Annotated in this window: 58 protein-coding genes (1 of these 58 only partly in view); 11 read left to right on the top strand and 47 right to left on the bottom strand. The window is 49.5% G+C overall.

The annotated features are described in order from the left end of the window. Positions 1-388: 388 nt before the first annotated feature. Positions 389-2,644: an excinuclease ABC subunit UvrA gene (locus NSU14_RS14295; protein WP_340945685.1), complete on the bottom strand. Its 2,256-nt coding sequence runs from the start codon at positions 2,642-2,644 to the stop codon at positions 389-391. Positions 2,645-2,797: 153 nt separating this feature from the next. Between NSU14_RS14295 and NSU14_RS14300 the strand changes: the two genes are divergently transcribed. Then, positions 2,798-3,946, top strand: a complete 1,149-nt coding sequence (locus tag NSU14_RS14300) for an epoxide hydrolase family protein (protein WP_340945687.1) — start codon at positions 2,798-2,800, stop codon at positions 3,944-3,946. 6 nt (positions 3,947-3,952) lie between these two features. Here NSU14_RS14300 and NSU14_RS14305 read toward each other — a convergent pair whose 3' ends face one another. After that, positions 3,953-4,378, bottom strand: a complete 426-nt coding sequence (locus NSU14_RS14305) for a MaoC family dehydratase (protein ID WP_039307901.1) — start codon at positions 4,376-4,378, stop codon at positions 3,953-3,955. A gap of 46 nt (positions 4,379-4,424) precedes the next feature. Next, entirely contained in the window at positions 4,425-5,012 is a 588-nt protein-coding gene (locus tag NSU14_RS14310; RefSeq protein ID WP_042236450.1) for a TetR/AcrR family transcriptional regulator, read from the bottom strand. 171 nt (positions 5,013-5,183) lie between these two features. On the opposite strand from NSU14_RS14310, the gene NSU14_RS14315 reads away from it, so the two are divergent. After that, positions 5,184-6,167: an NADP-dependent oxidoreductase gene (locus NSU14_RS14315; protein ID WP_340945689.1), complete on the top strand. Its 984-nt coding sequence runs from the start codon at positions 5,184-5,186 to the stop codon at positions 6,165-6,167. A gap of 79 nt (positions 6,168-6,246) precedes the next feature. Here the strand turns inward: NSU14_RS14315 and NSU14_RS14320 are convergent, their stop codons facing one another. From NSU14_RS14320 to NSU14_RS14360, 9 genes are all read right to left on the bottom strand, one after another. Further along, complete coding sequence (locus NSU14_RS14320; protein WP_340945691.1) at positions 6,247-7,104, bottom strand: aldo/keto reductase; 858 nt, start codon at positions 7,102-7,104, stop codon at positions 6,247-6,249. Positions 7,105-7,164: 60 nt separating this feature from the next. Continuing rightward, on the bottom strand, positions 7,165-7,566 hold the full coding sequence (locus NSU14_RS14325; RefSeq protein ID WP_340945693.1) for an SDR family NAD(P)-dependent oxidoreductase: 402 nt from the start codon (positions 7,564-7,566) through the stop codon (positions 7,165-7,167). After that, positions 7,538-7,693 carry a hypothetical protein gene (locus NSU14_RS14330; RefSeq protein ID WP_336100422.1) on the bottom strand — a complete coding sequence of 52 codons (156 nt, stop codon included), beginning with the start codon at positions 7,691-7,693 and terminating at the stop codon, positions 7,538-7,540. Before NSU14_RS14330 ends, NSU14_RS14325 begins: the two co-directional genes overlap by 29 nt. A gap of 22 nt (positions 7,694-7,715) precedes the next feature. Continuing rightward, positions 7,716-8,471 carry a carboxymuconolactone decarboxylase family protein gene (locus tag NSU14_RS14335; RefSeq protein WP_340945697.1) on the bottom strand — a complete coding sequence of 252 codons (756 nt, stop codon included), beginning with the start codon at positions 8,469-8,471 and terminating at the stop codon, positions 7,716-7,718. Positions 8,472-8,641: 170 nt separating this feature from the next. Further along, entirely contained in the window at positions 8,642-9,190 is a 549-nt protein-coding gene (locus NSU14_RS14340) for a GNAT family N-acetyltransferase (RefSeq protein WP_340945699.1), read from the bottom strand. A 225-nt stretch (positions 9,191-9,415) separates the two neighbouring features. Next, positions 9,416-10,147: an SDR family NAD(P)-dependent oxidoreductase gene (locus NSU14_RS14345; protein ID WP_371916287.1), complete on the bottom strand. Its 732-nt coding sequence runs from the start codon at positions 10,145-10,147 to the stop codon at positions 9,416-9,418. A 220-nt stretch (positions 10,148-10,367) separates the two neighbouring features. Further along, positions 10,368-11,291, bottom strand: coding sequence for a metal ABC transporter substrate-binding protein (locus NSU14_RS14350; RefSeq protein ID WP_042137290.1), 924 nt, complete (start codon positions 11,289-11,291; stop codon positions 10,368-10,370). Beyond that, positions 11,288-12,130: a metal ABC transporter permease gene (locus NSU14_RS14355; protein ID WP_144026133.1), complete on the bottom strand. Its 843-nt coding sequence runs from the start codon at positions 12,128-12,130 to the stop codon at positions 11,288-11,290. The genes NSU14_RS14350 and NSU14_RS14355 overlap by 4 nt, the downstream gene beginning before the upstream one ends. Next, positions 12,123-12,866, bottom strand: a complete 744-nt coding sequence (locus NSU14_RS14360; protein WP_197073119.1) for a metal ABC transporter ATP-binding protein — start codon at positions 12,864-12,866, stop codon at positions 12,123-12,125. The genes NSU14_RS14355 and NSU14_RS14360 overlap by 8 nt, the downstream gene beginning before the upstream one ends. A gap of 215 nt (positions 12,867-13,081) precedes the next feature. Here NSU14_RS14360 and NSU14_RS14365 point away from each other — a divergent pair, with 215 nt between their 5' ends. Further along, a complete protein-coding gene (locus NSU14_RS14365) occupies positions 13,082-13,501 on the top strand; it encodes a GNAT family N-acetyltransferase (protein ID WP_042236440.1) in 420 nt (139 codons plus the stop codon). A 65-nt stretch (positions 13,502-13,566) separates the two neighbouring features. On the opposite strand, the gene aldA is transcribed toward NSU14_RS14365, so the two are convergent. Then, positions 13,567-15,012, bottom strand: a complete 1,446-nt coding sequence (gene aldA, locus NSU14_RS14370) for an aldehyde dehydrogenase (protein ID WP_256703944.1) — start codon at positions 15,010-15,012, stop codon at positions 13,567-13,569. A gap of 169 nt (positions 15,013-15,181) precedes the next feature. Between aldA and NSU14_RS14375 the strand changes: the two genes are divergently transcribed. The 3 genes from NSU14_RS14375 (at position 15,182) to NSU14_RS14385 (ending at position 18,026) form a co-directional block, all read left to right on the top strand. Next, positions 15,182-15,931 (top strand): (Fe-S)-binding protein, encoded by a 750-nt coding sequence (locus NSU14_RS14375; RefSeq protein ID WP_042236438.1) that lies wholly within the window; start codon positions 15,182-15,184, stop codon positions 15,929-15,931. A 62-nt stretch (positions 15,932-15,993) separates the two neighbouring features. Then, positions 15,994-17,355, top strand: a complete 1,362-nt coding sequence (locus NSU14_RS14380) for a LutB/LldF family L-lactate oxidation iron-sulfur protein (RefSeq protein WP_418793857.1) — start codon at positions 15,994-15,996, stop codon at positions 17,353-17,355. Further along, a complete protein-coding gene (locus NSU14_RS14385; protein WP_042137281.1) occupies positions 17,352-18,026 on the top strand; it encodes a LutC/YkgG family protein in 675 nt (224 codons plus the stop codon). The genes NSU14_RS14380 and NSU14_RS14385 overlap by 4 nt, the downstream gene beginning before the upstream one ends. On the opposite strand, the gene NSU14_RS14390 is transcribed toward NSU14_RS14385, so the two are convergent. From NSU14_RS14390 to NSU14_RS14410, 5 genes are all read right to left on the bottom strand, one after another. Next, complete coding sequence (locus tag NSU14_RS14390; protein WP_042137280.1) at positions 18,023-18,631, bottom strand: sugar O-acetyltransferase; 609 nt, start codon at positions 18,629-18,631, stop codon at positions 18,023-18,025. The two genes, NSU14_RS14385 and NSU14_RS14390, sit on opposite strands and share 4 nt — an antisense overlap. 141 nt (positions 18,632-18,772) lie before the next feature. Beyond that, on the bottom strand, positions 18,773-20,008 hold the full coding sequence (locus tag NSU14_RS14395) for an MFS transporter (protein ID WP_340945710.1): 1,236 nt from the start codon (positions 20,006-20,008) through the stop codon (positions 18,773-18,775). A 151-nt stretch (positions 20,009-20,159) separates the two neighbouring features. Next, complete coding sequence (locus tag NSU14_RS14400; protein ID WP_340945712.1) at positions 20,160-20,633, bottom strand: MarR family transcriptional regulator; 474 nt, start codon at positions 20,631-20,633, stop codon at positions 20,160-20,162. A gap of 48 nt (positions 20,634-20,681) precedes the next feature. Next, positions 20,682-21,356: a bacillithiol biosynthesis deacetylase BshB2 gene (bshB2, locus tag NSU14_RS14405; protein WP_340945714.1), complete on the bottom strand. Its 675-nt coding sequence runs from the start codon at positions 21,354-21,356 to the stop codon at positions 20,682-20,684. A 15-nt stretch (positions 21,357-21,371) separates the two neighbouring features. After that, entirely contained in the window at positions 21,372-22,253 is an 882-nt protein-coding gene (locus tag NSU14_RS14410) for a LysR family transcriptional regulator (RefSeq protein ID WP_042236432.1), read from the bottom strand. A gap of 113 nt (positions 22,254-22,366) precedes the next feature. Between NSU14_RS14410 and NSU14_RS14415 the strand changes: the two genes are divergently transcribed. Continuing rightward, positions 22,367-23,746: an MFS transporter gene (locus NSU14_RS14415; RefSeq protein WP_340945717.1), complete on the top strand. Its 1,380-nt coding sequence runs from the start codon at positions 22,367-22,369 to the stop codon at positions 23,744-23,746. 82 nt (positions 23,747-23,828) lie between these two features. On the opposite strand, the gene NSU14_RS14420 is transcribed toward NSU14_RS14415, so the two are convergent. The 6 genes from NSU14_RS14420 to NSU14_RS14445 all read right to left on the bottom strand — a co-directional run bounded on the left by NSU14_RS14420 (position 23,829) and on the right by NSU14_RS14445 (position 28,034). After that, a complete protein-coding gene (locus tag NSU14_RS14420) occupies positions 23,829-25,160 on the bottom strand; it encodes a serine hydrolase domain-containing protein (protein WP_340945719.1) in 1,332 nt (443 codons plus the stop codon). Between the two features lie 99 nt (positions 25,161-25,259). Continuing rightward, positions 25,260-25,568 (bottom strand): hypothetical protein, encoded by a 309-nt coding sequence (locus tag NSU14_RS14425; protein ID WP_340945721.1) that lies wholly within the window; start codon positions 25,566-25,568, stop codon positions 25,260-25,262. Between the two features lie 51 nt (positions 25,569-25,619). Further along, a complete protein-coding gene (locus tag NSU14_RS14430; RefSeq protein ID WP_340945722.1) occupies positions 25,620-26,162 on the bottom strand; it encodes a GNAT family N-acetyltransferase in 543 nt (180 codons plus the stop codon). Positions 26,163-26,271: 109 nt separating this feature from the next. After that, positions 26,272-26,979, bottom strand: a complete 708-nt coding sequence (gene bshB2, locus NSU14_RS14435) for a bacillithiol biosynthesis deacetylase BshB2 (protein WP_076245831.1) — start codon at positions 26,977-26,979, stop codon at positions 26,272-26,274. A gap of 38 nt (positions 26,980-27,017) precedes the next feature. Continuing rightward, positions 27,018-27,362: a YojF family protein gene (locus NSU14_RS14440; protein WP_042137271.1), complete on the bottom strand. Its 345-nt coding sequence runs from the start codon at positions 27,360-27,362 to the stop codon at positions 27,018-27,020. A gap of 9 nt (positions 27,363-27,371) precedes the next feature. After that, complete coding sequence (locus NSU14_RS14445; protein ID WP_340945727.1) at positions 27,372-28,034, bottom strand: TetR/AcrR family transcriptional regulator; 663 nt, start codon at positions 28,032-28,034, stop codon at positions 27,372-27,374. A 173-nt stretch (positions 28,035-28,207) separates the two neighbouring features. Between NSU14_RS14445 and NSU14_RS14450 the strand changes: the two genes are divergently transcribed. Further along, positions 28,208-29,635 carry an aldehyde dehydrogenase family protein gene (locus tag NSU14_RS14450; RefSeq protein WP_340945729.1) on the top strand — a complete coding sequence of 476 codons (1,428 nt, stop codon included), beginning with the start codon at positions 28,208-28,210 and terminating at the stop codon, positions 29,633-29,635. Between the two features lie 19 nt (positions 29,636-29,654). Here NSU14_RS14450 and NSU14_RS14455 read toward each other — a convergent pair whose 3' ends face one another. Continuing rightward, positions 29,655-30,044, bottom strand: coding sequence for a DUF5071 domain-containing protein (locus tag NSU14_RS14455; RefSeq protein ID WP_340945731.1), 390 nt, complete (start codon positions 30,042-30,044; stop codon positions 29,655-29,657). 172 nt (positions 30,045-30,216) lie between these two features. Between NSU14_RS14455 and NSU14_RS14460 the strand changes: the two genes are divergently transcribed. Beyond that, positions 30,217-30,363, top strand: coding sequence for a hypothetical protein (locus tag NSU14_RS14460; protein ID WP_340945733.1), 147 nt, complete (start codon positions 30,217-30,219; stop codon positions 30,361-30,363). Positions 30,364-30,444: 81 nt separating this feature from the next. Here the strand turns inward: NSU14_RS14460 and NSU14_RS14465 are convergent, their stop codons facing one another. From NSU14_RS14465 to NSU14_RS14490, 6 genes are all read right to left on the bottom strand, one after another. Beyond that, a complete protein-coding gene (locus tag NSU14_RS14465; protein ID WP_256703943.1) occupies positions 30,445-30,576 on the bottom strand; it encodes a hypothetical protein in 132 nt (43 codons plus the stop codon). Positions 30,577-30,843: 267 nt separating this feature from the next. Continuing rightward, positions 30,844-31,983: an IS200/IS605 family element RNA-guided endonuclease TnpB gene (gene tnpB, locus NSU14_RS14470; RefSeq protein ID WP_340945740.1), complete on the bottom strand. Its 1,140-nt coding sequence runs from the start codon at positions 31,981-31,983 to the stop codon at positions 30,844-30,846. A 219-nt stretch (positions 31,984-32,202) separates the two neighbouring features. Beyond that, positions 32,203-32,952 (bottom strand): hypothetical protein, encoded by a 750-nt coding sequence (locus NSU14_RS14475; RefSeq protein WP_340945742.1) that lies wholly within the window; start codon positions 32,950-32,952, stop codon positions 32,203-32,205. A gap of 404 nt (positions 32,953-33,356) precedes the next feature. Further along, positions 33,357-33,971, bottom strand: coding sequence for an HD domain-containing protein (locus NSU14_RS14480; RefSeq protein ID WP_340945744.1), 615 nt, complete (start codon positions 33,969-33,971; stop codon positions 33,357-33,359). 105 nt (positions 33,972-34,076) lie between these two features. Continuing rightward, a complete protein-coding gene (locus tag NSU14_RS14485) occupies positions 34,077-35,066 on the bottom strand; it encodes a Gfo/Idh/MocA family protein (protein ID WP_340945747.1) in 990 nt (329 codons plus the stop codon). Beyond that, entirely contained in the window at positions 35,067-36,083 is a 1,017-nt protein-coding gene (locus tag NSU14_RS14490; protein ID WP_340948944.1) for a Gfo/Idh/MocA family oxidoreductase, read from the bottom strand. Positions 36,084-36,269: 186 nt separating this feature from the next. On the opposite strand from NSU14_RS14490, the gene NSU14_RS14495 reads away from it, so the two are divergent. Further along, positions 36,270-37,136 carry a MurR/RpiR family transcriptional regulator gene (locus tag NSU14_RS14495; RefSeq protein ID WP_340945751.1) on the top strand — a complete coding sequence of 289 codons (867 nt, stop codon included), beginning with the start codon at positions 36,270-36,272 and terminating at the stop codon, positions 37,134-37,136. On the opposite strand, the gene NSU14_RS14500 is transcribed toward NSU14_RS14495, so the two are convergent. From NSU14_RS14500 to NSU14_RS14515, 4 genes are all read right to left on the bottom strand, one after another. Continuing rightward, entirely contained in the window at positions 37,131-37,484 is a 354-nt protein-coding gene (locus tag NSU14_RS14500) for an Asp23/Gls24 family envelope stress response protein (RefSeq protein WP_039291716.1), read from the bottom strand. The genes NSU14_RS14495 and NSU14_RS14500 overlap by 6 nt on opposite strands. Before the next feature lie 22 nt (positions 37,485-37,506). Next, on the bottom strand, positions 37,507-38,928 hold the full coding sequence (locus NSU14_RS14505) for a sensor histidine kinase (protein ID WP_340945754.1): 1,422 nt from the start codon (positions 38,926-38,928) through the stop codon (positions 37,507-37,509). Further along, the gene (locus NSU14_RS14510; RefSeq protein WP_042137244.1) at positions 38,906-39,613 is read right to left on the bottom strand and encodes a response regulator transcription factor; all 708 of its coding nucleotides are present in this window, start codon (positions 39,611-39,613) and stop codon (positions 38,906-38,908) included. The genes NSU14_RS14505 and NSU14_RS14510 overlap by 23 nt, the downstream gene beginning before the upstream one ends. Before the next feature lie 249 nt (positions 39,614-39,862). Next, positions 39,863-40,657 carry an SDR family oxidoreductase gene (locus tag NSU14_RS14515; protein ID WP_340945757.1) on the bottom strand — a complete coding sequence of 265 codons (795 nt, stop codon included), beginning with the start codon at positions 40,655-40,657 and terminating at the stop codon, positions 39,863-39,865. 117 nt (positions 40,658-40,774) lie between these two features. Between NSU14_RS14515 and NSU14_RS14520 the strand changes: the two genes are divergently transcribed. Further along, positions 40,775-41,659, top strand: a complete 885-nt coding sequence (locus NSU14_RS14520) for a LysR family transcriptional regulator (RefSeq protein ID WP_076246003.1) — start codon at positions 40,775-40,777, stop codon at positions 41,657-41,659. An 85-nt stretch (positions 41,660-41,744) separates the two neighbouring features. Here the strand turns inward: NSU14_RS14520 and NSU14_RS14525 are convergent, their stop codons facing one another. The 12 genes from NSU14_RS14525 to NSU14_RS14580 all read right to left on the bottom strand — a co-directional run. After that, positions 41,745-44,558, bottom strand: a complete 2,814-nt coding sequence (locus NSU14_RS14525) for a glycoside hydrolase family 2 TIM barrel-domain containing protein (protein WP_340945761.1) — start codon at positions 44,556-44,558, stop codon at positions 41,745-41,747. 172 nt (positions 44,559-44,730) lie between these two features. Then, on the bottom strand, positions 44,731-46,212 hold the full coding sequence (locus NSU14_RS14530; protein WP_340945763.1) for an Lsa family ABC-F type ribosomal protection protein: 1,482 nt from the start codon (positions 46,210-46,212) through the stop codon (positions 44,731-44,733). 359 nt (positions 46,213-46,571) lie between these two features. Continuing rightward, a complete protein-coding gene (locus NSU14_RS14535; RefSeq protein WP_340945766.1) occupies positions 46,572-47,429 on the bottom strand; it encodes a Cof-type HAD-IIB family hydrolase in 858 nt (285 codons plus the stop codon). 291 nt (positions 47,430-47,720) lie between these two features. After that, a complete protein-coding gene (locus NSU14_RS14540; RefSeq protein ID WP_076245994.1) occupies positions 47,721-48,920 on the bottom strand; it encodes a hypothetical protein in 1,200 nt (399 codons plus the stop codon). A gap of 125 nt (positions 48,921-49,045) precedes the next feature. After that, positions 49,046-50,293 (bottom strand): SpoIID/LytB domain-containing protein, encoded by a 1,248-nt coding sequence (locus NSU14_RS14545; RefSeq protein WP_076245991.1) that lies wholly within the window; start codon positions 50,291-50,293, stop codon positions 49,046-49,048. 245 nt (positions 50,294-50,538) lie between these two features. Next, positions 50,539-51,690, bottom strand: a complete 1,152-nt coding sequence (locus NSU14_RS14550) for an amidohydrolase family protein (RefSeq protein WP_076245989.1) — start codon at positions 51,688-51,690, stop codon at positions 50,539-50,541. Then, positions 51,687-52,751: an aminotransferase class V-fold PLP-dependent enzyme gene (locus NSU14_RS14555; protein WP_340945770.1), complete on the bottom strand. Its 1,065-nt coding sequence runs from the start codon at positions 52,749-52,751 to the stop codon at positions 51,687-51,689. The genes NSU14_RS14550 and NSU14_RS14555 overlap by 4 nt, the downstream gene beginning before the upstream one ends. Before the next feature lie 24 nt (positions 52,752-52,775). Then, complete coding sequence (locus NSU14_RS14560; protein WP_340945772.1) at positions 52,776-53,525, bottom strand: ABC transporter ATP-binding protein; 750 nt, start codon at positions 53,523-53,525, stop codon at positions 52,776-52,778. After that, on the bottom strand, positions 53,525-54,286 hold the full coding sequence (locus tag NSU14_RS14565) for an ABC transporter ATP-binding protein (protein WP_340945774.1): 762 nt from the start codon (positions 54,284-54,286) through the stop codon (positions 53,525-53,527). The genes NSU14_RS14560 and NSU14_RS14565 overlap by 1 nt, the downstream gene beginning before the upstream one ends. Then, positions 54,286-55,152, bottom strand: coding sequence for an ABC transporter permease (locus NSU14_RS14570; protein WP_081956529.1), 867 nt, complete (start codon positions 55,150-55,152; stop codon positions 54,286-54,288). Before NSU14_RS14570 ends, NSU14_RS14565 begins: the two co-directional genes overlap by 1 nt. After that, positions 55,149-56,138 carry an ABC transporter permease gene (locus tag NSU14_RS14575; RefSeq protein WP_340945776.1) on the bottom strand — a complete coding sequence of 330 codons (990 nt, stop codon included), beginning with the start codon at positions 56,136-56,138 and terminating at the stop codon, positions 55,149-55,151. Before NSU14_RS14575 ends, NSU14_RS14570 begins: the two co-directional genes overlap by 4 nt. Continuing rightward, positions 56,135-57,671 carry the 3' portion of an ABC transporter substrate-binding protein gene (locus NSU14_RS14580; RefSeq protein ID WP_340945777.1) on the bottom strand. Its footprint extends 44 nt past the window's final position, so the window shows 1,537 of its 1,581 coding nt (coding positions 45-1,581); the start codon falls outside the window, past its right edge; its stop codon occupies positions 56,135-56,137. Before NSU14_RS14580 ends, NSU14_RS14575 begins: the two co-directional genes overlap by 4 nt.

The raw sequence follows: 57,671 nt of genomic DNA on the forward strand, positions 1-57,671 counted from the left end.
TCGTAAGAGAAGACTTTCCGCTATTTTTAGTTGTACAGAATACAATTAAACCGTCAAATCAGGTTTATCTCCATGATTTAACTGTACGAAGTACAGTTATTTGCTATGGACTCCACATTAGTTACTTACTCTCAATAGATTTGAAGGCGTAGGCTTCTAAAGAGCAGGACATTTTTAAGTTCGATTTATTTAGTGAAATAGAATTATACTTCATGTGTTAACGTCTAACATAACCACATTTCCAAGAAAAGGTGATTGCATCAACTCTATGGTATCTTTCTATTTATCTACGGTCAATCTCATTTCTGGCTCTGAAGATGGGGTTATCTATAATAATTTATAGCATTATAAAGAAAAACCCGCATATAATGCGGGTTCCAGACGATAACTACGCCAAATATCTTCCCGTAATCGAATGCTCCACAGGAACAATCTGCGAAGGTGTGCCCTCGAATATGACCTCGCCGCCTTTACTGCCTCCGTCCGGTCCCATGTCGATGATCCAGTCTGCCTGGCTGATCACATCGAGATTATGCTCGATGACGATCACCGTATTGCCGGCATCCACCAGCCGGTTCATGATCTCCATGAGGTGGCCGATGTCGGACATATGCAGGCCGGTCGTCGGCTCATCCATCACATAGATGCTGCCTTTCTTATGCAGCTCGCTGGCCAGCTTAATGCGCTGGCATTCTCCGCCCGAGAGCGTGCTGAGCGGCTGGCCGAGTGTAATATAGTTTAGCCCCACATCACTCATAGCCTGAATCTTGCGCACCACCTCTTTGAGCTGGAAGAACTCAAGAGCCTGTTCAACAGTCATCTCCAGCACCTCGGCAATGGATTTGCCGTTCAGCTTGTAGGCAAGCACTTCCTCCTTGAACCGTCTGCCTCCGCACACTTCGCAGGGCAGCTTCACGCTGTCGAGGAAACCAAGGTCTGTGTACACGACACCAAGTCCCTGGCAATTCTCGCAGGCGCCCTTGGAGTTGAAGCTGAACAGCCCTTGATTTACCTTATTGGCTGCGGCAAAAGCCTTGCGGACATCATCCATAATCCCCGTGTAGGTAGCGGGATTGGAGCGTGTTGAGACGCCAATCGCCGATTGGTCAATAACGATCGTATCCGGATGCTGACTGAGGAAGACATCATTAATCAGCGTACTTTTGCCCGAGCCTGCGACACCTGTTACCACTGTAAGTACTCCTGTAGGAATATCCACACTTACATTCTGCAAGTTGTGCAGAGAGGCATTCTGGATGGACAGCCTGCCGGAAGACGCCCTGCAATCCTGCTTCAGCTGAAGCGGACGTTTCATATGAGTGCCTGTCAGCGTTCCTGATTCCAGCAACCCCTGGAAGCTGCCTTCATAGACAATATTACCGCCGCGGCTGCCGGCGTGAGGCCCGACATCGACAATATGATCCGCCAGCTTGATAACATCGGGATCATGTTCAACGACAATGACGGTATTCCCTTTGTCGCGAAGCTTCTCCAGCAGCTCATTTAACCGGTGGACATCCCGCGGGTGCAGACCGACGCTGGGCTCATCGAAGATGTAGGTGACATCCACCAGGCTGCCGCTTAGATGCTTCACCATCTTGACGCGCTGTGATTCTCCGCCGGATAGCGTATCGGTCTCACGGTCCAGCGTCAGGTAGTCCAGCCCGATATCGACCAGATGCTGCAGCCGCTCCGCCAGCGACTTGACGACCGGAGCTGCGGCAGGTTCCTCTATCTCCCGGATGGTGCGGATAAGCTGCCCGACTTCCATAGCGGACAGCTCCGCAATGTTCCTTCCATTGATCCGGCAGCTGAGCGCAGCCTGGCTAAGTCTTGCTCCATGGCAGCTGGAGCAGGTGCCTTCGGAGATGAACGGGGCGACCATTTTTTGCGTACGCTCAGATTTGGTCTTCACATCCTGTTTGATATACTTGCCCGTGAACTTCTCAATAACACCTTCTACCGTAATGTTAGTTGCCTTCCCGGCAAAATCCATCTTCACTTTCCTGGCCTTGCCGTGCAGCAGCTGTTCCAGCTCCGCATCTGAATATTCGCTTAGCTTCTTGTCCAGATCGAAGTCACCCGCCTGCACGATCATGTTCCAATCCCAGCCGCCGACTGCATAATCCGGCAGCATGAGGGCTCCATCATTCAACGACTTGGACATGTCCACGGCCCGGCTCATATCGACCCCCAGCTTGCGGCCGATCCCGTTACATTCGGGACACATCCCTTGCGGATCGTTGAACGAGAACATGTTCACTCCGCCTACATGGGGCTGTCCCACCCTGGAGTACAGCAGACGGAGAATAGGCGAGATGTCGGTTATCGTACCCATCGTGGAATGAGAACCGCCGCCCAGCCGCTTCTGATCTACGATAACAGCCATGCTCAGGTTCTCGATCCCGTCTGTATCCGGCTGCGGATAACGCGGAAGGAAGGTTCGCACGAACATGCTGAAGTTCTCGTTCAGCAGCCGCGTGGATTCAGCAGCAATCGTATCGAAGACGATGGATGACTTGCCGGAGCCGGATACTCCGGTGAAGATGGTAATTTTTCGTTTCGGGATACGCAAGGATACGTTCTTAAGATTGTTCTCCCTTGCACCGGATATCACGATATACTCCTGATTCATTTCGTTCATGCTTAGCATCCCTCCAGGTGGTATAGATTTCTTTTGTTTCTATTATCCTTAGCATTATCCTTAGCTTTTGTTTACGGCATTGCCTCATGATTTTGAAAAGATATATTATAGTTATATCGTTGCTGTAGCTAATACACTTAAGGAGAGAGCAATATGCCGATTGAACGGTTTCAAATCCATGTGTCTGATGAAATCCTTGAAGATCTGAAATACAGACTGGATCATGTCCGCTGGCCCGATCCATTAGAGGGTTCTGACTGGGAACGGGGTTCGGATCAGAGTTATTTACGGTCGCTCGTTACGTATTGGCGGGAGCAGTTTGACTGGCGTGCCAGAGAAGCCGAGTTGAACCGCTTGTCACATTTTCGCTGTAACGTCGATGGAATTGATGTGCATTTCGTGCACGAGCGCGGCAAAGGGCCTAATCCGCAGCCAATTATCCTTACGCACGGATGGCCGGACAGCTTTGTGCGATACGAGAAGATTATCCCTATGCTTACGGACCCCGCCCGTTATGGCGGGAATCCCGAAGACTCCTTCGATGTCATTGTCCCTTCCGTGCCCGGATTCGGCTTCTCTAATGGCCTGAAACGCGCTGGTGTGAATAATGCCTATGTTGCTGAGCTGTGGGCCAGACTAATGACCGAACATCTGGGCTACCCGAAATTCGCTGCGGCAGGCGGGGATATCGGCTCTGGTGTTACACGGTATCTGGCATTCAATCATCCTGAACTTCTGACCGGCATACATCTTACCGACATCGGCATCATCCGGAATCTTCTGGCTGTGCAGGATAAGTCAGGGCTGTCTGAAGAAGAGCTCCTGTACATCAAGAATACTTCGCAATGGATGGCTGATGAAGGCGGGTACATGTCGATTCAATCGACGAAGCCACAGACGCTTGCCTACGGACTGAACGACTCACCTGTAGGATTGGCAGCTTGGATTATTGAGAAATTCCATGCATGGAGTGATTGCAAGGGTGACCTAAGGAACAGCTTTAGCGAGGATGAACTGCTTACGAATATTATGATCTATTGGGTTACCCATACAGCAGGGTCAACAGCGAATATCTATTACGAGAACACACATTCACTGCCGCCTCTGGGGCGCATTGAGGTGCCCGCCGGAATAGCTATTTTCCCGGGAGATGTCGCCTTGCCGCCCCGGGAATGGGCTGACCGCAATCTGAATATCACCCGCTGGACGACAATGCCCCGCGGCGGACATTTCACAGCCATGGAAGATCCCGCGCCTCTGGCGGAAGACATCCGTGAATTCTTCAGAGCATTAAGAGGATAAAAGATTTCACTGCTTCACCAGCACAGACAGCTCGCCCTCAAAAACCTGATCGTCTGAGCTGGTGAACGTTGATAATAACACCGTAACCAGGCCTGTTCCATTCCGCTTCTCTTCTACCCCGGTCACTTCAACCATGGTATACAATTCATCACCCGGATAGACGGGGCGCATGAATTTAATGTTGTTCATCGCAGTTCCGGCAATAACCTCATCCCCATAACTGCCTGTCTCCACCCACAGCTTAAACGACACAGCCAGGGTCTGAATTCCTGAAGCAATGATTCCGTTGAATCGGCCTTGCGCTGCCTTCTCTTCATCCAGATGCATATACTGCGGATCAAATTCGCCGGCAAATCTGGTGATATCCTCTTTCGATAAGGTTAGAGATTTGGTTCTAAACACTTGACCGATATAAAATTCATGAAACCGCATGATTGCACCTCTTGAAGTAATTTTGCTCGTTTATTTTAGAGTAGGATTATATCACAGATCCGGAATTTTGGTTAGACAGGGGCAAACTAATCATCGTCCGGTCTAATAATGCCCATATCTGTTCAGCCATCACTGAAGCTGGATAAGGCAAAGAATTGCTAATCCACCATTCGAAAGAGCTTATTACCGCAGATGCTAGAAACTGTACGGTTATTTCCTTGTTGAAATTTGGCCCGGCAGCGATTAAATCGAATTGTCTGCTAAGACTTTCCCGGACAACGACAAGCAAACGATTTCTAAAAGCAGGTACTCCCCGGTTTCTCAGCATCTTAGAATACAACCCGGAATTCTGTTCCAAATATTCAAAAACCCGAAGCAATGTGGATTTCGAAGTGAATTTACCGGTAACCTCACTGTCAGGCGCGCATTTGTCGATTAAGCGGTTAATTTGTTCTTCCAAACAATGATCAAGCAGATCATATTTATCTAGAAAATGTAAATAAACCGTTCCACGGTTAACATTGGCCAGCTCAGCAATTTTATTTACAGTGATATTTTCAATATCTGTTTCCGACATTAATGCTAAAAAAGCATCCATAATAGCCTGTTTGGATTTCTGTATACGTCTATCCATATATTTCTCCTTCATGAGTCAGAATTGAACATTTCTAAGGTGTGTGTTGATTAATAAACATAAGGGATCGCTTTGGGGATTGTACAATTCTCTGCTTTTTTGTAATGTGATTTTAACAAACAAACGTTGGTTTTTCAACGAATGTTCAATAATACAAATGGAGGCTGCGCTATGAAAGCAATGGGTATAACCGGCTTTGGAATCCCTGAGTCTTTTGAAGAGTATGAACTAGCTGTTCCTGCAATTAAAGAGACACAAGTACTGGTGGAGGTGTATGCCTCCTCAATTAACCCTGGAGATAATCATTTACGTTCGGGTGAGCTATTACTGAGCCCGGTAGGCGGGCAATTTTCCATTCAATTCCCGTTTTTTCTTGGAGGTGATGTTGCCGGTGTTGTAAGAGGTGTGGGTACGGGGGTACAGCACTTTAAAGCAGGTGACCGCGTTATGGGGATGGTCCGTGGAGGCTCTTATATGGATCAAGTGGCTGCCGATGAGGATACCTTAACGATGATACCGGACAATGTATCCTTCGAAGAAGCCGCTGCTGCGCCTACGGTAGCCTTGACGGCCTGGCAGGCACTTTTTGAGCATGGTAAGCTTCAGCAAGGTCAGCGTATTCTCATTCATGGGGGTGCCGGTGGTGTTGGACATGCGGCCATTCAATTAGCCAGACATTATGGTGCTTATGTAATTGCAACTGCAAGAGAGCATAATCATGGCTTTGTCCTGGGTTTAGGCGCAGATGAAGTCATTGACTATTATTCACAACCGGATTTCGTGACAAGGTTATCCGCACCTGTAGATATGGTTCTTGATACAGCTATGCTAGGGAAAAAAGAATTAGAAACTGGACTTCCAGGCGAGTTCGGGGATTATAGCTATGACATATTAAAGGATGGCGGGAAATATATTTCCATAACCTCTTTCGGTATTGGAACCTATTCAGGCGTTCGCAATATTGACTCGCTATTTTTCCGTGCCCGTCCAAACCGGGATGATCTTAATGTAATTTCCACTCACATGCAGGAGGGGAAGCTCAACATTCATGTAGATCATAGGTATCCATTTACCACTCAAGGTTTATTTGAAGCGTACCGCACAAGCGAGAAACAACCCAGACGGGGAAAAATTGTGATTTCAAAAGAAATATAAAAGAAGGGCAGCTTCCCGTTAAGAAGCTGCCCTTCTCTTTTAACTGCCCATGTCTGGCTATCTATACTGGATCTGCGTTTTATTCCAGACCCTGTTTCCCGTAGCCAGTGAGGTTCTCAACGACTTGCGGATCGTAGTGGGAGAAAAATGCGCTTTCGCCTGTATCGAGTGCAGCGATCTTAGCCATGTCCTCCGGCGTCAGTCCGAAGTCAAATACATTCATGTTTTCTTCCATTCTGTTTCGGCTAACTGTTTTGGGAATGACTACCACGCCTCTCTGAATCAGATAGCGCAACGCCACCTGGGCCGTGGATTTATGATATTGATCAGCCACCGTTTGTAAGGTGGTGTTGGTGAATAAATTATTTTTCCCTTCGGCAAAAGGACCCCAGGATTCAATCTGCGTATGGTATTTCTCCATGATTTCCTGAGCTTTGACCTGCTGGTTGAAGACATGGGTCTCCACCTGATTTACAGCCGGCACTACTTCAGTAAACTGTACAAGGTCGATATATCGGTCCGGATAGAAATTACTTACACCAATTGCTCTGAGGGTACCGGCCTTATACAGCTCTTCTAATGCACGGTACGTTCCGTAGTAATCCCCAAACGGCTGATGAATCAGGACCAGATCCAAATAATCCAGCTGCAGCTTTCGCAGGGATTCTTCAATAGAAGCTTTAGCTTGTTCATAGCCTGCATTAGAGATCCATACTTTGGTTGTGATAAACAATTCTTCCCGGGGAACTCCGCTCTTCTTAATAGCACGGCCAACGGCTTTCTCATTCCGGTAAGCTTGTGCGGTATCAATGGAACGGTAGCCTACGCTTAGGGCATCCAGCACACATTTCTCACATTCCGCGTGATCTGAAATCTGATAGACTCCATAGCCCAGAATCGGCATTTGTACTCCGTTGTTTAAGGTTACATACTCCATTTGTAATTCCTCCTAAGTTAATAGTTACAAGTGATTTTAACCCCGTCTGATTAGTGCCGGTTATTCACCAGCCGGAAAGTCCGTTGAGGCAGCCAAGTCGGTCTGCTTCTCGAAATCAGCAACACGCTTCATAAGGGTCGACAGGGTGGCGGCCAATGCCTGGGAGCCTAACACCATACGCATCGGTGCAGGCTCTACGTCCACACTCTCGATAATACGGGCAGCCATACGCGCCGGATCGCCGGGAGCCAGTCCATTCGAACCGTCCAGCATGCTCAAAAAGCCGTGCGCAGGATTCCCCTCATATTCTGGCATTAATGAAGCAACCTGTGCGCTGCCATAGCGGAATTCGGTACGGGCTCCTCCCGGTTCTACGAGTGTAATCCCGATGTTAAAAGCAGCGACCTCCTGGGCCACAGATTCACAGAAGCCCTCAATGCCGAACTTCGTAGCGTGATACATCGAATTGCCCGGGAAGGCAACCTGTCCGCCATAGGATTACCTTGTCCCCTTGCTCAAGGAGCTGCTGCGTCATCACATAACCAAACCCGCTGCTGACACCTGTAATCAGCCATGTTCTTTTGTGCATAATCATTCTATCCTCCTGTTAACTATGATTTCGCTGCTGCTTCGTTCACACACCGCAGCGCATTCAGACTGCGCGGATAACCGATGTAAGGCAGGCATTGAGAAATGACCTTGATCAAGAACTCCTTATCATTTCCAAGCCTCATATTGGCTGCGGCATGACTGGTCGCCTGCGGTTCACAACCGCCTTGGGCATACAGGAAGCAGAACGTAATCATCTCTCTTTGTTTGAGATCCAGTCCTTGCCGGGTATAGTAGTCGCCGAAGCAATTAGCCGCAAGCCATTGATTGATGTGCCGGCTCTCCTCCGGTCCTGATTTCCAGAACTCCTGCATGCTCTCGCCAAAAATATCCACCTGCGCCTGAATCCCCGCTTTAAGACGCGTTTCCATAGTGGTTGTGGCCTGCCCCGGTAGAGGAAGCTCCACACCTCCCGCAGTCAATACATCATTCAGGACATGCAGGAAAGGAAGAACTCTGCCAATACCGAGATAAGCGACGGACTGATAGACTATTTCCTTGGCTTCTACCGGTGTAACGCCAAAGTTCAGGGCTGCGGGCAGCATAGCTTTGAACTCATCGATTCCCTGACAGCCGATTAATACAGATAGAATGGCCATCATACGGGTCCGGTCATCCAAATCATCCTGATGAACCACTTCATCAAATGCAAAATTATCAAACCGCTCGATAAACTCGGGATCGGTTACTTGAAGCTTGGATTCGTAACCCGGAAACATTCTTTCGTGGTATTTCTTTGCGGTATTTGTAATCTCCATTGTGTACTCCTCCTGATCATTTCTGAACGCTTATTATTCTTTCGCCAAAAAGGGTCAACCAAACAAGTTGGCTAACCCTTTATTTAAATGAATTCATGTCTATTATTATACTTGAGTCTCTTTATAATACAATTTATGATTTCGCCTAAAAAGTATAGTAATGTACTATTTTAACGAAAATGTCTATTAAAATTAACTTCCAGGTCCGGAGCTATTCTCCAGTCGTTACACCGGATCATCGTGCCTAAAGGATATTCAAAATCACATTCACCCATAAATGTGAAGCCAAGCTTACTGCAAATGGCGTTAGAAGCAGGATGGCTGATTTTGGGGAAAGCATGAATATACTTGTGCTTCTGCTCTGAATGGATCCTAGCTAGGGCCTTAACGGTTGCTTCTGCAGCTATACCTTGCCCTTGAAAAGCAGTTAACACGCTCCATCCGATCTCATACACCGGTTCCCCATGCCAAGTCTGATCCCAGTAACCTACACTGCCGGCTACTTCTAGCTCTGGCTGCAACAGGATCTTGAACATTCTCCCTGTTCCAGTTCCGGCAATCTCACAGTAACGTTTATGACGGGACAGGAGCTTCTCCTCCGTCTCCGGTCCTCCAAGGAACACTGTCATCTCGGGAGAATTCAATTGCTGCAGCAATCCGAAATCTCCGGCATCCCAAGGTTCAATGCTTACCTCCGGCCTGTACTTCTGTTCTGCCATTACACACACCTCCACATATAATTGCTGACGGGCTCTCACCTTCATATTATACGATCCCATTAAAAAAGCCCGAAAGCTAAACTTCAGGCAAGTTTCTTCTATAATTAGCCGCTGGGAAGCGAAGAAATGCTGCATTTCATACAACAATGGCGGATTGGTGCCGGAAAAATGAGCACATTGTTGCAATTTGTGCAGGATTTTAAAATGAAATTGGATCTTCACCACTTACCAGGGCAGCGTATTACCGGCATAGTCAATCAGAGTAAGCTCTTGCTGCTTGTAATCCGACTTCAGGCGATTCGCGATCTGCTGCAGAATAGACCCGGCTGATTCATCAGCGGTGAGGCTTCCGGTTATATCCAGCTTTCCTTGCATATAAGTCTGGACATGACCCGGATGGATAACCATAACCTTGCCGCCCTGCGCCGCAATCTGATTCTGAATTAATTGAGACTGCATATTTAGCGCGGCCTTGGACATGCAGTAAGCGTACCAGCTGTTGCGCCAGCAGGTTCCAATACTGCCTGCTTCTGATGAAATGTTAACGATCAGCTTGCTGTCACTCCGGAGAATAGAATCAATTAAGCCATTCGACATCCGCAGCGAGCCTAGCGTGTTCACCCGGAAGACCTGCTCCATTTCATCAAAATCCAGCGTATCCTGAATCGTCTTGCTCATATCACCCAGAATCGCCCCGTTGTTAATCAGTATGTCCACCCGGTCCGTGTAAGCTGCAATAGCCGCGACCGCTTGTTGTACACTTTCTGCGTTGCTTATATCCAGGTTCAGCACCTGCAGCTGCTCTTCATAGCTTGCCTTCAGCTGTTCCAAGTGTTCATTGCTCTCCTGCAGATACTGCCCGGCCAACACATGATAACCCTGCTCCAGCAGTGCCTTAACCAGACTCAGCCCAACGCCCCGGTCAGCACCCGTAACTATAGCCCATCGACTCTCCAACAGGCTCACCTCCTGCCCGATTTCTCGTAAGTAAAATGCAGTACACCAGTTGATTATACGAGACTAGGCGTGGCATATCCATAACGGAATGCTTGCAGTTCATGTAATAATGTCCGCAAAACACCTCGCAAAGCGGGCATCCGCAGCAAACCATGAAACCTAAAAAGAGTGTTCCAAGCAGCGGATTCCGCTTTTTGGACACTCTTCATGTGCCTTACCTTCATTTATCAGGTGACAACCCTTCGATGACCTTGTCGATATTCCATTGAATCATCTTAATGTAGGTGTCGCCGTCTTCCCCTTTTTTAGCTAAGGAATCAGTGAAGATCTTAGAATGTATGGGCACTCCTGTCTCATTAGAGATGGTCTCCATCGTCTTGGGATTCACGCTCGTCTCCAGGAATAACGCAGGCACCTGATTCTCTTCAATAATACTAATGATCCGTTTCATTTGCTCCGGCGTCCCCTGGCTGTCCGTATTAATCTCCCAGATGAAAGCAGATTCGAAGCCGTAAGCCTTCGAGAAATACTTGAATGCCCCTTCGCTGGTAACAAGAATCCGCTGTTCCTGCGGGATCTTATTTACTTCCTCTTTGGCGTATTGGTCCAGCTCATTCAGTTCCTTCACGTAGGCTGTCTGATTGTTAAGATAATACTCCTTGTTGTCCGGGTCCTGTTCAATTACACGTTTGGTGATCACATCCACGTACTTAATGGAATTCTGGATATCCAGCCAGGCATGGGGGTCCACTTGCGTTTCCTTGCCTTTCTCAGTCAGATACATCGGGGTCACTTCATCGGAGACAGCAAAGGCAACCTCATTCTTGTTCGTCACCTTCAGCAGGTCCTGGAACCATCCTTTTCCCGTCTCCAGATTCAGGCCGTTATAGAAAATCAAATCTGCGCTGGACACCTTGCCCGTATCGGCAGGTAATGGATCATACATATGCGGGTCTGTTCCGATGGGAACCATACTGTATACTTCAGCTTTGTCTCCGACAATATTCTCGGTCATATCTGCGATGATGGAGTACGTGGCAACAATCTGCAGCTTATCCTCACCCGCTTCCCCCTCATTAGTATTAGAACAAGCAGCGAGCAGTGAGATCAGTACGATAGATGATAGCCATTTGAGTTGTTTCATCCTTGCTTCAGCCCTTTCCTTAAGAAATTATTTTTGGGTGACAGTATGAAGGAGACCGCGAACAGGCTCACACCCACCAGTACTATCGTGGCACTTGTCGGGAGATTAAAGCCAAAGCTGAGATACACACCTACAATTCCCGATACCGCCCCCACCGCAGAGGCTAATACAATCATGTGGATCAGCGTATGGGTCCATAAATAGGAGGTGGCTGCCGGGATCACCAGCATCGCAATGACAAGCACAATCCCCACTTGCGATAACGAGGATACCGTAACTACAGACAGCAGCATCATCAGCAGATAATGATAGAAGCCTGTTTTTAAACCATAAGCCTTGGCAACTACCGGATCGAACGAGCTGATCAGCAGCTCTTTATACAGCAATACAATAATGGCAATCACAACGAGCATGATGATGAAAGATTGCGTTAACTCAGACTGCGGAACGGCGAGGATATTCCCGAACAGAATATGAGTCAGATCCAGACCGCTTTTGGCAAAAGTAATGAGGACAATCCCCAGGGCGAAAAATGAACTGAGTATAATGCCGATAGAGGTGTCGCTTTTGATCGTACTGCGGCTTGTAATGAATTGGATAAGGATTGCGGCCAGCAGGCCAAACAGGGATGCGCCCAGCAGGATGTTGATCCCCAGTATGTAGGACAAGGCTACACCAGGCAGTACAGCATGAGATAAAGCATCGCCCATCAGCGACATCTTCCGGAGAACAATGAAGCTGCCCAGCGCCCCCGATACAATGCCCAGGATGATGGCGGATAAGCCGGCGTTAAGCGCATAGACCGGGATGTTGAACAAGTCTGACATATAATTAATCATATTCGGTCCCTCCTGCCCCTTTGATGATCACATTGCCCAAGGAGGCACCATATGCTGCGCGGATATTGTCGGTAGTGAAGGTATCTTTCACATCTCCAAAGGCGATCAGTTTTTTATTCAGGATAATAATTTTGTCAAAATACTCTTCCACCTCATGCAGATCATGGTGAACGACGAGAATGGTTTTGCCCTCTTCACGAAGATGCTTAAGCAGATTCACGATAATCTTCTCACTGACCATGTCGATCCCGACAAACGGTTCATCCAGGAAAAAAACGTCCGCTCCCTGGGCGAGTGCCCTGGCAATAAAGACCCTTTGCAGCTGTCCGCCGGATAAATTGCTGATTTGTTTATTCGCAAGATCGCTTATATCCACCATCGCCATACATTCCTCGGCCCGTTCCCGGTCTTTTTTGCCGGGGCGCTGGAAGATTCTCAGGTTCGGGTAGGTTCCAGTCAACACCGTATCCTTCACCGTGATCGGAAACGTGAGATCAATATCATTTTTTTGCGGCACGTAGGCAATCTTCCGTTTGTACTCCGAAATATCCCTGCCCTCAACCCTGACCGAGCCAGTTCTCTTCTTAATCACTTCTAATAATGCCTTAATCAGTGTTGATTTCCCTGCGCCATTCGGTCCGATGATCCCCACCGTATGCCCGAACGGGATCTCGAGATTCACATTCTCCAGTGCTGAACTGCCGAAATAATCAACATTTAGGTCTTTAATCTCGATCATATGCTAACTCCTTATCTGCTAATAGCTGTCTGAAATATGACGTAATTATGAGTCTGAATATTCTTTGTTTCCTGAATGAAACAATAAGTTCTGAATACATAATTGTTTCCTGTGGGAAACATTTAGTCTTATGAACAATATATTTAACTGCGGGCAAATTGTCAATAATAATTTAAATTTGTGTTACAATTTCAGCAGAAGGAGTGATTGGGTTGAGAATCGCAGATTTGAACCTGGAGCAGAACAGTCAGGAAATATCGGGATTACTGGAGGAGCATAGCCGGCGGATGGATGACAGCATTCCGCCTTATGAGCGCGAAGTGATCTCGCTGGCAGCTTATGAAGGTGATACATATGTAGGAGGCATTACCGGTGATATGGTCTGGAAGATTCTAAATGTTCACCTGCTGGCCGTCGATCCCGCCTATAGAGGCAACGGACTAGGCGGAATACTGCTCAAGGAGCTGGAAGACAGAGCCCGGTCGCACGGCTGTAAGGTGAGTGAATTAACTACCATGAGCTGGCAGGCTCCGCACTTTTATCAGAAGCTGGGGTACGAGGTCTTCGGGGAGATCCATAATTGTCCCCAGGAAGGCCAGACGAAATATTATTTGAAGAAAAGTCTTGAATAACCACGCAAAAATGCTCCCACACTGCCTGGGAGCATTTATTATATCTGCGAGAATTATGAGTTCATTTAGTTAACTGACTTGTCATACTGTAGATAGACTACGTGCGTCTGCAGGTATTCGTTCAGTCCATGTTTGCCGTCGGCACCGCCGATCCCGGACTTTCTCCAGCCTGCGTGGAAGCCCTGCATCGCTTCAAAATTCTCGCGGTTAATGTAGGTCTCTCCGTATTTCAGACGTTTGATTACTTTCATAGCGACATTCAAATTCTGGGTATATAAGGACGAGGTTAAGCCGAATTCACTGTCGTTGGCAAGCGCGATCGCTTCATCCAGGGTGGAGAACGAAATGACCGGGATAACCGGTCCGAAGATTTCATCCTGCACAATCTCCATGTCGTTGGTGGCATTCGTGATGACCGTCGGCTCGAAGAAACTGCCTGCACCTTCTACCTTTTTACCGCCAAGAGCAATTGTAGCCCCCTCTTGTACTGCACGGTCTACCTTCTGTTGAACCGATTCCTGTGCGGCCTTATTAATCAGCGGCCCCATATGAATATCCTTATCCTTGAGCGGGTCTCCGTATTTCACTGCCTTCATAGCTTCAACCAGGCGGGAGGTGAATTCATCCTTAATGCCCTCATGTACATAGACGCGCTCTGCACAGTTACAGACTTGGCCTGTATTAATCACCCGGGAATCTACGATCGCTTTGATCGCCAGGTCCAGATCGGCATCCTTCATGACAATCGCCGGTGCCTTGCCGCCCAGCTCCAGACTGACCTTGATGATATTCTCGGCGGCCGCCTCCATCACCTTTTGTCCGGCGGGTACACTGCCTGTAAGACTGACCATTCCGACCTTCGGGTTACTGGCCAGTTCATGGCCTACTTCTCCGCCTCTGCCTGTTACCAGGTTGAATACCCCTTTGGGCAGGCCGGCTTTATCAACAATACGGCTGAAGGCCACGGCATTGTTCGGGGATTCCGCACTTGGCTTGACGACAATCGTATTGCCGGTAATCAGCGCCGGAGCCATCTTTCTCGCGATCAGGAAGAACGGGAAATTCCAGGGCAGGATGCCTGTCGTTACACCAATTGCCCGTTTAAACACAAAAATATTCTCATTATCACGGTCGCTCTGAACGATCTCCCCTTCATAACGCCGTGCCCATTCCGCCATATAATCCAAATAATCCGCTGTAAAGTTAACCTCTACCGCAGATAATTCCAATGTCTTGCCTACTTCTTCCGAGATCAGCCTGGCGATGCTGTCCGCCTCCGCGCGTATCCCGTCTGCAATGGCATGCAAATATCTGCCTCTCTCGACGGCCGGAGATTCCTCCCAGGCTAATTGGGCTTCTTCCGCTGCATTAATGGCACGTATGACATCATTCCTTGTAGCCTTGGGAACCTGTGAGATTACTTCATCTGTTGCCGGGTTGGTTACTTCGATCCATTCTTTGCCTTCGGATTCCGTAAATTGGCCATCGATATACATCAAATGCTTGGTCACTGTTTCTCCCCCTCAAGGTAGATTATTACAATTGCCCAACCATAGTGTAAACGCTATCAATATTTATTGTCAATAATATTCACATTTACTATTTGTTTTTATGTTGTTTTTCATTGACTTCTTGAGTTAAGCTATGAATATAGGGTTACATTGATTGGAGGGATCGGCTGTGAAAGTCAGTATTTTCTCTACTTGTTTAGTAGACCTTATGACCCCGGAGGTCGGTATTGCTATGGTTGAAGTCCTTGAGCGGCTGGGTTGTGAGATCGATTTCCCGGCTTCGCAGGTCTGCTGCGGGCAGCCCACGTACAACAGCGGCTATTTGAAGGATTCGAAGCTCGCCATGCAGAATATGATGCTTGCCTTCGAGAACTCCGAATATGTCGTGGGTCCTTCCGGCTCCTGCGTTGCTATGTTCCATGAATACCCGAAGATCTTCAAAGGTGATCCGCAGTGGGAATTGAAAGCGGTTGCTTTGAAAGAAAAATCCTATGAGTTCACGCAGTTCATCGTCAGGGTGCTTGGCGTCACTGATGTTGGTGCAAGCCTTGAAGGAACCGCCACCTACCACCGTTCCTGCCATATGACAAGACTGCTGGGTGAGAAGGAAACTCCATATCAGCTGCTTGAACACGTCAGAGGACTGCAGCTGGAGCCGCTTAAGAACAGCGATAACTGCTGCGGTTTTGGCGGAACCTTTTCGGTCAAAATGCCCGAGATTTCCGAGCAGATGGTGGACGAGAAATGCGGCTGTATCAAGGATACCGGAGCTGATATTCTGATTAGTGCAGATATGGGCTGCCTGCTGAATATCGGGGGGCGTCTGTCCCGCAAGGGTGAGCCTGTCAAGATTATGCATATTGCTGAAGTGCTGAATCAGCATCAGCCTGTTGTTAGCAGAGGAGGAAGCCGGACTTGAGCCTGCAAACCGATAAACGTAATTTCAGCGAACGGACTTTGGACGGTCTTGGGGATTCATTCATGCGAAATGCTGTCGGTTCTGCGCAGGACAGTCTCAAGACGAGACGTCTGTCTGCCGCCACCGCACTAGGGGATTGGGAGCAGTGGCGGAACGCAGGCCAGCTTATCCGCCAGCATACCCTGCAGAATCTGGATTATTATCTCGGGCAGCTCGCAGATAATGTTGAGCGACAAGGCGGCCATATTTATTTTGCAGCTACCAAAGAAGAGGCCAGCAGTTATATAAGAGATGTGATCGTCCGCAAGCAGGCTAAAAAGGTTGTAAAATCCAAATCTATGGTCACGGAGGAAATTGAGCTGAACCATGTCCTGATCGAAGCCGGCTGTGAGCTGATTGAGACGGATCTTGGGGAGTATATCCTCCAAATGGATGATTGGGACCCGCCCTCGCATATCGTCGCTCCCGCACTGCATAAAGACCGGAGACAAATCCGGCGGGTGTTCTCAGAGAAGCTCGGATATACGGGAGATGAAACCCCGGAGAATCTAGCCGGATTCGCCCGGACGGTTCTGCGGCAGAAGTTCCTGGAAGCTGAAGTCGGGATTACGGGCTGCAACTTCGCCATAGCTAATCTGGGAGCGATCAATCTGGTGACCAATGAGGGCAATGGTGATCTTACGGCTGCCATTCCGAAGACCCATATTGCGGTGATGGGTATGGAGCGGATTGTCCCGACCATGGAGGAAATGGAGGTGCTGGATAACCTGCTCTGCCGCAGTGCCGTCGGACAGAAATTAACCAGCTACATTACCGTATTGGGGCCTTCTGCAGCCGGAGAGACAGATGGTCCCGAGGAATTCCACCTGGTTGTTGTCGACAACGGCCGGTCCGATATTCTGGGAAGTGAATTTAACGAGGCGTTGCAGTGTATCCGCTGCGGTGCTTGCCTTAATGTCTGCCCGATCTACCGCCATATCGGCGGGCATGCCTACGGATCAATCTATCCGGGCCCGATCGGTGCGGTAATCACTCCGCTGCTTGGCGGGTACGATGACTATAAGGAGCTGCCGTTTGCCTCCAGTCTCTGCGGTGCTTGTACAGATGTCTGCCCGGTGAAGATTCCGCTGCATGAGCAGCTGATCATGCACCGGCAGAACATTGTCGGGCAGCGAAGAACCGGCGCCGCAGACAGGCTTCAGATGAAAGCGGCCAGCCGGCTGCTGTCCTCCCCTGCCCTATTCGGCCGGACCCTGCGGTTAGCACACTCCGCCAGCCGATTGATGAGTAAACAGGGGCGAATCGTAAGAGGACCAGCCTTGATTCACGGCTGGATTCATGCCCGCGACCTCAAGCAGCCCGTCAAGCAGCAGGACAGCTTCCGGGCATGGATGGAGAAACGTAAAGGAGGGTCAGAGCAATGACAGTATCCTCGAATAAGGAGGCTTTTCTGAATACAATTGCCGCTAAGCTGGGCCGGGAACGTAAGACTAATGTTCAGCGGCCTGTTATACAGGACTTGATTCCGGACAACTATGGCGAGCTAACTAACGATGATCTGGTAGAGATTCTTAAGGAGCAGTGTTTCTTCATTCACACTCAAGTGATTGAATCGAATCCGGAGATTCTGCAGCGGACCTTGGATGATCTTATAGAAGCGAATGGCGGCGGGCTGGTTATGACTTCCGGAGATCCCCGGTTTGCCGAATACGGGCTGGAGTTCCCGGATGCCGCCGTGTGGGAGGAAGCAGCAGGAAGAGAGGAGAATGTTATGCGGGCTGAATCAGCGAATACAGCGATTATCTTCGCCGACTGTGCGCTGGCTGAGTCCGGAACGGTTGTGGTAGAGAGCCGCCCGGATCAGGGCCGCTCCCTTCACTTCCTGCCTGCCCATTATATTGCGGTGATTGAGCGGCAGAGGCTTGTGCTCCGTTCTACTCAGGCAGCAGCAGCGTTTAACCGGAGAATTCAAGCCGGTGAGCCGGTGGGCTCATCAATTAATTTCATCTCCGGCCCCTCCAATTCCGCCGATATCGAAATGAAACTCGTGGTGGGTGTGCATGGACCGCTGAGAGCTACTTATGTGCTTATTTAGTAATCCGTAACATCAAATTCTCTATCCTTATAATAAAATTTCCGGTCTTCCTCGGTGATCTCACGGATAATTCTGCATGGGCTGCCTACTGCTATCACGTTATCGGGAATGTCCTTGGTCACCACGCTGCCAGCCCCGATCACTACATTGTTACCTATGGTTACGCCCGGATTCACGATCACGTTGCCGCCGATCCAGACATTATTGCCGATCGTTATAGCGATCCCATATTCATAGCCTGAATTCCGGGAATCGGGATGGACGGGATGTCCTGCGGTATAGAGCGATACATTCGGAGCAAACATGACATTATCACCGATGACGACTCTGCCGACATCAAGAATAGTACAGTTGAAATTAGCATAGAAATTATTCCCCACAGAGATGTTGGTTCCATAATCGCAGTGGAAGGGCGCTTCGATATGAATTACCTCTCCTGTCTTGCCGATAATCTTCCGGATCAGTGCTGCTCTCTCCTCTTCTTCATCAGGACGGAGCAGATTGAACTGATGGACCATCAGTCTGGCAGCTGTTCTCTCTTCCGTTAATCCATCCAGCCAAGCTTTATAAGGGAGACCTGCAAGCATTCTTTCTTTCTGGTTCATTGTTTGTTCCTGCCTTTTCTTGTAGAGTAATCGGCCGACCTGCACCTCAATCACCACTTATTAAATGACTTGTAATAAGTTATACCATAATTATATGGGAAGAACAAGCAGCCCCGCCGATTGGCGGGGCTGCAAGACATTTTACATTGTTACATGCGTTCTCTTGTATAGAACAGGTATTGCCGCTGCGATTAGGATGATCCCCATAACAGCAGGCGCGGAATGTCCAAGTGAGACATAGATTTGCCCCCCAATGAGAGGCCCGATCATCCTGGCCAACGCCTGAATCGATTGGCTGCCGCCTTGAATCCTCCCTTGTTCACTCGAATCGACAGACTTGGATAGCATCCCGTTGAACGAAGGCCCGAAGATCGAATCACCAAAGCCGAAGATGAACATTCCAACGATGAAAAGCGGATAGAACGCTAAGAGTGACGAGACGGCAATGAACCCATAGCCTATAATCTCCGAGACCATTCCAAGTACGGCGATCTGCTGATCACTTAATTTCTTCAGAAGCTTGGGCATGATGAAGCCTTGCGACAGGATATCCTGAAAACCCATAATGGAGAACATTAGTCCGATGATTGCCGGTTTCCAGCTGAAGGAATCCATTGTGAATTGTGAGAACACAGCCTGCATAGATCCATTAGGTATCCAGAGCAGGAAGGCGGAAATAAGCAGCCTGTTCAAGTTTTTCATGGAGAGCAGACTGGCCAGCTGTGAGAATGGATTCAGTCTAACAAAGGTAATCTCTTGCAGTCTATTATTCTTGCTCAGACTCTCCGGCATGTAGAAGAATCCGTAGATAACATTCAATAAAGTAATGGCCGCTCCAAAATACATCGGTACAGCATAGCCAAACTTGGCAAGTAATCCGCCTACACTCGGGCCAATGATGGTGCCTGCACCTACGACCGCACTCACCCAGCCAAAGTATTTGGTTCTTTGCTCCGGTGGAATAATGTCTGCAAAATAGGCAAAGATCGTGCTGATGCTCCCGCCTGTTATACCTTCTATGATCCGACCGGCGAACAGTACCCACAGGGCTCCTCCTATACCAAAAATAAAGTACCCGATCGCAGAACCTAACAAGCATATTAAGAGCAATGGACGGCGGCCGTATTTGTCGCTTAGTGCTCCAAGTACCGGGGCCGCAAAAAATACGCAAAATGCATAAACGGAGGTCAGCAGCGTAACCATTACCGCTTGTTCTCCCGGATTATCGGTATACGGCTGCACTAAGAATGGAACGACAGGCGCTATGATAGTGAAGCCTATTCCGCACAGAAATACAGAGATAAGGCCGAAGATTAAAGCGTGTCTGTCTACGGTTTGTTCTGTGTTCTGTGTAGAGTGTGATCTGGATTTGAACATGTAATTCTCCCCTCAAACGTCATGATTATGTTTCCTAGGAAACATAATCATCCTACTGCATTTTTGTTTCCTCGTCAACAAAAATACAATAAAAAAGACAACCGTTCTCGAAAGAGCCCGGCTGCCTGAGGTTTCATTATCAGTATTCAATTCATTCCGATTTCAAAGCTGTACCGAGTTTTGTGATTTCTACATCCAAATGCCTGCTATACTTCTCAATGAAGCCAAGCATGTTGTCATATTGCTCCTCTGTTACCTGCTCGAATACAGCTTTATCCCGCTCGCGGAATTCCTGGTGCAGCTCCTCATGGACTTTGCTGACCGCTTCCCCTTGCTTCGTAAGCCTGAAATAGATTTCTTTCTTATTATCCGGCTTCTGGTAGCTTTCGATATAGCCCTTTTCCATGAGCTTCTTGGTTATTTTGCTTATAGCACTTCTAGTCATATAAAAATGCTCCGCAAGTATGGTCACGTTGGAATCCGCATTTTGCCCGATATATTCGATGCAATGTACCTCAGAGGGCTTGTACCCCTTAAGACTCTCTTCCATCTTGGATTTATTCAGCCAGCTCAGCTTGTTAAATAAATCCCTGAAATTCATCAGGACCTGTTCTTCTTTGTTCATGGCCTGCCCTCCCGACGCCTTAGTGCATTAACATTATTATTGTAGCACTTATTCCATCCGGTAGGTCCAAAAGGATTCCCGTCCGAATCGGGTTTGAATCTCCTCCGCAGTCAGCTCCCGGCTTCCCACAAGCTCCGCCGCTTGATATTGCGAACGGTGGGCCTGAATCGAGGCCATTTTCTTCGCTAGGAATGCAGTCACGTCTACGTTCACATCCGCCGGGCCGATCATCTGCTCATGGTTGCTGGAGAACGCAATGCAGTGAACTATTGGCCGCCTCGCAGACGGGAGCCTGCCGACCGCCCGGATGACAGCGGCTCCGGTGGCATCGTGATCGGGATGGACACTATAGCCGGGATAAAAGGTAATGACGAGTGACGGGGTCAATTCCTCGAGCAGTGCCAGCAGTGTATTATCCAGGAGCTGCGGGTCTTCGAATTCGATCATTTTATCGTGGAAACCAAGCATTCTTAAATCCTGTATGCCAATCGCACGGCAGGAGGTTATCAATTCTTCCTTGCGGATCTCCGGCAAAGTAACCCGGTTCGCGAATGGCGGGATTCCCATGTTCCGTCCCATCTCCCCTAAGGTCAGACAGGCATAGGTCACCCCGGCACCACTGTCTATGTACTTTGCCAGGGTCCCTGCAGCAGCGAAGGCTTCATCATCGGGATGCGGAAATACAACTAGCACGCGCTTATGTTCAGCTTGATTAATATCCATGGCTCACAGCCCCCTTCATTCTTCATTGTTTCCATCAAAATATTCAATAACGACGTCACGGAATATCCGTCCAGCCTGTGAAATGTAGCGGCTCTTATGCCATAACAAGGCGATTTCCCTGACCAGGCCCTGATCCTCAACAGGGATCAACACTATATTATCCTGGGCATTCTTGGCCGTGCCGGGTATGAAGGCTAAGCCGATTCCGGCTTCCACCAGGGCGACGAGCCTTGCCGGTTCATCCCCTTCATACACATACTTTGGGGTAAATCCTGCGGATTGGCATACGGAGTCCACCAAATCACGAATCCCGTAGCCTCTTGTGACACCGGCAAACCATTCATCCTTGAGCTCTATTAGGGATACGCTCTGGCGGCCTGCCAAACGGTGCCCCGCTGGAACGGCAACATAGATAGGGTCGGTGCAGACGATTTGACACTCCATCTCTTCTCCCCATACCGGAGGTGAGGACAAACAGAAATCGACCTCTCCCCTTCGAAGAAGGGTAATCATCTCCTGCATGGACAGCATTTGTACGTGAAAATGGACAGCCGGCAGCTTTTTGCGGAATTCCCGGAGGATATTAGGCAATGTGCTTGCGGTGGTGACGGCTAATTCAAGTGTATCCGGCTCCAGGCTGGACAGATCTCTAAGCTCCTGCCTCCCCTGTTCCAATTCAAACAAGGCTTTCTCCGCACGCGGAAGGAATCTGCTGCCGGACTCATTTAAGCGCAGCTTCCTCCCGGTCCGGTCAAACAGGGGAACCCCAAGATCCTCTTCCAGGCGCTGGATGGTCTTGCTGAGTGAGGACTGAGTCACATGCAACGTAAGCGCAGCCTCGGTCATATGCTCCAAACGGGCCACTGCGATGAAATATTGCAATTGAAGAAGTTCCATAACCCGCCTCCATTCATTCCCTCAAGTCTATGAAATCATAACATAAAATGCGTTGGAGTAAATAATCCAATTCAAGTACGATATCCCTAACGCAATGATAGGGGGAAATTACAATGAATACCCGCAGCTGGTGGTTAATGATATCCGTCGGGCTGGGAATCCTGCTAAACCCGCTCAACTCTTCGATGGTTTCTGTGGCTATACCACGATTACAGCATCAGTTTCAGCTTGATTACACCGTAGTCTCCTGGATTATCTTCTCATTCTATATTGCCAGCGCGGTTGCTCAACCTGTCATGGGCAAAGCCAGTGATATATTCGGACGCAGGACCATCTTTCTTACCGGGCTGGTTATTGTCTTCGTTGCTTCTATATTAGCTCCTTTGGCCCCGGGCTTCGGGTGGCTGATCGTATTCCGGATTGTTCAATCCGTTGGAACCAGTATGGTGGTGGCGGTAGGAATGGCTATTGTACGGGTGCATATTACGGAGAAGCAGGCTACCGCACTGTCTGTTCTGTCTATGTTCACATCGGGAGCCGCAGCCATTGGGCCTTTTATCGGAGGGGTACTGATTCACTTATGGGGCTGGTCGTCCATCTTCTTCATCAATGTTCCCTTTGTGACGGCAAGCTTTGTGTTAGCCTGGAGGACTATTCCTAAGGACCAGCCGCTGGCGGCCGCTGCCAATAAGCTGTCTATGCGCCAATGGATGAACCGTATGGATGTAGCTGGTATTCTGCTATTCTCTGTAGGTCTGGTTGCCCTGCTAGCTCAACTGCTGTCTGCCAAATCCTCCGGACATGTCTCCTTATTCAATGTTATAGCCGGACTTGCCGGACTTGTTCTACTTGCATTCTTCGTGCGGCATGAGCTCAGCGCAAAGTCACCTTTTATTCCGCTGCGGACTTTCGCGAGCTATCCGGCGCTGACCTGGGTCAATCTCCAGTTCATGCTGGTTAATCTTCTGTTTTATTCTGTCTTTTTCGGCTTGCCGTCTTACCTGCAGCTGGTTCGTCATGTCAGCGAGTTCCACACGGGAATTCTTATGTTAAGTCTGGGTTTATGCTCACTGGTTGTCTCTCCGCTGGCTGGGAAATGGATTGATGTATCAGGTCCAAGGCCCGCCATGGTAGTATCCGCAATCCTTATGACACTCGGATCAGTATGGATCGTGATGTTTAATCCGTCATCTCCGTTGATCAGCATATGCCTCGCTCTGGCGGCCTTCGGAATCAGTAACGGATTGAACAATGTCGCGATGCAAGCCGCCTTGTTCAACAGTTCCCCCAAAGACATTATCGGCGTATCCTCCGGATTATTCAGTACGTCCAGATACTTCGGGACCATCCTCTCTTCGTTGCTGATCGGCATCGTGATGGGGAATCAGTTCAGCTTCGGTGGATTCCGGGTACTGGGGATCATCCTCACCGTTGTTGCTCTGTCTCTGGTGTACATGGGCTGGCGGCGTATGGATTCAGTGCAGCAACTATAGAATCTTATAAAAAGGCTCCTCCGCAGTCCTTCTGACTGTCGGCGGAGCCTTGATAGGTTCTTATTAAGTATCTGCAAAACGTCTATGCTTCTGCCATAAGCCCCTTCAATCTTCCTGAAACAGATTCACTATCAGGGAAGATTGCGGCAGCACAGGTAAGAACGCGGATAGCTTCTTCATGGTGACCCCTCCAGCTTAAGGTATCGGAGACACGCACAAATTCAAAATCTGCGGAATAATACTTGTCTTGCTCCAAACTATTGATACGCTGGTATTCTTCAAGTGCTTTATCGATTCCATTCGTTACAGCAGCTTCGGCAACAAGATGTGCCATCGACTGCTTGAGCTGACTAATATCCGAACCCAGCAGCAGATCAAGAATTGGATAGGTTGCACTGCCAAGCCATACATAGTCACAGTTGGTCATTATAGAGATGCCTATATTGTCATCCGGGAACAGGATCAGGTCACTCAGAAAGCCGGTATCCCATCCGGAATGCGAGAGAATCCGGGACCCTTTATACTCACCCAGGAACCAGCCCAGCCCGACCTGCTCATGCTCAGGGCCCCAGCCTGTAGCCATAGTAGGATTCCACATCAGATCATAGCTGCCGGGCTGTAAGGCGTTATACCGGTCCTTGGCCTTCCCCTGGCTCAGCTGCATCAGCAAATATTGGCACATATCTTGGGCATTGGTATACAGCGTGGAACTGGGGGCATGCGCCCTGTTGTATGGAAACACCTCACTTACGGCGGGGCCGTACCCTGCTGAATTCTTCAGCACATGAGGAGCGGCCAGAGCACTTTCCACCTCCTGCTTCAGAAATGAACTGGATGTCATCCCCGCCGGTTCAAGAATATGCTCATTCATATACTGCTCAAAGCTCAGACCGCTGACCTTGGCGATCAAATCCCCCAGAATCTCATAAGCGATATTACTATAAGCAAAATGAGTGCCGGGTTCGCTCAGCAGCTTGTGACGGCTGACGCTTTTCACGTACCGTTCGAGACTCTCTTCATCGTATTCAGGCCGGTCCCAGGCATAATCCTCTTCATCCGGCATGCCGGAGGTATGGTTGAGCAGCTGCCCTACAGTAATCTGAAGATAACGTTCATCCTCCATTTTGATATAAGGAAGATAGTTCTTGACGGGCGAATCCAGCTCTACCTGTCCGCGTTCCACCAGCTGCATAACCGCTGTAACTACGAATGTTTTGGAGACGGAGGCTTGATGAAATAAAGTGCTGCTATCCACTGGCTCACCCGTCGCCACATTGGCTGCTCCATACTCACCTGTGAAGATAACCTCGTTATCTTTAACAATGCCTATAGCTAATCCCGTAAACGGTCCATTCTCAACAAAATCGGTTAACATCTCGTGCAACGCATTTTCGATCGTCTGATAGGTATTCATTCTATTGCCCCCTAAATGTGCCGTACTCATTGGATAAATATAACATCACCAGGGGTTACTTAATGTGTAATAAACAGATTAACCTGAACTTTCCCCAAGCTACCCTTCAACCACGTCAGCCCGCAGGGCGGTGGCAACCTCGAGCATTACAGGAACTATGGCTTCTGTGGAAAGGGCTACGTACAGATCTCCCATGTACAACCGGAAAGGAAACTCCATCCCTTCATAGCTCCACATGAAAAAGTCACCCTCAATGGACATCGTGCTCTCGGGTCCTTTTACCGTTAAGACTTGCGAGTACGAGAAATCGGGTTTGTCTGCAAAATACTGTGTGCACTCTTCCAATGTAATGGCTTGCTCTGCATTGCCTTCCTGCATCGAACGGGTAATACACAAACGCTGACTCATAGATGAACCTCCGGAATTAAGATTATGAATGCTATGACTGCATTGCTTCTGTTAGATAAGATCTGACGGATTGAGAATGGCCAGAATCTGATGATCCTCCCATACTCCCTTGATCTTCACGTTGCGCTGGGCAATTCCTTCCTTGTGGAACCCGGCATTCTCCAGCACACGGATTGATCCGGGATTACCGGGGGAAGCTTCCCCTGTGATCCGGTGGAACTTCAGCTCCTCGAAGGCATAGTGTACTACTTGCTTCACAGCCTCAGTCATGTAGCCTCTTCCGTTATAATCCTTATCCAGGCTGTACCCGATCATGCAGCTCTGCAGCGGTCCCCGCACCACAAAAGACAACCCTACGGTGCCGATAATCCGGTGATCTGCCTTGTGACATACCAGAAAATCGTATCTTTCGTCCTCTGCCCTGTCTTCCTTATACTGTGCAATCTTGTCGCGCTGGTACTCTTCTGTATAGAACTCCTCAGGTACATCAGGCGAATGTTTCTCAAAAAACTCCCGGTTGCGCTTGTACATCGCCGTCAGCTCAACAGCATCTGTATCCTCAGGGAACCGTATGTACACTTGTTGTTCTGCCATCAGTAACACTCCTATCGAGCTAAATTCATCACATAATTCACTGCATCTTCGAGATTAACGGCAATATAGTCCGGTTCGGTAACGGAAACTTGTTCTATGTACTTAGCACTTATGTCTGCGCACACAGCAATTCTCCAATCCGTTTAGTCGTATCATGCTCCTCGAATGAATAGGTCCAGAACCGTTCTATGCCGAACTTGCTACGGATAATATCATCTGTTATATCACGGCCGCCAAGAAGCTTGTCTGCTTGGAACTGGGAGCTGTGCGATAGAATAGACTTAATCTTCACAGCGAGGAATGAGGTCACATCTATAGTTACATCCGCTTTCCCGATCATCTTCTCATGATTGTTAGAGAAAGCGGAGCAATGTACAACTGGCCTTTCTGTCAGAGGTAACCGGGCAATGGTGCGAATAACAGCAGCGCCGGTGGCATCATGATCAGGATGAACGCTGTACCCCGGATAAAAGGTAATGACTAGCGACGGAGCCAGCTCCTGAATCAGCTTCATAATCTGACTATCCAGCAGATCCGGGTCTTCGAACTCGATCATTTTATCATGGAAGCCGAGCATTCTTAAGTCTTGAATTCCTATTGCCTGACAGGACGCGGCGAGCTCCTCCTTACGGATCACCGGCAGGGTAACCCGGTTCGCGATTAAAGGAACCCCCATGTTGCGGCCCATCTCGCCGAGTGTCAGACAAGCATAAGTAACCTCAGCCCCTTCTTCAATGTACATAGCCAAGGTTCCGGATACAAAGTACGCCTCATCATCGGGATGGGGAAGTACAACTAAGATCTTCTTATTGTCCATAGGTCTGCTATTCACGGTTGCTTGATCCTCCATTTGCATTAAAAAGGGTTCCGGCTAAGCTGCAGCGCCACAATCAGCTTGCCTTGATTATCATGTCCGGCCAGGATTAGCCTCTCAGTTTCGTTCTCATCCACATGGGTAAGCCCCTCGGCATAAATCCAGCCCTGCTCTGTCTTCAGGCCGACCCGGTAAGGACCTGTTCCCGAAATCGAGCCGTGCGTGTAGCGGATAAGTGCATTACTGATGAACGCCGATCCCGGCGGACGCGAACTGTCAATGTGACTGGCATAAGCACCAGTTGTGAGCTCCAGGTGTATATAAAGGTCCTGACCGGTGAACCGGTCGATTTGAGTTTGGATATCTTTTGGGTGAATTAGCTGCATATTGTCCTCCTACAGTGTACGATTGTATTTCTCTGCGACATGATTAATGACCGGAATGATCAGATGATCATCGATGAGCCCCATCTTCTCCGGGCGGAACAGCTGGATTTTCTTGAAGTGATAATAGTCCGTCAGTACCTGCTGAATGGAGGTCTGATTCTGCAGTAAATATTTCGTATTCATAATCTCGCGCAGCAGCAGCTCATCTTGAAGCAGAATGAACCTTTCGTTGAGCGGCTGGAATATGCCTTTGTCTATACCATGGCGGTAGAATTCCAGCGATTGCTGCTCGCGCTGCAATAATGCCGACCTCAGGCTGTCGGACAGCTCCGGGTAAGCGCTCTGCAGCTCCTTCAGGAACACCTCAGATATTTTACCGGCGAGCGAAATTGACTGCTCAAACAGCTGCTGAAAAGAAACCCCGAGGAATTCTTCCTCCACCTGCACGGAAGGAAGCTTCAATTGATCTATGTAGTCCACAAAAATGTACACTACACCAGTAATGATCTCTTCTTTGGAGGAGAAATGCTTGTACATAGTCGCACGGCTGACATCCATCAGCTTCGCGATTTCTTCCATTTTCAGCTGCTGGAAGCCATCCTTCATAACGGCTGGAATGATTTTTTTCAATAGCTTGCTTTGCGCCTGGGACTTCTTTGGGTCTAAGGACATACTGTTTTTTCCTCCTGTTGGCCAGTGAACCCATTATACATGAAAATCACATAGCAAGAAACAAAATAAACAATATAGACACTTTATGCTCTTTTTGTTTACTTTGATTACTTATCGTGATATTATTTCCTCGTCTTCATACTATCCCATCTTAAGAACAGGAGAATGTCTACATGTTTACATTGGATCGCATGTATGTGAATGGCGAGTATATCGAACCGCAAGGGAAGGAGATTCAGCGGCTGATCAACCCGGCTACCCAAAAAGTGATAGGTCAGGTTGTACTCGGTAATGAAGAGGATGCCCGACTGGCTATTGCTGCGGCTAAGGAAGCTTTTGCAACTTTCTCTCAGACTTCTGTGGAAGAGCGTAGTGAAATGCTGCAGCGGCTGCATGATGCTGTACTGGCGAATATGGATGCAATGGCGGAAGCGAATATTATGGAATATGGCGCCCCGACAAAATCAGCCATCGGCCGCGTGAAGCTGGCTGCCGCTAATTTCCTCGATACGAAGCAGGCGCTGGACAACTTTGAGTTTGTCCGTTATATCGCTTCTGCCAAGGTAGTCTCTGAGCCTGCCGGTGTCGTCGGGATCATTACGCCCTGGAATGCAAGTTATTCACAAATCACGGCGAAGCTTGCGGCTGCCATTGCTGCGGGATGTACGGTTGTCATCAAGCCGAGTGAGCTTAGTGCCCTGCAGACCGAAAGAATTACGGAAGCCTTCCACCATGCAGGACTCCCCAAAGGAGTCATTAATGTCGTGAATGGTTACGGTCATACCGTGGGTGCTGAATTCACCCGCAATCCGGATGTTGCGTTTATTTCTTTTACCGGATCGACCCGTGTCGGCAAAGAAATCCTGAAAGGTGCAGCAGAAATGCTGAAACGGGTTACGTTGGAACTCGGCGGTAAGTCACCTAACATAATTCTGGATGATGTCGATTACACCAAAGTGATTCCAGTAGCAGTAGCTCAAGGATTTATGAATAATGGGCAGGCTTGCGTAGCAGGTACACGCCTTCTTGTCCCGGAGCATCGTCTCCAGGAGGTGAAGCAGCTGGCACAATCAGCTATCGGGGCAGTGAAGGTCGGCAATCCCTGGGAGGAAGACACGGTGCTTGGCCCTATTGTTACGGAGAAGCAGTTCCTGAACGTACAGCGTTATATTCAGACAGGGATCGATGAAGGTGCTGAATTGGTGACCGGAGGTATCGGCCGGCCTGCGGGATTAGAACATGGATATTTCGTTAAACCCACCCTGTTCGTTAATGTTACGGAGGACATGACGATTGCCAGAGAGGAAATCTTCGGACCCGTATTAGTGGTTCTCACCTATAAGACCGTGGAAGAAGCGATTGCTATCGCCAATAACACCAACTATGGGCTTGGGGCCTATGTGCATTCCACGGACCTGGATCAGGCCAACCGGGTTGCCTCCAGAATTGCTGCAGGTGTTGTGAGCATTAATGGTGCCAGCCCGGAAATGAAAGCCCCCTTCGGCGGTTACAAACAGTCAGGGCTTGGCAGAGAATACGGGGAATATGGTATTGCGGAATGTCTGGAGACAAAGACGATTACGGGCCACGGTATGCAATAATTACAATTGCTCAAGGAATTCAGCTGAAATCCTTGAGCAATTCTCTTGCTGTAATATGGACTTCTTCAAGTTCCTCACCCTTGGTTGGGTTATAGGCTATTCGCTGAATCTGCTTCTCTAATGGATGTCTGAATTCCTCAGGCAATTGGCTAACATAACACTGCAGGCACCATGCCTTCCATATGCCATCTCCTCCGTTTAGAACCTCCGCTACGTATGGAACCGTCTCTTTAGGAACCGACAGCAACAAATTGGCCACTTCTTTTGCTATCGGCCAGTTTATATCCTGCAGCCATTGTAACAACTCCGGGATTAATGGAATGAGGTCCTGTTTATCCAGCTTCTTCAGATCGTGTACCCGTTCAAAATCGTGTTTGTCTCTTGGCAATAGAGTGATCGAATCATTCATTTATTTGCCCCCTTCTTAGTATTAGTTGGTCACCAACATCCCTCCTTGTGCATATGCTAAAGCCATATTGCTTACAGGAAGGAAGCTGAATGAATTGCTACGTACGGACCCGGTATATCAGATTCTGAAGTTGCTTGAAGAAGAGAAGGAACCCCGCTTCAATCAAATAGGTATGGACGAAAGAGATTTCAAGATTACCCTGACCCATATTCACGAAGCCGGTTATGCTAATTCAGGTGAGTTAACTCACTCAGGCTTCAACTATATTCATGGGTATGAACAAAGGTTGAAATTCAACCAGTCCCTGCAGAATTCTTAGTTTTATATTTCAAAAGAAAAAGCCTCAACAGTGAGGCTTTTTCAGTGTAGTACCATTTACGAATGACTTAGGCGCAATCATCTACAGCTCATAATAATATTTCAGCTTGTTATTAACGAAATACAGATATTGATGGCCGTATACGATATATCCCAAATCTTCGTTGTAGCTGTCGGGCTCTCCCCATGACAGATAGACTTGTTCAAACGTCATGTCGGTAATGATCCGCTCATCCCGGATAGCAGCCCATACGGCATCACTGCTGGGATAAGCTGTTCTAGGATTCGTGAACTACCCCCACCTATAGAGGTGGCGGCTTCTTGGAAACAACCCGGACTTGCTCAAAACGGCGTACATCCGTGAGCAGCGGTCAGATTTATTGCGCGCTTAAGCAAATGGAGGGAGCGGCTTTTCCTCCCTTCGCATCTGCTCAGCGCCCTACCCAAGCGATCCCCGCAGTCCCTGCGGTTCGGGGTCCAGTTAACGCACTCCTGTGCCTTGCAGCAGGCGAAGCCCTTCGGTTCGAATGTTCAAGCTCGCATTGACGTCACGGTCATGGTGGACACCGCAGCTGGGGCAGCTCCATTCCCGGATGTGGAGCGCCTTCTTCCCGCCTGGATGCCCACAAGCCGAGCACAGCTGGCTCGAAGGAAACCAGCGGTCCACCTGTACGACTTGTTTGCCGTACCACGCCGCTTTATAGGTCAGTTTGGATAGAAAGCTTGACCACGAGACGTCATGAAGCGACCGGGCAAGTCTGCGATTCCGAACCAACCCTTTGACATTCAGCGACTCCACACTGATCACATCGTGGTTGTTGACGAGATCCGTGCTGAGTTTGTTCAGAAAGTCATTTCGTTGGTTGGCCACTTTTTCATGCAGCTTGGCGACCAGAATTCGCTGCTTCTGGTAGTTGCGGCTCTCGCTGAGCAGATGTCCGTCCTTCTTCGCCTGCTGCGCCCGGCGCGATAGTTTGCGCTGCGCTTTCGCTAGGGTAGCGGCGGTTTGGGCGAGAACTCTCGGATTCGGTACCTTTGTTCCATCCGAGAAAATTGCAAAATGCGCAAGACCGAGATCAATCCCGATCACCGAACCCGTTTGGGGTTTGGGCGGAATGTCCGTTTCGCACAGCAGGGAGACAAAGTACTTGCCGGATGCGGTGCGGGAGATCGTCGCTGACTTGATCACCCCTTCCGGTTGTCGATGTAGTTTGATACGTACCGGCTTCATTTTGGGCAGCTTCAGATAGCGACCCGCCTGAATTGCAATCGTTCCTTTTTGATTATTCGTGGTGTAGGATTGAACGGGATTTTTGCGGGATTTCCACTTGGGGAAACCAGAGGCGGGCTGCTGGAAAAAGTGGCGGTAGGCGGTATTCAGGTGGAGTTGCGCATTAGCCAGAGCCAAACTATCGACTTCTTTAAGAAAGGGAAATTCATTTTTGTATTGCGCGGGTGCCTTGAACTTGATTTTCTCACCAGTTTCTTGATGCTTTTGGTACGATTCGATGCGGTCATGGAGCATGAGATTGTAGACTTTGCGTACGCAGCCGAAGGTTTTGGCGAATAGTTCCGCCTGCTGTGTTGTGGGTTCCAGGCGATATTTGAATGCTTTGAGCACAAGAAGGCCTCCTATGTACGTGGTGCGCCTTCGATTTGCTGTTCAACCCGAAGGCGAGTCCGCAAAATAGAACAAAGTTCCAGCTGGCCAAATCAACCATGGACGCAATCCACGAACAAATCGGCCAAGACCATTGCAGGAACATACATTCGCTTTCCCTAGCATAACCGAAATCCCTTTAAAATCCAAGTCCAAACCGTTGTCATTCATCCAGCCACTTTAGAAGTGGGGGAATTCTGACAACTTTTTGTTAAAAGGACTGTCCGGAATCTTTGCATTTACAGCCCATGCCGAATCACCGTTGAAATTCTCTTTGAAAGCAAAGAGATTCTCTTCCGTGTACAAAGTGTCGGTCTCACTGTCGTCCAGATCCAGCGTCCAGGTTAGTCCAGCTTCACTCAGCATGGTGATCGTAGAAGTATTGGTATCATCCGCGTATTGAACATCTGTCACCCAGTGGCTGCCGGGATGTGCATATAGATAGACCTTCTTGCCCACAGCCTGGCCCATTGTTCCTGGCAGCTTGCTGATGGCGTAGAGCATACTGTTGCTCTTTATTTTGCCTTCTTCCGTACTCCAGATGAACAGCGAATACGAACTGGTGGCATATTTGCCGTCTATGGCTCCAAGCTTAAGCAGTGTTTTGAACGCGACATAGTTGGAGTTTTTGTAGAGTATGGAGTTGTCCTTGTTCAACTTTGCGCTTCCCTTACTTCCGGTGAGGGTCACAACAGAGGCTGCGGTAGCAACGGTAAAGCCGGGAATCTGATTCAGCAGCTTCACAGGTACATAAGCCAAACCATTGACGAGTACAGACTTGGATGCCGAGATCATAAGTGTCCCGTCCACAAATGTGGAAATCTCCGTGTACTTCGGTGCTGCGGCTGCCGCTGCCTGTCCGGTGCCTCCCGGATAACCCAGCCCGATCATCAGCAGTAGTGTAGTGAGCAGTAATACAATCTTTTTCATAGTTGTTCGAATTCCTTCCCCCATTGTATGTAAGCTGCCCCTGGCTGTACGCCGGATTAGCCCAAACCAGTAAATTCGACAATAAGTTAATTATTTCCTGCAAAATTCCTTGAATCATCGACTTTCTGTAGCAGAGATCTGGTGACTTTCATAAAATCCTGCACAGAATACAACATTTCCCTCGTAATATCAGCCCAAATCCAAAATTGTTGTATAAAAGGCAGGATTTCACCCTATTTAAGCGACTTAGCAGGATTATTCTTGTATTTTATACAACAATCTTCCCAAACACCCGGTTACCCATGAATCAAAGTTGTAAAACATACAACATTGTTGTCTACAGCCATAAAAAAGCAGGCACCTGTGGAAAATTTTCCGGGGTACCTGCTGTTTTATCTGCTTCGTTAGTTGAAATCTACTTCTCCATTGCACTCTGCCTTGAAACGTTCCTGGAACTGCAGCTCAAACTTCAGCTTAGTATCAAAAATTTGCTTCGAGCGGTCGAAATTCAGCTGACCTCGTGACTTCTTAAGATAATTATCGAACTCTTCACTCTCCCAGAACCGGATAGTATCCCATACATTCTCCTCTTCATGCGCACTATGGAAGAATTTCATCCATATATCCATGGTTCCGAAATGATCCAGCATATCAGCATCTTGTACAAGCTTTATGTAGTACGGGAGCTCCTCATGATTGCGAATATTATGTAATGCAATAATATCAGATATGAATTCCAGCTGCTCCAGGGAGCATTCATCCTTCAGCAGTGACTTGACCAGAACAGAGCCGGTCTCCTGGTGGGGTTCAATTCCTTTGGTAACGTCATGGAAGATTGAGGCAACATACATGATATCGTCCATTGTACCTTCATCCGGGAACAATTCTTTTCTTAAGCTTAGAGCAATCTTGGCTACCCGCTGACAATGATAATAGACGAACCCCGTCTCTCTCTGCAGATGAGATTTCCGGTGACTCATTGTGTTAAGAGCAATTTCACTAATTCTGTCCAGATTCATTATGTCCACATCCTTTAGGCATTTGTTAATAATTGTATATCATTCCTCTGAAAAGATAAACAAAAGAACAGAGCTTCCCCCAACCGGAAGAAGCCCTGCTCTTTATTATCCGCGATCTGATCCAAACACAAGCCCGGCGCTGGCCTTCGCCTGTTCAATAACCCGCATCACCCGCTCACTGTGTGCGAGCATTTCCGCGGCCGTCTTTCTGTCTTGCTCTCGGATGAATCGTTCGAAGTAAAGGAATTCGTCATACATCCGGTGGGGGTGATCCTTGCGATCCACGCGGACGGGCTTCTCCCGGTTAAGGACGTAATCGTAGGAGTCGCATCCATTCGCAGAACCATTGATCTGAATGTACCCCTCCGTCCCCTGAATGTTCACTGCACCAGGAGCTGTGCTGTCTTTGGCACCAATGCAGACGCATTTGAAATTACCATAGTCGAGCAGCAGCATTCCCGACGTATCGATTCCCCGTTCCATGTTCGCCCGGTATTCCACGTACAGTGGACTTCCGAAGAACCCGAGGACCAGATGGATGTTGTAGATATTAATGTCCATCAAGGCGCCGCCGGACATCTCCGGATTGAATGCAGGCAGAATCTCACCGCGTTTGAAAGCATCATAACGGGAAGAATACTGCGAATAATTGCACGTCACCATTTTAATGGAACCGAGACCAGCCAGCTGCTCTTTCACCGCCACGACATTGTTCAAATATTGATTCGAGATGGCTTCAACCAGGATAAGCTCCCTTCGCTCAGCGATCTCTTTCAGCTCCAGAAACTCCGCCAGATTGGACGTAAACGGCTTCTCGCAGATGACATGCTTGCCGCTAAGCAGCGCCTCCTTGGTGAAGGCATAATGCAGGTGATTCGGCAATGCCACATATATAGTATCAACGTCTGTATCCTGAAGCATGGCGCTGTAATCTGTATAGAGCCTGGCTATCCCGTACTGGTTCTGCAGCTCCTGCAGAGCGTCTTCCCTGCCGGGTCTGGCGAACACGGCTGTCAGTGATATTCCCGGAATCTCTCCGATGAAGCTGAGCAGATCCTTGACAATCATTCCGGCTCCGGCTATTCCCAAGTTCATTTAGCGGCACCCCTTCATTCCCTGCTCCAGAATCTGCATAACGCCTATGGTCTCTTCATCCTTAATCACTTTATTTGTGCCGAGGACGATGGAATCATAGATCCCGTCATACACCCTGGCATAATCGCCTTTGGCTGAGGTGACCTTCTCTTCATGGTACTTGCCCTCATCATCGAGATACGTTAGAATACCATAATGCTCCGGCAGGTCAATACCGAAGTCACTATGTCCCTTAGGCAGATAAAATAACTTCAAATGCTCCTCCTGACGGTCCTTCGTCTGCTTGACGAACACACCTTTTTTACCGTAGAGTACGAAGCTTGGCCGCTCTTTGAGCCGGAAGTAGCTGGATTTAACCGATACTTTTAGCGAAGGGTAGAAGAAATCCAGATCGAAGTAATCATTCATCTGCTGCGGTCCCAGCAATTGGCGGACGTCGTAATGAATGGTATCCGGTTTGCCGAAGTATGACAACACCTGATCAATGGTATGACATCCATGTCCATACAAGTAACTGTAGTACTTAGAGAATGGAGTTGAAGCCGGAACCTCAGGACGGTAGTAATCAAAGTGCATTTCCACTTCCAGCAGATCTCCAAGCTTACCGGATTCTATGACCTGCTGTGCGGTGAGGAAATCCGAGTCATAACGTCTGTTCTGGTAGCACTGAATGACAAGATTCCGCTCTTTGGCATACCGAAAGATTGAGACCGCTTCTTCTTCCGTCAGCATGAAAGGCTTCTCCACCAGAACATGCTTGCCGTGATCCAGCGCCATTTTGGCATAATGATAGTGGGAATCGGTGTTGGTGCATACTACAATCAGCTGAATCTCCGGGTCATTCATCATGGATACAAGATCGTCCGTGTATTCAATCCCGGGCACTCTGGGCCATTCCGCTTTCGTAAGCGTGCGGGCGTAGATCGTCTTGACCTTCAGGTGATCGCGGTTCATGGAAAATGGAAGGTGGTAGCGGTTGGTGCTTTTGCCGTTGCCGATATAGCCGAGTGTTAACATCATAATTCCTCCTCTTCTATTCTCTTTCATTAATTATAGAAAAAAAAGACCCGCCGTGAAGACTTAGCAGGCATAACGGTACAATTATCCGTTCATATGTATTTACCGGCGTAAATCCTTGAACATTATGTTCAGAGCCGGGTCTGTTATAGCTTAGAAATTCAATTCTTGAGGTGAACCTTAGTCATGAAGCTGCTGCTGCAATTAAAGGAAATGAACCATTTTACCCCCAACGAACGAAGCATTGCTGCCTATATCCTGACCCATAAGGAAAGTATACTGCCGATGTCCATACAGGAGCTTGCCAAAGCCACCTATACCTCGCATTCGGCGCTTAACCGCCTGACGCATAAACTCGGACTTGCGGGCTATAAGGAATTCATTCTAAAGCTGGCCCGGGAGTTCCAGATGGATGTCCATAGCATTTCTAATGTGGATGTCAATTATCCGTTTGAGCATGGTGAAACGCCCATTCAGGTAGCCAAAGAAATTGCGGAAGTAATGAAGGCAACCATTGAGAAGAATTTTGCTTTTCTGGAGAATGCCCAGTTAGCCGGGGCTGCTGAAATCCTTGAACGGGCCGGCAAGATCTTCATCTATGCGCTGGGCGATTCCGAGATCCGGGCGAAGAGCTTCCAGAATAAATTAATCAAAATCAATAAATACGCCGTGATTGCGACGGAGCTGTCTGAGTGGGAATATCATACGGTTAATCTTACGCAGCAGGACTGTGCCATTTTCTTAACCTATCACGGGTTATCAGCGAATAATTTGCAGGCGGCAAAGTACCTCACGCGCAACAGCATTCCCTTTATCACCATCACCGCAGCTCACGGCACGGAATTGGCCAAGCTCAGCACCCTGTGTATCCAAGTGCCTGAAGATGAAGTGAAGCATGCCAAGATCGGCACCTTTTCCTCGCAGATTGCCTTTGAATATGTCCTAAATGTCATCTATTCCTGCATCTATAGAATCAACTACTCGAAGAACAAGCTGGCTGCCCGGAAGGTCGTGAAGGATTTCTATACCGATGACGTGAAGACAGATCTATAGGTTGGGAAAAGCGAGCTTATCGACCTTGATATTCACGATAGGCGGAGACAGACCCAGCATATGCTCAACGGCCTGATGGACGTTATCCTTAAGAATCTGGCATACCTCAGGAATCTTGTATCCGTAGTTAATAATGATATCCAGCTGAATCGCCACGGCTTCATCCGTAACATCCACAGACAACCCGTTTGTGCCAATTTTGCCGCTTAGTCGCCGGGCCAGATTTCCGCTGACCGGATTGCCGGACATTCCGGCAATGCCCGGTGTTTCGGTAACTGCATAGCGGATTATACTTGAAATTACCCGGTCAGAAATCTCCACAAGCCCCTTGAACGTATCCTGCTTCATTATTATTCCTCCTGAAAGTTATTTATCTGGGAATCCGGATCATGAACACCGTCGGCTCCCCTTCCCGGCTCTCAAGCATCAGGGAACCGCCCATCTTCTCTACGTTCTTTTTGGCAATGGATAACCCGAGACCTGTCCCACCGCTTGCTGTCGTCCGGGCTTCATCCCCCCGCACAAACGGATCGAAGATCGTGGACCAGAGCTCCTTGGGAATGCCCACTCCATTATCTGCAATCTCAATCCGGACAGTCGTGTCCTCCGGAATGACCGTCACACGGATGCGTGTCCCTTCAGGATTATAGGCCAGCGCATTGGAGATCAGATTGTTGATCACGCTTGCGAACAGCTCCGGATCATAATGGGCATACACCTGCTCTTCAGGCAGCTGCAGCTGTAGCTGGAACTCTTTTTGCTCAATTTCCCCGTAAGTGTCGGCAATAATCTCCCGCAGTTGATCTCCCAGCTCCAGCCGCTCCACGCGAAGAATGAAATCCGGTGAATCCAGCTTGAGCAGGTCCAGCATATGCTGAATCAGCTTCGTCACCTGTACGGATTTGGTATAAATGTAATTCAGGTATTTGGTCTGCCGTTCAGGGTCCGTAACCCGTCCTTCGATCAGCGCCTGTGCATAACCCTGAATACTGGTAATCGGTGTCTTCAGATCATGTGACAGATCGACCATCAGCCGCTGCTTGCTCTTCTCGGCCTGCCGCTTCTCCTCCGTAGTCCGCTCAATGACATCCGCCATATAGTTGAAGCTATTGCCAATCCGCAGAAACTCCGTCTCCGCATAGAGGGCAATCCGTGTATTGTAGTGCCCTTCCATCATACGGTTCATTCCCAGATTTAGAACCCGCAGGGGCTTCTTGATCCGTCTGGAAACCCAGTAGCTATATACAAAGATCAGCATCAGAATCAGCCCGCTGACCACAAACACATAAAAGAACACCGAATGATTCAGATAGGCCAACAGCATTTCGTTGTTAATGGATACGCTGACCACATCGCGGGGAATCTTGAGCAGCAGCCAGGCCACTCCGCTGTCACTATCCACTTGAGAAATGGAGTAGTAATAGGGCTGATCGCTGCGGTTCTCCAGCCCCTGGAACAGACTGTTCTCATCATAGCCCAGGGTCTGATCCTGCTTATCTCCAATAACGCGGATGACCTGCTTGCCTGAATCGAGCAGCTCCAGCCACCCTCCGCTTTGCAGCAGCCGGTCGCTCTCCGGTCCCTGGCCCAGCTCGTTACGGTAATCTCCGGCTTCGACCGACAGATCCGGATCGGGGATCAGCTTCTCCATGATGACGTGAGTGATATCCTTCTGGATGAACAGATAGACCACCAGTACAAGCATCACCAGCATACAGTTGAACAGCAGAAAGTCGATCGTCAGCGACGTTTGCAGCGGACGGTTATCTCTACTTTTCCACGGGTGCTTCAATTTTGTACCCCAATCCCCTGATCGTCTTCAGGTATTCCGGTTTCTTGGAATCGCGCTCGATCTTATCGCGGATATTGCTGATATGCACCATGATGCTGTTGTCCTCATAGACATAGAAGTCTTCCCAGACGGCCTCATAAATCTTCTTGCGCGTAAATACCCGGCCCGGCTGCTCCATCAGCAGTTCGAGGATTTTGTACTCCGTAGAAGTCAGGGCTACCGGTTCGCCGGCCACCTCAACCTGACAGCTGCTCCGGTCAAGCGTTAACCGTCCGAGCACAATCTGTTCCTTCGTCTGCTCTTCTTCTACAGCCTTGGCATCGAACTGATGCACCCGGCGCAGCAGGGCACCGACACGGGCAACGATCTCCAGCGGATTGAAGGGCTTGGAGATATAATCGTCTGCTCCCAGCTCAAGCCCTAGGATTTTATCATGATGCTGGCTCTTGGCTGACAGGAACAGCACCGGGAAATGCTCATGCTCACGGATCCGCTTCAGCAGCTGCAGCCCGTCCATCCCCGGCATCATAATATCCAGAATGGCCAGATCTATCTTGTTATTCTGCATCTGCTTCAATGCCTCAATCCCGTTCTGTGCTTGCAGAATGTTGTATTCCTTCTCCAGATACAGCTGCAGAAGCTCTACAATCTCCGATTCATCATCCGCTATGAGAATGGTATACATGGTGAAATCCCCCTCTATCTAGTCATGCAAGCTGCGCTAACTGTAACTATAGCCTGCCATTCTTAATCCAGTCTAAACCAAATCTAAAGAAAAGCTAAAGATTAAAGCTGCTAATCTTAAGAAATAATATCCTGAAACAGACAAAAAGAACAGCCTGGAGCAGCCATTAAGTGGCTTGCAGGGCTGTTCTTTATCTTTTAGCGCAGAATCGATCCTTCTTGCCAGTGAAAGTGCAAGTACGGCTGCAGCTTAGACCGTAGGCACGGTTCCTCCGTCAATCACATATTCGGCCCCCGTAATGGAAGCTGCACGGTCGGAGGCCAGGAATGCCACCAGCTCGCCTACTTCCTCGGGGAAGCCGGGACGGCCCAGCGGAATCCCGCCCAGCGCATCCATTACGGACTGCAGAGCGCTTTCCGTACTGCCCGTAACCTTGGCGATATTCTCCATCATGGCATCTGCCGCTGTCGTTTGAATGAATCCCGGAGCTACACGGTTTACACGGATCCCTTGCGGGGAGAATTCTTTGGATAGGCTTTTACTGTAATTGCTTAACGCAGCCTTGGCGGCAGCATAGGGAATGGTGGATTCGATCAGCGGCAGTACTCTTTGAATAGAAGAAATGTGGATAATTACGCCCTTACCCTGTTCCAGCATCAAGGGGATCAGGCCCCGGTCGAGCCGGACGGCTGCAAGCAGATTCAAGTTCAGCGCATCCATCCAGTGCTCATCGTTTGCCGCCAGGAACCCGCCGGGAGGCGTAGTACTGCCGCCAATGTTATTTACTACGATATCGATGCTGCCTAAGCGTTCCTTAACCGCAGCAATCACTTTCTCCACGCCTTCTTTGGCAGACAGATCTGCTTGTACGAACAAGTCAGCATCTGTCAATCCGGACGGGAGTGTGCGGGCAGTAGTCATCACTGTAGCACCGGCAGCCTTAAACCGGTTTACGATGGCCTCCCCCATACCTTTAGTTCCGCCTGTTACGAGTATTTTTTTGCCTTCATATTCAGTCATTGGATTTGCATAAGTAATTGTCATGGTTTGGTTCCCCTTTTCATCATTTGATTCTTTAATCTTATGCTTGATTTACTCATGCGTCTAATTTATTATTTTCATTAAATCCATTACTAATATTAATATAAGAGGGGTCCTGAAATGGAGCTAACGCAATTGGAGTATTTCCTGACTGTGGCCCGGCTTGAGCATATGACTTCGGCATCCAAGGCGCTTAGAATTACCCAGCCCGCGCTGAGTCATGCCATCTCCAAACTGGAGAATGAGCTGGGCGTTCCTTTATTTGAGCGGAATGGACGGGGCGTTCAGTTGAACCGGTATGGGGTAACGTTCAGCAAATGGGTGGAAGAAGCCATGAAGAACATCGGTAACGGTATTCGTGAAATTGATGAATGTTCGAATGCGGAGACAGGCGTGGTACACATCTCATATCTGAATATTCTCGGTGTTGATCTGGTGCCTTCACTGATCAGGGATTATCAGGCGGGCAACCCCAAGGTCCGGTTTGATTTGTATCAGGGAAATCACGGGGATATCGATGAAGCTCTGGAGACCGGCACTTCAGATATGCTGATTACTTCCAGAGAAACCACAATGACCGATGACGAATGGATGATTATCCGGCGCATGCCGATCTTTATTGTGGTCTCCACTCAGCACCGGTTTGCTTCACGCTCCAGTCTGAGTTTGTTTGAGCTGTCCGGTGAACCCTTTGTCGGCTTGAAAACGAACTGCGGACTCAAAGCTACGATTAGCTCGCTATTCAAAAACACCCATTTCGAGCTGGCCTCGACCTATGAAGCAGAAGACCTGATTACGGTAGCCGGCTTCATCAAAGCCGGGCTTGGAGTCTCTGTACTGCCGCAGACACTGGGCTTGCTGCTGGACGGCCTGGTCTGGATTCCGATTGAGGAAGAGGGCTGGGAATGGGAGGTCGGCTTGAAATGGCGTCATGACCGTTACCTGTCTCCTGCCTCCAGACGGTTTCTGGATTATATTCAGCAGGTAGGACTGAAGTCTGAATAGATGAAGTCCTACAATCCTGAAAATAACACAAAGGAGCGGCTCTCCCGATGGAGAATCGCTCCTTTGTGTTATTCGTTCGTTACTGCTATTGAATCAGCGCCTGAAGCTCGGCAACAGTTGCCTGGTATTGCGGTTTGAATTCAGCAGACTTCATATAATTAGCCACGCTGGTCAAGAACTGTCTGCCTTCAGGGGTCTCGCTCACCTTGCCTGCATCCAGTGCACATACCAGCAGATTACCGTTGCCTACACGGCACTCCGTAAGGAAGCTAAGCTTATGATTACGTTCGAAATTATCAATGGTCTGCACAACGGGATTCCAGCTGCGGTCCGCATCATCCATGATCAGCGATTTCGAATTCTCCACAATGCTCCACCATGGATAGGTCGAATGCTCCTCACCCGGGAACTCACGAAGTACCGGGTGACTGTTATCAATCAGCAGACCCATTGTACCGACAGGTACAGGCCGGTTCATGCTCTCCGAGATGGAGCGGAACATCGGATAACACCAGAAATCAGTGCAGTAATACCCTTCAATTGCATTCTTCAGGGATTCCGGCTCTGGCATCAGCAGCACATTTCCTCCCTTCTCCAGCTGTGCAAGCGCCTCTTCGGACAGCTTCGTGAATACATGTATGTCCTCAAGCGGGTTGCTGCTCTGCTCAGGGTATACCCACAGGTCGTAGCTCTTGCGGATATCCGTTCCCTGGATGGAAAGGGATAATACGATCTTACTCATCCGCTCTACGACAGGAAGAGTTACCGCCAGATCGCAGATGTCGATATAATGGCTTCCGGCCGGAATGGCCGCTAAGGTTGATCCTTCAGCAATTACATTACCGTCTGCTGCAAGCTGCCATAGCAGCTGAGCGGAATCCGGCATACCGCTGCGGAAGCAGCTAAGCTCCACATGGGCAGCGAACAATTCACCCGCAGTATAATTATACTTAGGGAATCGTGCCATCAGCACCGCATCATTGCAGAACGTACGCCATTCCTCGGCACTGACCAGTCCCTTGGAATCCATGAAGGCATCAAGCACGCCAACCAGCGCAGTTCCCTGACCGCTGAAATCCTGCAGGTCCAGCAGCTGGAAGCCGGCCAGCCGCCGCGAGCGGAAGGCAGCCTCAAGTTCTTCCTTATAACAGGCTACCGCAAGCTGGCCGGAGGCTTCAAAGTATTTCGATGCCAGATGACCCAGTCCCTTACTCTCCAGCCGTTCACGGAAAATCACAAAGTTCTCAGCTTTGATCGAACCCGTGTATTTCGTAATTTCTTCGAAATTAGGGAATGTAGCGTATTGTCCGATCTCATGCGAGACTACCGGAACCTGCGGAATCCATTCGCCGGATTCTCCGCCAGCCTGCACCGTTTTGGCTTCGGTGCCATACTGGATCTGGATCTCGCCGCCGGCAGCAGCAGCCTGTCCTCCTCCATTCATGAAGTCCGGAGGAACGATCTGGTCGTCATAATCCTTCATCGTGCCTGGCACAGCCGTCTGGACATGGCCCAGCGGAGCATCGCACATTGCATAAGAGCCTCTGAACAGGCGGTCCCGGGTAAAACGCACCCCGCTGAAGAAGTCGTCATGCTCCAGAACCTCCGGTACCCATTGGTGGTTATTGGAGCCTTGGGTGTATAAAGGCCGGTCATCGAACGCTTTGTAGTCCTTCAGGAAGGAATCAATCTTCTCTTTGCTGCCCCACAGCTCGTTGCCGAGAGACATCATTACGAAGGATGGATGATTGCCAAAGTCCCGCAGAATGGCATAGCCTTCGCTGATCAGGTAATCCTGCTCTGCCTGATTATGCCCTTCGTCCGTTTCTACCGTAATCGTACCCCAGAACGGAAGCTCCGGCTGCATGTAGATCCCAAGCATATCTGCAGCGGTAAAAGCAGCCTCCGGCGGACAGCAGGTATGGAAACGGTAATGATTGATCCCGTAAGACTTGGCGATGCCAAGAATTCTGCCCCATTCTTCAACATCTGTAGGAGCATAACCGGTCAGCGGGAAGATCAGTCCGTCATGTTTGCCGCGGAGGAAGGTCTTCTCCCCGTTAATCGTGAACTTGTCGCCTTCTGCCCGGAATTCCTTCAGTCCGAAGATAACCTCCTGCCGGTCGATGGCATTGCCTTCGCTATCCTTCAGAACCAGGAGGATATTATACAGATTGGGAGCGGATTCACTCCAGAGCAGCGCCTCTTGACCGAGTGTATAGTCTACTGAGAACTTACCTGGTGATACTATGTACTCCTGCTCTTCTACCGTGTGTGAATCCTCACTATTGAAGCTCTTGGCAGATACCACAAGAGTAGTCTCGCTCTTACTCTCCAGAGTTGCTGTGATGCGGACAGAACGTGCAGCCAGCTCCGAATCCAGGCGGATGCCGCTAAGCTGTGACTCTCCGTAGAATTGCAGCTCCATACGGCCGGTAATTCCGTTCCAGTTCGTCTGGGTATCCGGCGAAGTCAGATGTCCGCCTTTGGTCGGGTAACCCGTGTTATCTACGCGGATCGTGATTGTATGCGTTCCCGGCAACAGCTGCGGGAGCTCGTATACATGTGCGGTGTTCAGACTGTCACGGCTGCCAATCTCCTGCCCGTCCACCCACAGCGTTGTAAGCCGTGTACGTTCCAAATATAGATAACTGCTTTTGCCAGCCAGTTCCTCTGGAATGTCAATCTCCCTGGAGTACCAGACGGATCCTTCGAACAGATATTCATCCGTTAGAGCGCTTACCAGAAACTCCTCATTCTTCGGTCCTTTGCGGGCATGGGAGGTTGTTCCCGGCAGTGTGATTACATCTGTGTAAGGTAATACGAGTCCTTGCTTACTCTCATCTAACTGCAACTTCCATTCGCCTTCGAGGCTGATCTTTGTCTGCAAAATCCTCACTCCTAATCGTGGTAATCTCTAAGCTTCTGTTCTATAGTGCAGGCTGCTTGCTATTCTTCCTGAATAAGCTTAGCATATTACGCCAAATATTACAGTCCTACCTTCCGGAATGCATTCACACTCCATTTACACGCAGAAAAAAAGCCCCTGCCGCTCGCAGAGGCTTGTCATCTTAATCCATAGCTACGATCTTGGTAGCAATATTCGCGCAGAATTCCCGGTCATGCTCCACAAACAGGATTGTCGGCGTATGTTCCATCAGCAGCTCTTCAATCTGCATCCGGGAGATCACGTCAATGAAGTTAAGCGGTTCATCCCAGATATGCAGATGCACCTTCTCACTGAGGCTCCGGGCAATCAGTACTTTCTTCTTTTGGCCGCCGCTGTAAGTGGACAGATCCTTCTCGAACTGGATCCGCGAGAAATCAAGCTTGCGCAGAATCGATTTGAACAGACTTTCATCGATCCCGTGCTCTCTGGCATATTCACTCAGACTGCCCTGCAGATGCGAGGTGTCCTGGGATACATAAGAGATGGCAAGCTGGCTGTCCTTCTGTATGACACCAGTATGATGAATCTCCTCCCCGCAGATCAACTTGAGAATACTCGATTTCCCGGAGCCGTTGCTGCCGGTGAGTGCAATCCGGTCGCCCTGCTCAATCGTGAAGCTCACCTCTGAACAAACACTTTTGTCCCCGTAAAAGACCGAAACTTCATCCAGCTCGGCCAGCTGTTGCTTATGATACGGAAGCTGTGATATTTCCAGACTGTCCGAGCTTTCAATGTTCCGCAGCAGCTTGGATTTATCGGTGATCGCAGATTCCTGCCGCTGCTGGATCGATTTCGAGCGTTTCATCATTTTTGCAGCCTTGTGGCCGACATAGCCCTTATCTAATTTGGAGCCGGAGTTCCGGGTGCCGTTCTTGGACTTCTCGACCTCATGGGCCCAGCCGCCCGTCCGTTTGGCGGAAGCCGATAACCGCTTAATGTCCCGGCGCAGCTTCTCGTCTTCCGCCAGCTCGAAGTTATCCTGCCTCGTCTTATTCTCCCACCAGCTGCTGAAGTTCCCCTTCTGAATCTCAATGTTGGTCTTGTTGATCGACAGGATATGGTCTACACAGTTGTCTAAGAAGGCTCTGTCATGGGAGACCAGAATATAGCCGCTCTTCGTGCTGAGATAGTCACTGACCAGTTTACGAGCCTTCATGTCCAGATGGTTGGTGGGTTCATCAATGAGCAGGAAGCTATTCTCCTTGATGAAAAGGGCTGCCAGCAGCACCTTCGTCTGCTCCCCGTTCGACAATGAGTTGAAGGGCCGGTACAGCACATCCTCCGCCACCTTCAGCAGGTTCAGCTCCCGCATTAATTTCCAGTGTATATAATCCGGGTCAATTTCACTGATTACATCCAGCGTCTGACTTGTGGGGTCCGCAACCGGAAACGGGAAGTATTCAAAGCTTACTTGTGCGGATATCGTCCCGCTGTATTCATATTTGCCGAGCAGCAGGTTCAGGAAGGTGGTTTTGCCCCGGCCGTTGCGCCCGGTAAAGCCCAGTTTCCAATCGGTATCCAGCTGGAAATTCACCTGCTCAAAAATATTATCGTAAGTGCCCTCATAGGCAAACGTCAGATTGCTCACATTGATTAATGACATACAATATCCTCCTGTATAAAATAATAAAAGCTGCAAGAAGGTTATCTTCTTACAGCTCAAATAAATATAGCAAATTCAGCCCTGACGGACTTGAATAAGGATATATTGATTGAGTGAAAAGATGCAGACCCTTCTTGCATATAAAGAATAAAACGCGCGCACGAAATAACGCCCTTATAAGATGAACTTATGAATGAAAATGTAGCCATTCTTAAGATCATGTACTATAAAGCTGTTTTATTGTTTAATACCGCAAGAGAATCCTACACTATACTATTCAACTCCAATCGTTTAATTAAGTGCATTTTACCATGTGCTTTATTGGATATCAACCCGGTCCGTATGCATACAGTGTGTATTTAAGCTGAGATCAGGCCGTATTTCAGGAAACAGTTATACAGTCCGTCTTCCTCAATGTGGTCGGTGATATCATCGGCAATCTCTTTGAGCTGCTCTCTGGCATTACCCATAGCAACCCCCACCTGGACATATTCCAGCATCTCCAGATCATTAAGCCCATCGCCGAGCGCCATACTGTCTTCACGGGGGATATCCAGATGTTTCAGTACATCGGCAATAGCCGAAGCCTTGTGGACACCCGGAATCATCAGCTCCCCGCTGTTCTCTCCAAACAGGGGGATAGAACTCTGGAGTGCTGTGAACCTTCCTTCTAATGCCTCCTGGATCTGATGAAAGGGCAGACTGCTCTCCAGAAAACAAATTTTGTTGACATCATCCAAATATAATTCTTCGTTCCCATAGGTCAGTGTTGCGATATAAGGATGCGGAGACAGCCGTTTTCTCTCCTGCGCTGCAGGATCATTCAGCAGATCACCATAAATTCTGCGTTCCAGATGCGGCTGTAAATTCCGGCTTCCGTATAGGGCAGTGTTGGACTCCAGAATGAAATCCACCTCATTGGCGTGGAAATAATCGATCAGATGTTTGGCATCTTCCGGGGTTACTTTTTTATGATAAAGCATTTCATTGCCGCTCTCTACATACCCGCCTGCGGCTCCAATCAAGCCGTCGAAGCCAATATTCCAGATGGAATCATAGATCTCAGCCTTCGAGCGGCCGGTACACAGGTAGAGCAAATGCCCGTTCTCCCTCGCCTGTCTGCACGCCTGCTGCGCCGATTCCGGTATGATTCCATTCTCTGTGAGAAGTGTTCCGTCAATGTCGATGAAGACTATTTTTCTGCTGTTCTGACTCATACTGTTGTGCCTCCCCTTTTGTATCCTGCCTCTGCAATATAATTTGTGAAACGCATTACATGTCAAGAACTTTTTGGGGGATTTATACACTAACATTCCTTGATGCTCCGGTTAGCCGCTAGGAAGACACTTGGAAAACGGTGCCACCAGCCTCCTTATTAAAGCTACCCGGGAGACAGGGTTGTTAACTCCGGCTAAAAAGCCTAAAAAAGGCGGGCTGAAGGAGTTCGCCTCCAACAGCCTGCCTTTGCTAATACCCTTTGTTAATGCCCCTTGCTACTTCTACCGGTTCTATTCTGCGGTATAGCGGAAAAAAGTAACCGATGCAGTATTGGTCATTTGCGGAGATCCTTTGAAATAATGCTGGATCAGCTGAGCCGCATTCTTCTTCTTGACCAGTTCCTTCGTATCCGCCATATAAAATATACCGGATGCAGCTGTCTTAGCTGTGTCTCCTGCTGCATAACCGGAGCTCTGGGCAAATCCGGGCAGGAACAATCCTTCCGAGATGCCGTCCTTGAAGCCTACCCCTGCTACACCCGGCGAATGGAAGACTTCTTCAAGCCTCGCGATCCGCTGCTTCTCCTCGTCATTCTTCGGCTTATAATCCGCGTAAAAGATGATGTTGCCCTGTTCATCCGTATCATCCACTCTTGCTGACGGCTGCTTAGTCAGAGGATTGACGGACACGGCGTACCAGGCCCGCATTTTCCAGGCGAGGGCTCCGGCCTTAATGGCTTCAGTATTCATATCGCCTTTCCAGACATGGGGGAATGACTTTTCCAGGTACTCCAGGAAGTCAATCTCCTGTATGCAGACCTGCGCATCCGCACATCCCGGATAGAAGTCCTTGTTCTCTTTGAGTTTCATGTGGACAGCAATCTTGGCGGGCCGTGGGTAATACGGGTTAACCGCGTCTGGAAGCCGGTTCTGCCAAGCGGATTTCTTCAACCGCAGCGACGGATTGCCGCCTGTCATCTCTTGTTTGAGTTGATCCTCTGAAGCACGGTTCACATAACCGATTACCTTACCTGCATAATTCTCAAGGATTCCCTCCCGCCGCTTCTTTTCAATCTCCACCATTCGGGTTTCTTCGGGAATTTGAAACGCATAGGGGGTGCCCACAATTTGGGTTACAGGGGCTATGGAATAGGAAGCGATCTTCCAGCCGCCATTCGGCTTCGTGAATATGATTATCCGGAAGTTCAAGCCGTTCAGGCCTTGCTCGCTCTCTTGCTTCAGGTTATATTCCACAGCTGCATATGCCACTAAGAAAGGCATTCCGGACAATTCATAGGGCGCCACCGTGAGGAAATTCCGCGCCATTTCAACATCAATCGGCTTCACCGCCTTGACATTGAAGGAGAGCATCGTCCGCTCTCCGCCGCTTTCCCATGCTTCTTGCTCGAAGCTCTGGATATGCTTAGCTATAAGATTCTTCATCATATCCTCAGTCAGAATATTCGGGTCAGCCGGTTCTTCCATTCCCACGGCTGCCGCTCCTTGAGTGAGATAGGCGCCAGGTATACCGGCCGGTATTGAACACACCATCAAGAACACTATCATCATACACAAACTGATTCGTTTCATAATAGTCTATACTCCTTCACCATTCATTATCGGGTGTAATGGAAAAAATTGATGGTTCCCTTGTCCATAGTCTTGGGTGATTTGTCGAAGTAATAACGCAGAATCTCATCGAAATGCATTCCCTGCTTGGCCAAATTGGTAGAGTACTTCTGTGACACTAATCCACTTGCCTTACCAGAGCTCTCTGCACGATACTCCGCAAGAATCAGATTCCCCATATTATCCTTGAATCCGGCACCGGCTATGTCATCCACATGAAACATGCTTTGCATATGGGCAATATCCTCCGGCTTCTTTCCAATCGTCGACAAATCAGCCAAGAATTTTTGATCCCTCGTACTGTCATATACATCGGCTTCTCCAACCTGGGCTGAAGGAGTGACAGCCACCTTGTACCATGCATACATTTTCACTGCCATAGCCCCTGTCTTTAACGATTCATCAGGTGCATGCTCATCCCATTCGTTGGGAAGCACATGCTTGCAGTAATCCAGGAAATCAAGAACCTTGACGCATTGGTCATCCCCGGCGCAGCCGTAATACTTCAAATTCCGCTCATCCTTCATGATAACCCGAATATAGCGGGGACGTTTGTAACTGGCATTAATCTCCCCTGGGGACTCTTCGGATAATGCGCCAAAGGCTGCTGCGCTGCCGGACATCTCTTCTTTTAGTTGACTGGGGGTGGCTATATTATGCATGCTGTAATCCGGCACAGTCTTACCCTCATAATCCACGTAGATGCCATCCTGGTGCTTCTTCAGGATTGATGCCATTTGGATTTCGGCTGCGGCTATCCTCCGGTCCTCCTCATTGTTAATACTCTTCCCGAAGCCTATGCCGTTCTCAAGAAAATAGGGAACCGGGGCAATCTCGTACTCATCTCCGACGACCTCCCATTCTCTACCGAGCGGTTGAATGACCGCCAGCATGAAGTTGATGCCGTTCAGCATGTACTTGCTTTCCCGCTCCATGTCATATTCGATAGCGGCATATACAAATCTGTATTTTTTATTGTTCAGGTAGCTGGCTTCCTTCACCGCTTTAAGTTGATCTTTGGGTATCTCCATTACCTTAAGCACTTTGGCACTCTTTACAACTTCCCGGTTAAAAATCTTCTGTTGCTTTCTCTTTAGAATGGTCACATAAACATTCATTGCCTGTTTGGCCAGTACGGGATCAACAGGATTCGTTGGTGCTGCCTGGACAGGCGCCACCAGGTGGGGACTGACCAAGGATACCAGCAGCAATATCGACATGAATTTGCGTAACATTCGAACTTGTTCCTCCTTCAACTTGCCAATTCGTACGGCCTGGGACGAAGCTGATAATTGCAGGTACACCGCCGCCAAGTCGCCTTGAATAATATCCGCTTCCCGACTTTTTTGTATCCATAAATGATTTATATTCACAAAAATGTATTAATCAAATCTGATATGAAAGCACAAAAATATCGCCCTTATTGAAATGGAATACCACCTGCCATTTCAGTAAGGAGCGACTATTACTTGTTCAATAATTATATTAATCCCGCTTCATCCGCCCCGGTAACCACCGAGATGATGCTCTTCCGCAGCTGATCTGCATTCTGTGCCTGATAGGGATCGGCAGCATAAATGACCGCATCGGCAATGTAGCCCTCGGCAATCCTCCCCAGCTCATGACCGCTTCCAAGGATCTCTGCTGCGTCTTGCGTAGCGGACTTCCATGCTTCTGCCCGGTTCAGGCCGTAATCGAACAGCGTATCGAATTCCTGCAGGTTGTAGCCATGCAGTGAAGGAGTAGCATAATCTGTACCGAATCCAAGACGTATTCCCGCCCGCTTGGCATATCCAATGGCCGCGGCATGAGCATCGGCTGCACGGGCGGCCCGTTCACAGATGACCGGACTCAGCGCCAGTACACCTTTGGGGTCAGCTGCGATCCGGTAGATCGAAGTTGTCGGCACGAAGGCTACGCCGGACTCGGCCAGTCGGCCCGCCTGATCCCAGGTCAGGAACATCCCATGCTCAATGGACTCCACTCCGGCCTGGATGGACCAGTCAATCGTCATGCCGCCCCAGGTATGTACCAGAACCTTCTTCCGGTTCGCGTGTGCATGACGGACGATGAAGGCGAACTCTTCCTCAGAGAAGTTCGGCTCCGTTACCTTCTCGGTAGGTGCGCCTAGACCGCCTGTTGCCATGATTTTGATCCAGCCTGCTCCGGTGGCGTAGATTTCTGCCAGACGGCCCTCCAGATGCTTAACCCCCTTGGCATCCGCTGCGCCCAGCATTTCACTGCTGGTCTGCACCCGGAGCGGCTGCTGATAATACTTCACGAGATGACGGATGGTGCTTGGCAGAATGCCGCCGGCATCACGCGCAGTAGTTACGCCAGTCCGTAAGGTGGCTGCGAAGGCCTCTGCCTGCATCACTTCAACCTCCCGGCTGTCCCGGTTCAGCTGGTCGGCATGATCGAAATCTGTCCAGGCCAGATGTGTATGCAGATCAATGATACCCGGACTGATCCATAGCTTCTGCTGAGGTTGTTCCGCCTGTACATGGCGCGGTTCTGCTTCCTTAACAGAAGTGAACCGGCCATTCTGAATTTCAATATCGAACGGTTTGCCTTCGATACCTGCGATATGGATACTGCTGTACGCCTGGAATTGCGGATGCTTGAGAATCATAGGGCTTCACCCCAAACCTGACGGGCAGCTTGTACTGCCTGCTCTGCATCCTGCTTCAGTAATCCGGCAAGCGTCCGCACTGCGCCTTCAACACCTTCCCGGTTGGCATTTGCCCCGAAATGGTTAATCCGCAGCAGCTGGCCGGATAATTCGCCGTCTCCGGGAGCCACGATGCCGATAGGCTGCTTGATCAGCAGCTTCTGCTCCCCGTTCACTCGAACCGTGGTCGTCAATGTGGAATAATGCCGGCTATTCTTCTGCCAGGGTTCAAGACCCAGAGCTGTGATCCCCGCTATGGCAGAAGCTGCTGCAATTTTATGGCGCTTAATCACTTGAACCAGTCCCTCATCGGCAACAGTCGTCAAGGCTACGATCAGAGCTCTGGCCTCCAGTGTTGGAATATTTGGCGGGACGCGAAGCGGCGGCGTGCCGTCCGGTGCCGGCTTCAGATCGAGCAAGGATAGAATGGAATTGCGGGGCGCTCTTTCATTCGACTCCAGGAATGCCCAGCCGCGTGGTGAAATGCTGACTGCGCTGACGCCGTTAGGTCCGGCGAGTGCTTTTTGCGCACCCATTACGGCAAAGTCCACGGACCACTCATCGACTAACAGAGCCTCTCCGCCTACTGCTGATACGGAATCCGTTACCGTAATAAGATTATGCTTGCGTGCAAGCCCGAAGATTTCCTTCGCAGGATTAGAGCCGCCTGTAACTACTTCTGCCTGTACGAAAGAAATAGCAACCGGATGGAACCGCTCAACCGCAGACGCCACCTCTTCCACAGTAATGACTTCATCAAATGAAACTTTCACTTCAATCACCGTCGCTCCACCGCGCTCCAGCCATTGTCCAAACAAACTGCCGTAAGGTCCAGTCACTACATTTAGAATGGTCCGGCCGGGTGCAGCAATTCCTGCAGCTACCGCTTCAATGCCCAATATGGCTTCCCCCGGAATGATCACCGGAGGGTACTGGGTGGATAAGAGATCAGAGACCTGTCCTGTCAATGTATTGAACTCAGACAGGGACAGCGGGACAAATCCTTGTGGTTCTCGGTTCATATAGACCTCCTGATGTAATTGATTTCATTGTGGCATCTTCGGAACCGCCGATAATAGCTCGCGGCTATATTCATGCTCCGGACGGATGAAGAACTGATCCTTGGTATTGATCTCTACCAGCTTCCCCTGCCGCATGACGGCAACGGTATCGCTGACCGCATGAATAACGGCGAGATCGTGAGAAATGAATAACACGGTAAGATTAAGCTCAGCCTTGAGCGTGTGGAACAGCTCCAATACGCTCCGCTGCACGGATACATCGAGTGCACTTGTGGGCTCATCGGCGATCAGCAGGCTCGGCTCCACACTTAGAGCGCGTGCAATGGCAATCCGCTGGCGCTGGCCGCCGGAGAATTCATGCGGATATTTGTCCAGCGACCTGGCTTCCAGCTGCACCCGGCTAAGGAGCTCTTTACTTCTTGTCTCCACTTGGGAACGGTCGACAATCCGGTGAAACAGCAGGGCTTCAGACAGAATCTGCCGGATAGAATGCTTGGGATTCAGCGAGGCATCCGGATTCTGAAAGATCATCTGAATCTTTTTATGCTGCTCCCTGCTTCTCTTCTTGTGCAATTCCTGGGAACCCAGCAGAATCTGCCCCTCGTCCGGAGCGATCAGCCCGGCAATGACCCGCGCCAGCGTAGACTTTCCTGAACCGGACTCTCCGACAAGTCCCAGTGTCGTATGCTGCTCCAAATCCAGCTGAATGTGGTCGAGCGCGGTAAATCCGCCGTAACGGACCGTTAAATCCCGCACCTGCAAAGCTAAATCCATTATAGTCCGCTCCCTTCAAGCTCAAGCTCCGGCAACGGAAGCACCGAATCGATCAGCATCTGCGTATAGGGATCAGCCGGATGCTGCAATAGACTAAGCGTCTCGCCGTGCTCGACAATCTGCCCCTGCTTCATGACATACAATCTGGAGCAGAGGTTAGCGGCAATCGCCAGATTATGGGTGACGAAGACCATTGCGAAACCGAGTTCATGCTGCAGACTGGTGATCGTGTCGATGATCTGCCGCTGAACGGTGACATCCAGGGCGGTTGTCGGCTCATCGCAGAGCAGAATGCCGGGCTTGCAGGCAAGAGCCAATGCGATAACAACACGCTGACACTGGCCACCTGACAGCTGACTGGGATAGCGGTCTTTTTTTCTCAAAGAATCCGGAAGACCCAGTCTTTCAAGCAGTTCCAAGGCAATCGTCCGTGCAGCTCTCCGGCTGACCTGTTGTCTGTAATACACGACTTCTGTCAGCTGCTTCACAACCGGACAGAGCGGGTCCAGCGCCCCTCTCGGGTCCTGGAATACCATTGCACTGCTTACCTTACTCCGGACGGCCCCTCCGGTCTGCTCCACACCACGAGGAAGGAGACCAAGGATTGCCCGCAGTGTAAGCGACTTGCCCGAGCCTGATTCCCCTACCAGCCCGAGACTCTCCCCGCGTGCAAGCGAGAAGCTGATATTATTGACGAGAATTTCTTTCGACTTGGCTGCAAGTGTCAATGATTCTATTTCGAGCACAGGTTCAGTTGACATTATTTTTTCCTCCAAATATCGGCCAGGCCATCCCCTAACAGAGACAACGCTATCCCCGTATATACCACGGCGAATCCCGGAACTGCTGACAGCCACCAGGCGGTGGTAATGAAGGGTTGTCCGTCTGAGATCATTGTCCCCCAGTCCGGTGTAGGCGGTGCGATACCGATACCCAGATAACCCAGTGTAACAATGGCTACAAGCAGCCCGACCATATCTGTCATCAGCACGACAACGGCTTGCGGCAATACATTAGGCAGGAGATGGCGCAGAATAATGCGGCTGCCGGGCAGTCCCAGGGTCTGGGCAGAAGCCACCCATTCCTGTTCCCGGAAGGATGCGCTAAGACCTCTGACCACACGGGCGAATACAATCCAGCCCACGAGAATGAAAGTGATATAAATCCCCCGCTCCCCGGCACCGCTGGCGAAGGCCACGATAATTACGATCAGATAGAACGGGAAAGCGATAAATGTATCTGTAATCAGTGCAATAATTCTATCGGTCCATTTGCCGTAATACCCTGACAGCATTCCCAATAATACACCGGTACAGAAAGGAATGATCTCGGCCAGAACCATGATAGTCAGATCCGTCCGTGCTGCATAGATCAGTCTGGTAAACAAATCACGCCCCAGCTGATCGGTACCCAGCCAGTGGGTGGAAGACGGCGGCTGCAGGAAGGCGCTCAAGTTCTGCTCCGTCGGATGATACGGACTTAAATAAGGGATGAACAGAGCCAGCAGAATAAGCACTGCAAACATTATGATTCCGATCAGCAGGGACGGGGTATTCCATATCCGTCTCAGCCCGTTTACTTGCTTCTTGCCCTCTGGCAATTGTATATCTGGCGTTGTAGTTGTCATTGTTTCCCCTTCGTTCTGGGATCCAGCCACCAGGAGATGATTTCAATCAGCAGACTGATGATCACTACAGATAGCGCGCAATAAAGGGCTATTCCTTGGATGACAGGGAAATCCCGATTCGAAATTGAAGTGAACAGCAGGCTGCCGATCCCTTTGATGCCGAATACCTGCTCGACGACGAGTGTACCCCCGATGAGATAAGAGATGTTAACTCCCAGCAGCATCAGTGTCGGCAGCGCAGAGTTGCGCAGGACATGCTTAAACAGAATAACTCTGGAGGGTATACCCGCTGCTCTCAGCGTGACGACAAAGTCGGATTCGAGTACCTCCAGCATTTGCGCCCTGAGCGAGCGGACCAGTGTAGGAATCTGTGAAAAAGCAACCGTTATCGCCGGCAGCGCCAGGCTTCGCAGCGTCCCTGTGAAGCCTTCACCTACTCCTCCGACAGGGAACCAGCCCAGCCGGACACTAAAGAGCAGAATCAAAAGGATGCCAACCCAGAAGATTGGCATACCGAGAGTGATCGCAGGAAAGATGCGGATCAGGTGATCCAGCAGTTTATCCTTATGTGTGGCTGCAGCAGTAGCAAGCAGAAGTGCAGTAATAATTGCAAGCACACAGGCAATCAGGATAAGCAGCGAAGTTACAGGAGCCCGCTGCATAATCAGCTCTCGTGCCGAGGTGCCCATAATAATGGAATTGCCGGTATCCCCTTGCGTGAACAAGGTCTTCATAAACCGGATGAATTGTTCCCATAGCGGGAGATCCAGCCCCAGGGTGTGATGCATATTCTTAAGCGCTTCGGGCGTACTGTATTCTCCGAGAATCATTTTGGCAGGGTCGCCGGGTACAATACGTATGAGGAAAAAGACTGCCGTCATCACGCAGAGGATAACAATTAAGGCTCTTACAAGTGCTATCCCCAGCCACTTGTAAGAACCATTGTTTCCTTGCGCACCGGTTAAGGTTTGCCTGGAATTCATCATTTGCTTAAGCGCACATCTTCCAGACGGATACTGCCGTTAGGCAGAACAACCAGTCCATCCACCGAAGAACGGGCACCAATCAGGATATCCGGGTAGTAGAGCGGAATGTAAGGCACTTCATCTGCAAGCGTCTGCAGCAGCTCGGTGTAGATGGCTGCGCGGGCATCGCCGTCTGCTGTTTTTTGGCCCTCATACAGCAGCTTGGTTACATTATCGTTCGTGTAATGCGTCCAGTACGACTTGCTGAAGCCTTCCGGATCGGTCTGGAACGCCAGGATCGAGTTCGCTTCCGGAGAGTCGGCTTGACCGCTGTTCAGCATCGCCGCGAAATCATAGGCGAAGAAGCGTTCACGGAAGGTGGCAAGTTCAACGGATTCGATCTCAATCTTGATTCCGATGGCCTGGCCTGCTGCCTGAATAATCTGTGCTTCCTGGGCTCTTGTGCTGTTGCCGGAAGCGATCAGCAGCTTGGTTGAGAATCCGTTAGGGAATGCAGATTTGGCAAGCTCTTCCTTGGCTGCGGCGGCATCGAAGTTCAATGACTTAAGGGTATCATTGGCGTTGTATGGAATCGTTGTCGGCAGCAAAGAATTGGCGGTCTGTGCATATCCGAAGGTTAATGCTTTGGTCAGACCGTCACGGTCCAGCGCCAGCGCCAGTGCACGGCGGACATGCACATCGGAGAAATGCTCATCCAGCGTGTTGAAGAACAATTGCTCCGTCACCCAGCTGCCGTTTGTTACGACAGTAGTATCTGTGCCGTCCTTAATTTCACCTGCATTCTGAAGGGACAGCGCTTCTACTGCATCCACTTCTCCTGCCTTCAGCTGGTTGATTGCCTGACTGTCGTCTTCAATCAATTTATAGACAAGCTTATCGATATAAGGCTTGCCTTCCTGCCAGTAGTTTGTGTTCTTGGTGAAGGTAACATCACCAGCAGGGTCCCAGGTTTCAACTACGAAAGGGCCCGTGCCTACCGGCTTCTTGAAGAACTCTTCTTCGCTGACGCCGCCGAAATTATTCGGGATGATACCATTGGAGAAGTTGGACAGCTCAGAGATGAAAGGTGTGTAGGGTTCTTTTAGCTTAATTACCAGTGTCTTGTCATCCTGTTCCTTGAAGGATTCGACCGTCGCCGAGATCGCCAGCGGACCTTCAACCGTCAAATGACGGTTCAGGGAGAACACGGCATCCTCTGCTGTGACTGGCGTTCCGTTCGAGAACTTCAGACCGTCACGCAATACGAAGGTATACGTTAAGCCATCTTCGCTGATCGTGTGTGACTGGGCAAGAAAGTCCTTAATTTCACCCTTGCTGTCAAAAGCGACCAAAGATTCAAACACTTTATCAATCGCAAACGCATTATTGGAGGTGATCTGGTTATGCAGATCAAACGAGGTTACTGAAGCCGGCCGGCCATAGGTAAAAGTACCTCCTGCAGCAGGTTCTGCTGTGCTTGTGCTTTCCGTTGCGGCTGGACTCGCACTTGCCTGAGCGCCATTACTGGTGTCCGCATTGTTGTTAGAACCGGAG

It is taken from the genome of Paenibacillus sp. FSL R10-2771, assembly GCF_038000205.1.
In the GTDB taxonomy this organism is placed as follows: Bacteria; Bacillota; Bacilli; order Paenibacillales; family Paenibacillaceae; genus Paenibacillus_AQ; species Paenibacillus_AQ phytohabitans.

What these genes read in the sequence shown, in the direction of transcription:
- NSU14_RS14295 (WP_340945685.1), bottom strand. Translation starts at nt 2,644, where the DNA reads ATGAACGAAATGAATCAGGAGTATATCGTGATATCCGGTGCAAGGGAG.
- NSU14_RS14300 (WP_340945687.1), top strand. Translation starts at nt 2,798, where the DNA reads ATGCCGATTGAACGGTTTCAAATCCATGTGTCTGATGAAATCCTTGAA.
- NSU14_RS14305 (WP_039307901.1), bottom strand. Translation starts at nt 4,378, where the DNA reads ATGCGGTTTCATGAATTTTATATCGGTCAAGTGTTTAGAACCAAATCT.
- NSU14_RS14310 (WP_042236450.1), bottom strand. Translation starts at nt 5,012, where the DNA reads ATGGATAGACGTATACAGAAATCCAAACAGGCTATTATGGATGCTTTT.
- NSU14_RS14315 (WP_340945689.1), top strand. Translation starts at nt 5,184, where the DNA reads ATGAAAGCAATGGGTATAACCGGCTTTGGAATCCCTGAGTCTTTTGAA.
- NSU14_RS14320 (WP_340945691.1), bottom strand. Translation starts at nt 7,104, where the DNA reads ATGGAGTATGTAACCTTAAACAACGGAGTACAAATGCCGATTCTGGGC.
- NSU14_RS14325 (WP_340945693.1), bottom strand. Translation starts at nt 7,566, where the DNA reads ATGTATCACGCTACGAAGTTCGGCATTGAGGGCTTCTGTGAATCTGTG.
- NSU14_RS14330 (WP_336100422.1), bottom strand. Translation starts at nt 7,693, where the DNA reads ATGCACAAAAGAACATGGCTGATTACAGGTGTCAGCAGCGGGTTTGGT.
- NSU14_RS14335 (WP_340945697.1), bottom strand. Translation starts at nt 8,471, where the DNA reads ATGGAGATTACAAATACCGCAAAGAAATACCACGAAAGAATGTTTCCG.
- NSU14_RS14340 (WP_340945699.1), bottom strand. Translation starts at nt 9,190, where the DNA reads ATGGCAGAACAGAAGTACAGGCCGGAGGTAAGCATTGAACCTTGGGAT.
- NSU14_RS14350 (WP_042137290.1), bottom strand. Translation starts at nt 11,291, where the DNA reads ATGAAACAACTCAAATGGCTATCATCTATCGTACTGATCTCACTGCTC.
- NSU14_RS14355 (WP_144026133.1), bottom strand. Translation starts at nt 12,130, where the DNA reads ATGATTAATTATATGTCAGACTTGTTCAACATCCCGGTCTATGCGCTT.
- NSU14_RS14380 (WP_418793857.1), top strand. Translation starts at nt 15,994, where the DNA reads ATGCGAAATGCTGTCGGTTCTGCGCAGGACAGTCTCAAGACGAGACGT.
- NSU14_RS14385 (WP_042137281.1), top strand. Translation starts at nt 17,352, where the DNA reads ATGACAGTATCCTCGAATAAGGAGGCTTTTCTGAATACAATTGCCGCT.
- NSU14_RS14390 (WP_042137280.1), bottom strand. Translation starts at nt 18,631, where the DNA reads ATGAACCAGAAAGAAAGAATGCTTGCAGGTCTCCCTTATAAAGCTTGG.
- NSU14_RS14395 (WP_340945710.1), bottom strand. Translation starts at nt 20,008, where the DNA reads ATGTTCAAATCCAGATCACACTCTACACAGAACACAGAACAAACCGTA.
- NSU14_RS14400 (WP_340945712.1), bottom strand. Translation starts at nt 20,633, where the DNA reads ATGAACAAAGAAGAACAGGTCCTGATGAATTTCAGGGATTTATTTAAC.
- bshB2 (WP_340945714.1), bottom strand. Translation starts at nt 21,356, where the DNA reads ATGGATATTAATCAAGCTGAACATAAGCGCGTGCTAGTTGTATTTCCG.
- NSU14_RS14410 (WP_042236432.1), bottom strand. Translation starts at nt 22,253, where the DNA reads ATGGAACTTCTTCAATTGCAATATTTCATCGCAGTGGCCCGTTTGGAG.
- NSU14_RS14415 (WP_340945717.1), top strand. Translation starts at nt 22,367, where the DNA reads ATGAATACCCGCAGCTGGTGGTTAATGATATCCGTCGGGCTGGGAATC.
- NSU14_RS14420 (WP_340945719.1), bottom strand. Translation starts at nt 25,160, where the DNA reads ATGAATACCTATCAGACGATCGAAAATGCGTTGCACGAGATGTTAACC.
- NSU14_RS14425 (WP_340945721.1), bottom strand. Translation starts at nt 25,568, where the DNA reads ATGAGTCAGCGTTTGTGTATTACCCGTTCGATGCAGGAAGGCAATGCA.
- NSU14_RS14430 (WP_340945722.1), bottom strand. Translation starts at nt 26,162, where the DNA reads ATGGCAGAACAACAAGTGTACATACGGTTCCCTGAGGATACAGATGCT.
- bshB2 (WP_076245831.1), bottom strand. Translation starts at nt 26,979, where the DNA reads ATGGACAATAAGAAGATCTTAGTTGTACTTCCCCATCCCGATGATGAG.
- NSU14_RS14440 (WP_042137271.1), bottom strand. Translation starts at nt 27,362, where the DNA reads ATGCAGCTAATTCACCCAAAAGATATCCAAACTCAAATCGACCGGTTC.
- NSU14_RS14445 (WP_340945727.1), bottom strand. Translation starts at nt 28,034, where the DNA reads ATGTCCTTAGACCCAAAGAAGTCCCAGGCGCAAAGCAAGCTATTGAAA.
- NSU14_RS14450 (WP_340945729.1), top strand. Translation starts at nt 28,208, where the DNA reads ATGTTTACATTGGATCGCATGTATGTGAATGGCGAGTATATCGAACCG.
- NSU14_RS14455 (WP_340945731.1), bottom strand. Translation starts at nt 30,044, where the DNA reads ATGAATGATTCGATCACTCTATTGCCAAGAGACAAACACGATTTTGAA.
- NSU14_RS14460 (WP_340945733.1), top strand. Translation starts at nt 30,217, where the DNA reads ATGGACGAAAGAGATTTCAAGATTACCCTGACCCATATTCACGAAGCC.
- NSU14_RS14465 (WP_256703943.1), bottom strand. Translation starts at nt 30,576, where the DNA reads ATGACGTTTGAACAAGTCTATCTGTCATGGGGAGAGCCCGACAGCTAC.
- NSU14_RS14475 (WP_340945742.1), bottom strand. Translation starts at nt 32,952, where the DNA reads ATGAAAAAGATTGTATTACTGCTCACTACACTACTGCTGATGATCGGG.
- NSU14_RS14480 (WP_340945744.1), bottom strand. Translation starts at nt 33,971, where the DNA reads ATGAATCTGGACAGAATTAGTGAAATTGCTCTTAACACAATGAGTCAC.
- NSU14_RS14485 (WP_340945747.1), bottom strand. Translation starts at nt 35,066, where the DNA reads ATGAACTTGGGAATAGCCGGAGCCGGAATGATTGTCAAGGATCTGCTC.
- NSU14_RS14490 (WP_340948944.1), bottom strand. Translation starts at nt 36,083, where the DNA reads ATGTTAACACTCGGCTATATCGGCAACGGCAAAAGCACCAACCGCTAC.
- NSU14_RS14495 (WP_340945751.1), top strand. Translation starts at nt 36,270, where the DNA reads ATGAAGCTGCTGCTGCAATTAAAGGAAATGAACCATTTTACCCCCAAC.
- NSU14_RS14500 (WP_039291716.1), bottom strand. Translation starts at nt 37,484, where the DNA reads ATGAAGCAGGATACGTTCAAGGGGCTTGTGGAGATTTCTGACCGGGTA.
- NSU14_RS14510 (WP_042137244.1), bottom strand. Translation starts at nt 39,613, where the DNA reads ATGTATACCATTCTCATAGCGGATGATGAATCGGAGATTGTAGAGCTT.
- NSU14_RS14515 (WP_340945757.1), bottom strand. Translation starts at nt 40,657, where the DNA reads ATGACAATTACTTATGCAAATCCAATGACTGAATATGAAGGCAAAAAA.
- NSU14_RS14520 (WP_076246003.1), top strand. Translation starts at nt 40,775, where the DNA reads ATGGAGCTAACGCAATTGGAGTATTTCCTGACTGTGGCCCGGCTTGAG.
- NSU14_RS14530 (WP_340945763.1), bottom strand. Translation starts at nt 46,212, where the DNA reads ATGTCATTAATCAATGTGAGCAATCTGACGTTTGCCTATGAGGGCACT.
- NSU14_RS14535 (WP_340945766.1), bottom strand. Translation starts at nt 47,429, where the DNA reads ATGAGTCAGAACAGCAGAAAAATAGTCTTCATCGACATTGACGGAACA.
- NSU14_RS14545 (WP_076245991.1), bottom strand. Translation starts at nt 50,293, where the DNA reads ATGTTACGCAAATTCATGTCGATATTGCTGCTGGTATCCTTGGTCAGT.
- NSU14_RS14550 (WP_076245989.1), bottom strand. Translation starts at nt 51,690, where the DNA reads ATGATTCTCAAGCATCCGCAATTCCAGGCGTACAGCAGTATCCATATC.
- NSU14_RS14555 (WP_340945770.1), bottom strand. Translation starts at nt 52,751, where the DNA reads ATGAACCGAGAACCACAAGGATTTGTCCCGCTGTCCCTGTCTGAGTTC.
- NSU14_RS14560 (WP_340945772.1), bottom strand. Translation starts at nt 53,525, where the DNA reads ATGGATTTAGCTTTGCAGGTGCGGGATTTAACGGTCCGTTACGGCGGA.
- NSU14_RS14565 (WP_340945774.1), bottom strand. Translation starts at nt 54,286, where the DNA reads ATGTCAACTGAACCTGTGCTCGAAATAGAATCATTGACACTTGCAGCC.
- NSU14_RS14570 (WP_081956529.1), bottom strand. Translation starts at nt 55,152, where the DNA reads ATGACAACTACAACGCCAGATATACAATTGCCAGAGGGCAAGAAGCAA.
- NSU14_RS14575 (WP_340945776.1), bottom strand. Translation starts at nt 56,138, where the DNA reads ATGATGAATTCCAGGCAAACCTTAACCGGTGCGCAAGGAAACAATGGT.